The sequence below is a fragment of the uncultured Adlercreutzia sp. genome (assembly GCF_958431955.1).
Lineage (GTDB): Bacteria > Actinomycetota > Coriobacteriia > Coriobacteriales > Eggerthellaceae > Adlercreutzia.
This window is the reverse complement of sequence record NZ_CAUASN010000002.1, coordinates 1-57671: the sequence shown is the minus strand read 5'-3', so window position 1 is coordinate 57671 and position 57671 is coordinate 1. Positions and strand designations below refer to the sequence as shown.

Annotated in this window: 13 protein-coding genes (1 of these 13 running past the window's edge); 8 read left to right on the top strand and 5 right to left on the bottom strand. The window is 67.2% G+C overall.

Annotated features, from left to right (window positions below):
* The 4 genes from Q5064_RS01095 to Q5064_RS01080 form a co-directional block, all read right to left on the bottom strand.
* On the bottom strand, positions 1-2074 hold the 5' portion of the coding sequence (locus Q5064_RS01095) for a glutamine synthetase III (RefSeq protein ID WP_302961549.1). It extends 20 nt beyond the left edge of the window; the window shows 2074 of its 2094 coding nt (coding positions 1-2074); the start codon lies at positions 2072-2074; its stop codon lies off the left edge, out of view.
* Positions 2075-2180: 106 nt separating this feature from the next.
* Complete coding sequence (locus Q5064_RS01090) at positions 2181-2972, bottom strand: glutamate synthase (RefSeq protein WP_302961548.1); 792 nt, start codon at positions 2970-2972, stop codon at positions 2181-2183.
* Between the two features lie 14 nt (positions 2973-2986).
* A complete protein-coding gene (locus Q5064_RS01085) occupies positions 2987-4501 on the bottom strand; it encodes a glutamate synthase-related protein (protein ID WP_302961546.1) in 1515 nt (504 codons plus the stop codon).
* A gap of 5 nt (positions 4502-4506) precedes the next feature.
* A complete protein-coding gene (locus Q5064_RS01080) occupies positions 4507-5706 on the bottom strand; it encodes a glutamine amidotransferase family protein (protein WP_302961544.1) in 1200 nt (399 codons plus the stop codon).
* Positions 5707-5918: 212 nt separating this feature from the next.
* On the opposite strand from Q5064_RS01080, the gene purF reads away from it, so the two are divergent.
* The 7 genes from purF to Q5064_RS01045 all read left to right on the top strand — a co-directional run bounded on the left by purF (position 5919) and on the right by Q5064_RS01045 (position 54699).
* Positions 5919-7322 (top strand): amidophosphoribosyltransferase, encoded by a 1404-nt coding sequence (purF, locus tag Q5064_RS01075; protein WP_302961542.1) that lies wholly within the window; start codon positions 5919-5921, stop codon positions 7320-7322.
* 323 nt (positions 7323-7645) lie between these two features.
* Positions 7646-9031: a peptidylprolyl isomerase gene (locus Q5064_RS01070; RefSeq protein WP_302961540.1), complete on the top strand. Its 1386-nt coding sequence runs from the start codon at positions 7646-7648 to the stop codon at positions 9029-9031.
* A 473-nt stretch (positions 9032-9504) separates the two neighbouring features.
* The gene (locus tag Q5064_RS01065) at positions 9505-47361 is read left to right on the top strand and encodes an SdrD B-like domain-containing protein (RefSeq protein ID WP_302961538.1); all 37857 of its coding nucleotides are present in this window, start codon (positions 9505-9507) and stop codon (positions 47359-47361) included.
* Positions 47362-47518: 157 nt separating this feature from the next.
* The gene (locus Q5064_RS01060) at positions 47519-48454 is read left to right on the top strand and encodes a hypothetical protein (RefSeq protein WP_302961536.1); all 936 of its coding nucleotides are present in this window, start codon (positions 47519-47521) and stop codon (positions 48452-48454) included.
* Positions 48455-48476: 22 nt separating this feature from the next.
* A complete protein-coding gene (locus tag Q5064_RS01055; protein WP_302961535.1) occupies positions 48477-49778 on the top strand; it encodes an amidohydrolase in 1302 nt (433 codons plus the stop codon).
* Positions 49779-50031: 253 nt separating this feature from the next.
* Complete coding sequence (locus Q5064_RS01050; protein ID WP_302961533.1) at positions 50032-52116, top strand: translation factor GTPase family protein; 2085 nt, start codon at positions 50032-50034, stop codon at positions 52114-52116.
* A gap of 291 nt (positions 52117-52407) precedes the next feature.
* Positions 52408-54699, top strand: coding sequence for an FAD-dependent oxidoreductase (locus Q5064_RS01045; RefSeq protein ID WP_302961530.1), 2292 nt, complete (start codon positions 52408-52410; stop codon positions 54697-54699).
* A gap of 128 nt (positions 54700-54827) precedes the next feature.
* On the opposite strand, the gene Q5064_RS01040 is transcribed toward Q5064_RS01045, so the two are convergent.
* Positions 54828-56237 carry a helix-turn-helix transcriptional regulator gene (locus Q5064_RS01040; RefSeq protein ID WP_302961528.1) on the bottom strand — a complete coding sequence of 470 codons (1410 nt, stop codon included), beginning with the start codon at positions 56235-56237 and terminating at the stop codon, positions 54828-54830.
* A 357-nt stretch (positions 56238-56594) separates the two neighbouring features.
* On the opposite strand from Q5064_RS01040, the gene Q5064_RS01035 reads away from it, so the two are divergent.
* Positions 56595-57557 carry a DUF559 domain-containing protein gene (locus Q5064_RS01035; protein ID WP_302961526.1) on the top strand — a complete coding sequence of 321 codons (963 nt, stop codon included), beginning with the start codon at positions 56595-56597 and terminating at the stop codon, positions 57555-57557.
* Positions 57558-57671 lie beyond the last annotated feature (114 nt).

Genomic DNA, 57671 nt, shown 5'->3' with positions numbered 1-57671 from the left:
CATTGTACGACGGCACGGGCCAGTCGGTGTCGGGCACGAGAATCTCCAGGTTGTCCACGGTCTCGCGCAAGCTCTCCATGAGCGGCAGCAGCTCGTGGGCGTTGGCGTTCGCCGCGGCCTGGGCATCGTCGATCTTCACGATCTCCTTGTGCTTGGCGGTCAGGACGTCGAACTTCTCCTGGGCATCGTTCAGGCCGTCCATAATACGCGCGAGCTGGGCTTCCTGGGCAGATGTGTTGGCAGCGGGCATGGCCGTCTTCACCGAGGTGATGTGGTCGGCCACCTTGGCGGCATAGGCGCTGATGGCCGGCAGGTACAGCCGCCGCATCATGCGTCGCATCACGCGGGCCTCGATGTTGATGAGCTTGTTGTACTTCTCCAGCTTCACCTCGTAGCGGCTGCGCACCTCGCTTTCGGAGAGCACGCCGAACTCCTCGAACAGCTCGATGGACTTCGGCGCCACGAAGCAGGGAAGCGCGTCGGCCGTGGTCTTGTGGTTGGCCAGGCCGCGGCGGGCGGCCTCCTCTTCCCATTCGGCGGAGTATCCGTTGCCGTTGAAGATGATGCGCTCGTGGTCGCGCAAGGTCTGCTTCACGTAGTCCCACGCCGCCTGCACGAACTCGTCGCCGGTCTTGCCCTCCAACGCGTCGGCGAAGTCCTTCAGCGATTTCGCCATGGCCGTGTTCAGCACCATGTTCGCATCCGACAGGTTCACCGACGAGCCGGGCATGCGGAACTCGAACTTGTTGCCGGTGAAGGCGAAGGGGCTCGTGCGGTTGCGGTCGGTGTTGTCCTTCTGGAAGTTGGGCAGCACGCTTACGCCGAGGTCCATGGACACGCGGTCGGTCTCGCTGTAGTCGCCGTCGGCGATGAGCGCGTTCACGACCGCTCCCAGCTCGTCGCCGAGGAACATCGAGATGATGGCCGGGGGCGCCTCGTTGGCTCCCAGGCGATGGTCGTTGCCGGCGCTGGCCACGGTCATGCGCAGAAGCTCCTGGTAGTCGTCGACGGCCTGCACCACGCCGGCGAGAAACACCAAAAAGCGCAGGTTGTCCATGGGATGCTCACCCGGATCGAGCAGGTTCTTGCTGCCGGCCGAGATGGACCAGTTGTTGTGCTTGCCCGAACCGTTCACGCCCTCGAAGGGTTTCTCGTGCTGCAGGCACACGAGGCCGTAGCGGCTGGCCAAAAGGCGCATCTTCTCCATGGTGAGCAGGTTCTCGTCGATGCCGCGGTTGGCTTCGGAATAGATGGGCGCCAGCTCGTGCTGGGCCGGGGCCACCTCGTTGTGCTTGGTCTTGGCGGGCACGCCGAGCATCCACAGCTCGTCGTCGAGCTCCTTCATGTAGGCGCTCACCGTGGGGCGGATGGCGCCGAAGTAGTGCTCCTCCAGCTCCTGGCCCTTGCAGGGGGAATAGCCGAACAGCGTGCGCCCGGTGAGCATGAGGTCCATGCGGCGCTCGTAGTCCTTCTCGGAGATGAGGAAGTACTCCTGCTCGGCGCCGACGTTGGTCACCACGCGGCCCGCATCCTCCTCGCCGAAGAGCTCCAGCACGCGGCGGGCCTGGGTCTCGATGGCCTTCATCGAGCGCAGAAGCGGCGTCTTCTTGTCCAGGGCCTCGCCGGTGTAGCTGCAGAAGGCGGTGGGAATGCAGAGCACGTCGTCTTTAATGAAGGCGAACGAGGTGGGGTCCCAGGCGGTGTAGCCGCGGGCCTCGAAGGTGGCGCGCAGGCCGCCGGAGGGGAAGCTGGAGGCGTCGGGCTCGCCCTGGATGAGCTCCTTGCCCGAGAAGGTCATGATGGCGTGGCCGTCGGAGGTGGGGTCCACGAAGGCGTCGTGTTTCTCGGAGGTGATGCCGGAAAGCGGCTGGAACCAGTGGGTGTAGTGGGTGGCGCCCTTCTCGATGGCCCACTCCTTCATGGCGTGGGCCACCACGTTGGCCACCTCGGGCTCGAGCGGCGCGCCCTCCTTGATGGTGCGCATGAGCTGCTTGTAGGTGGTCTTGGGCAGGCGCTCGCGCATGGTGGACTCGTTGAACACGAGGGAGCCGTAGATCTCGGGAACGTTCGTCATGGGAATCTCCTTTTCTGGGGCGGTGCTCAGGGCGAATGCAGTTTGAATACAGGTGCAACGACAGGTAAAGCGACGGGTGGAACGACAGGTGCGGCGGCGGATCGGCCTAGTGGGCGTACAGGCCGCCGTAGGGGCGGGCGCTGGCCGGGCGCAGGCGGTGCCAGCTGCTCAGATCGCCGCCGAGGGGCGGGCTTTCCCCGGCGAAGGCCTCGTCGTAGGCGGCAATCAGCGCCGTCAGGGTGGGAACATCCTCCTCTCCGACAGGTTCCTGGATAAGGCCGTCCATGATGCGGTCGGGGTCAAGGGGACGCCGCAGGTAGATGACGCCGCCGTGCATGCCGGTGCCCAGGTAGTCGCCCGGCGCGCCGGCCAGCACGATGACGCCGCCGGCCATGTACTCGCCGAGGAAGGCGCCGGCATCGCCGCCGATGACGATGGCGGGGCGCTTGGCCTCGTACTCCTTCATGTGGATGCCCGCCCGCCAGCCGCAGTCGTCGCGCACGAGGATGGTGCCCCCGCGCATGGCGTAGCCGGCGGCGTCGCCCACGCGCCCGTGGACGGTGATGGCGCCGTCGTTCATGGTGTTGCCCACCTGGTCCTGGCCGTTGCCGCATACGGTGATGCGGCCGCCGTCCAGGTAACATCCCAGATCGTTGCCGGGCGTGCCGAAGATCTCGAGCGACTTGCCCGCAGGAAGGGCGCAGCCCAGGTAGCGCTGGGCGTTCGCGTCGCGGATGGTGACCACATCGGCGCGGGCGAGGGCGCCGCGCACCTGCTCGTTGGCCTCCTTGAAGTGGGCGAGGCCCAAGGCCACCTCAGCTGCGGGCGCCTTGGCGGCAGTCGCAGATACCTCGGCGGCGGCCTCCTCGGCGCTTACGGTAACGGTCGCATCGGTCATGGCTTCCTCCCGTCCTACTCGCCGGCGTATTTCACGCCGAGGATGTCCAGTTCCTTCTCGTTTAAGCCCACGCCGCGCAGCATGAGGCGGTTGCCCCGCAGGCTGTCCACGGCGTTGATGCCCATGCCGCCCATCATCTCCTGAATCTCGGCGGTCCACGCCCGCACGAGGTTCACCACGCGCTCGGCCGCCGCCTCGGGGCGCAGCCGCTCGGTGAGTGCCGCACGCTGGGTGGCGATGCCCCAGTTGCATCGGCCGCTCGAGCAATCGCGGCACTGGTGGCAGCCCATGGCGATGAGGGCCGCCGACCCGATGGAGCACGCATCGGCTCCCAGCGCGATGGCGCGCACCACGTCGGCGGAGTTGCGGATGGAGCCGCTCGCCACCAGGCTCACCGTGGAGCGGATGCCCTCGTCGCGCAGACGCTGGTCGATGGCGGCTAAGGCCAGCTCAACGGGGATGCCCACCGCGTCGCGGATGCGCTTGGGGGCCGCGCCCGTGCCGCCGCGGAAGCCGTCCACCACGATGATGTCGGCACCGGTGCGGGCCATGCCGCTCGCGATGGCGGCGGCGTTGTGCACGGCGGCGATCTTCACCGCCACGGGCTTGCGGTAGCCGGTGGCCTCCTTGATGGAGAAGATGAGCTGGCGCAAATCCTCGATGGAGTAGATGTCGTGGTGCGGCGCGGGGGAAATGGCGTCGCTGCCCTCGGGAATCATGCGGGTGCGCGACACCTCGTCGCTGATCTTCTCGCCGGGCAGGTGGCCGCCGATGCCGGGCTTGGCGCCCTGGCCGATCTTGATCTCGATGGCCGCCGCCGTGTTCAGGTAGTGCGGGTCCACACCGAAGCGCCCCGACGCCACCTGGGCGAAGGCGTGGTCGGCGAAGGGCTCCAGGTCGCGGTGCATGCCGCCCTCGCCCACGTTGAAGAACGTGCCCAGCTCGGTGGCGGCCAGGGCCAGGGCCTTCTGGGCGTTCAGCGAGATGGAGCCGAAGGACATGGCCGAGAACATGAGCGGCACATCCAGCTTCAGCTGCGGCGGCAGGGGCTCCACCACCTGGCCGGCCCGCTCGTTCACCTTGAGGATCTCAGGCCGGCTGCCCAGAAACACCCGGGTCTCCATGGGCTCGCGCAGAGGATCGATGGAGGGATTGGTCACCTGGCTCGCGTTCAGCAGCAGATGGTCCCAGTAGATGGGGTAGGGCGCCGGCGTGCCCATGGACGACAGCAGCACCCCGCCGGTTTGGGCCTGCTTGGCGATGTCGTCCATGGCCTCGGACGTCCAGGTGGCCGAGCCGGTGCCCACCTGGGGCCACGGCCGGATGGTCAGGGCCAGCTCGGGGCAGAACACCACGCAGCGCTGGCAGTTCACGCAGGCGCGGGAGTTGATGACGATGCGGTCGGGGTCTTTCCGCAGGCGGTGCACGCCGTTGGCGCAGGAGCGAACGCACTGGGCGCAGCCGGTGCAGGCCGCCTCGTCGCGCACCACCTGATAGCGGGGGAGCACGCAGTTAGTCGTAACGTCCATGGTGCTTACGCCTCCCTTCTCTTGCGGGGCAGCACGCCCACCTCGTGTTCCAGCGGCCAGTCGCGCACCGCCCGGTTCTCGGCCGTCTCGCGGGCCTTGGCGGCCGCCACGTCGTCGCGCTGCACCACGAAGGGCACGCCGCCCTCGATGGAGCGCACGTTCTCGGCGTGAGGGCACACCACCTGGATGGCCGCCTGCTCGCTGGCCAGATACACCATCGGCCCCTTCTCGGCCACCATGAGCGCGCGCAGCTTCAGGCGGTCGTTCAGGGCCAAAAGCCCCTCTTCCGATCCCAAGATGATCGAGAAAGGCCCGTTCACGAGCGCGCTGGCGTACACCGTGCGCAGCGCCGTCTCGAAGGCGGCCCGATCGGGCTCCATGGCGTCGATCTCGCGCCAGGAGGGCGCCGCCATGATATGGGCGGCCATCTCCTGGGACAGGCCGTGGCGGCGGGCCAGAAGGTCGAACAGGTAGGTGATCACCTCGGTGTCGGTCTGCAGCTCGCAGTCGTAGCCGAACTGCTCCACGTAGCGGCGGTTGGCGTCGTAGCTCGAAATCTCGCCGTTATGGACGATAGACCAGTTCAGCAGCGTGAAGGGGTGCGCCCCGCCCCACCAGCCGGGGGTGTTGGTGGGAAAGCGCCCGTGGGCCGTCCAGGCCCAGGCGTCGTAGTCGCCGATGCGGTAGAACTCGCCGATGTCCTCGGGGTAGCCCACGCCCTTGAACACGCCCATGTCCTTGCCCGACGACGCCACGAAGGCGCCCTCGATCTTCCCGTTGATATGGAAGACGTGCTGCATGGTGTACTCCGCCTCGTCCAGGCCGCTCGCGGCCAGGCGCATGGGGTGGGGCGCCATGAAGTAGCGCCAGATGTCCGGCGGGTTCTTAATGGCAGGGTGCTCCTCGGTGGGCACGCGCTCCTGCTTCTCGGAGAGGTAGTAGTGCTCCAGGTAGGCCTCGGTGGCCGCCCGCGCCTCGCGGCTCTCATACATAATATGGAAGGCATACAGCTCGGCGTAGTCGGGGTAGATGCCGTAGGCGGCGAACCCTCCGCCCAGCCCGTTGCTCCGGTCGTGCATGAGCGCGATGGAGCGCAAGATGTCGCCGCCGTCGTGGCGCGCGCCGCTGCGATCCATGATGCCCGCGATGGCGCATCCCGAGGGGATGCGGACCTCGCCTTCGCGGGGGATGTTCCTGCATGTCATAGCTGCGACTCCTCGTTCGTGTTTTCCAGCTTCTCCATGCTACGGATGAAACGTTACGCGGAAAGGTCGGGTTTGTTTCCACCTCGTGCAAGTCTCGTTTCCAGCAGATTTCCTCTGCGCCTCGCGCGCCCCTGCGCGCGTACCGGTTGGCTACCATGGGAAACCGCAGAACAGGCTGGCAGCGAGAGGTCGTCGAAGGAGCGATGCGAATCATGGAAACCGTTGTGCGCGAGATGCCCGATGCCCTAGAGGAGGAGTGCGGTGTGTTCGGGGTGTACGCCCCGGGGGAGGATGTGGCCCGTCTGACGGGCTACGGCCTGCAGGCGCTGCAGCACCGCGGCCAGGAAAGCGCCGGCATTGCCGTGGGCGACGGAGCGCATCTGAGCTGCTATAAGAATGTGGGGCTCGTGACCCAGGTGTTCGACGACGCGGTGATGGACGCCCTTATCGGCGAATTGGCCGTGGGACATGTGCGCTACTCCACGAGCGGGGCCGCCGCCTCGCGCGAGGCGGCCCAGCCGCACCTGTCGTCCATTGACGAGGTGGAAATCGCCCTCGTCCACAACGGCACGCTGCTGAACACCGAATTGCTGCGCGCCTCGCTCGAGCGGGAGGGCGCCGCCTTCGCCTCGGGCACCGATACCGAGGTGGCGACGCACATCATCGCCGAGGCTACCCGGCGCACCGGCTCGGTGCGCGAGGGCATCCGCTGCGCCATGGAGGTGCTCGAGGGAGCCTACGCGATGATTCTCGCCACGCCCGAGGCCCTCTACGCCTTCCGCGACCCCCATGGCATCCGCCCCCTGTGCATCGGGCGCCTGCCCCAGGGCGGCTGGGTGGTATCGTCGGAAACCTGCGGACTCGATATCGCCGGAGCCGCCTATGTGCGCGATGTGGAACCGGCCGAGGTGGTGCGTCTCGGGCGCGACGGGCTCGATGCCGAGCGCGGCCCCGCCGCCCCGTGCCGCGCCTCCTGCATTTTCGAGTACGTGTACTTCGCTCGCCCCGACAGCGTCATCGACGGGCAGAGCGTGTACCAGGCCCGCCGCGCCATGGGGGCCATCCTGTCGCAAGAGGCGCCTGTCGAGGCCGATCTGGTGCTCGGCGTACCCGACTCGGGAACGCCGGCCGCGGTGGGCTACGCCGAGGCCAGCGGCATTCCCTACGCCTTCGGCATCGTGAAGAACCACTACGTGGGGCGCACGTTCATCCAGCCCACCCAGGCCATGCGCGAGCGCGGCATCACCTTGAAGCTGAACCCGCTGCCGAGCGTCATTGCGGGCAAGCGCCTCGTGGTCATCGACGACAGCATCGTGCGCGGCACGACGAGCCGTCAGCTGGTGGCCATGCTCTACGCGGCCGGGGCAGCCGAGGTGCACCTGCGCATCGTGAGCCCCGAGGTGCGCTGGCCTTGCTTCTACGGCATCGACACGGCCACGCGCGAGCAACTGCTGGCCGCCGACCGCTCGGTGGAGGAGATGAACCGCTGGATCGGCAGCGACTCGCTGGCGTTCATCTCGCTTGAAGGGTTGCACCGGGCCGTGGCGGGCGCCGACCACCAGGGATGGTGCCAGGCGTGCTTCACGGGAGACTACCCCTTGGGGATGCCCGCCTAACCGCTCTTTCCTGAAAGGAGTTTTCCCAGGTAAAGAATGGCATCGCCCTTCGGTTTTCAGGTAGCTTTCAGGTGTGTGTGCGTTTCGTTCGGGGGGTGTGCGGTCTTCGTGATTCACTTTCTCCCTGTCAATAGGATTGGAATAATAACAGGCTGACCACAGTGGAAAATGCTATCCATCTGCCCTCGCGGGCAGGGCACAGGGCCCGGTTGGGAGGGCCGCGCGCTGTGGAAGCTGAAGGGCCGCGCGCATTCTGCGGGATGCACGGGGCGCAAGATGCGCGGGCATGGGGCCCGGGCAGCGAATGAAAGGTTGAGGGATTCATGAAATTCACCTCGTTTGTGAAGGGCTCTGCCCTGAAGGGCGCCGGGGCCATGGCGCTGACCGTGGCGCTGGGCGCGGGTCTGGTCGGCTGCGGTGGCGGCGGCATCGGCGGTGACGTGGCCGCGACGGTGAACGGCCAGGACATCATGGAGCAGACGGTGACCGACTACGTCGCCGACTTCCGTGCCTCCTCCGGCCTCGACACCGATGAGGCGTGGGGCGAGTGGATGGTGGCCAACGGCTACACCCCTGAGACGGTGCGCGAAGAGGTCATCGACTACTACATCAACCAGGATCTGTACGATCAGGCCGCCGCTGAGTACAACGTGACCGTGGAGCAGGCCGACATCGACGAGGCCCTGAGCCAGACCAAGAGCATGTTCGAGAGCGACGAGGCCTTCCAGGAGGCCCTCGAGGCGAGCCAGATGACCGAGGAAGATTACATCAACGATGTGATCCGCCCGAACCTGCTGCAGACCAAGCTGGCCGAGGCCGTGGCCGCCGCCGAGGACGACGGAAGCGGCGAGGATGCCACGCTGGCCCAGGCCCAGGCCATGGCCGAGCAGCTGAACGGCGCGAAGCGCTCCAGCCACATCCTGCTGACGGCTGAGGGCGACGAGACCGACGAGGAGCTGGCCGCCCGCGCCCAGGAGCTGCTCGACCAGATCAACGCCGGCGAGATCTCCTTCGAGGACGCCGCTACCCAGTACTCCCAGGATTCCGGCAGCGCTGCCTCCGGTGGCGATGTGAACTGGGATAAGCTCGGCACCGGCTTCGTGACCGAGTACCAGGAGGCCCTCGACGGCCTGAACAAGGACGAGATCGTGGCTGCTCCCGTGAAGACCGAGTACGGCTACCACATCATCAAGTGCACCGATGTGTTCGAGCTGCCCGAGGGCGGCATCACCTCCACCGACCAGCTGCCGGCCGAGTTCCTGGAGACGCTGACCTACATGGAGCAGTCCAGCGCCAGCCAGAACTTCGCCACCTGGTTCGAGGAGTACCGCAACAACGCGCAGATCGACATCAAGCCGATGCCCGAGAACCTGCCCTACGCCATCGACCTGACTCCCTACGAGGAGGCCGCGGCCGCCCAGGGCACCACTGACGGCACCGTCGACGAGGCGGCTGGCGATCAGGCTGCCGCTGACGACCAGGCTGCCGCTGATGCCGATGCCGCCGCCGCTGCCGACGAGGGCGCCGATGCCGCCGCCGATGAGGCCGCGGGCGATACGGCCGCTGCCGACGAGGCTGCCGGCGCTGCTGCCGACGACCAGGCTGCCGCCGATGCGGCCGCCGATGACGCGGCTGCTGCCGACGGTGCTGACGCCGCTGGTGCCGACACCGCTGGCGCCGACGGCGCCGACGCCACTCCGGCCGAGTAGCGCCCGGCCATCTGCCATCACTCCAAGGACCTGCTTCGGCGGGTCCTTTTTCATGTCACGCCTCCGGGGCCCGTTTCGACGGGCCCTTCTTGTGCACGCGCATCAGCGAAATGTAAAGTGATTGCATCAACATATAACCAGTTAAACGGGCAAAAGTAACAAATTGGCAACACGCATGTCATCGACCCGTTACCTCTTTGATTTCATTTTGAGAAGAACTACAATCAAACATTGGCATAACTCTGCTCAAATTCTGCCCTCATTGTTTTCGACGAAGGTATGAGCAGGGAAAACGCCGAGAAAACTTAACCGAATAGCTAAGTATTTGAGAGGGGCCTGCTACAGCGGGCGGCACGAGAGCATGACGGAGTTCAGACGGAGCATGGGCATGGGAACGCATACGCAGCATACACACGCAGCAAATCACACCACGATGGGGGGGGGGGTTCTCGGTGCGTCGCATAGATATTCCGATGGGTCACGCCCCGCGGCAGACGCGCATGCCGGCGGCCGCCGCGGAGGGTGCGGCTGCCATGGAGGCTCATCCGCTGACTAACCCGTTCGCCCGGAAGCTGTGGGTGCGCGTGCTCTCCGTGTTCATGGCGTTTCTGCTGGCCTTCACGATGATCGACGTCACGCCGCTGGCCTCCTACGCCGACGAGACTCCCGCCGAGAGCTCCGCGCAGGCCGATGACGCGGCAGCGCCCGCGGCCGACGATGAGGAGGCGGTTGCCGACGAGGACGCCGACGAGGCCGAGGAAGACCCGCTCGCGTGGACGCAGACGGCCCAGGCCCATGCGCTCGATGCCGCCGTGCTCGCGGGCCTTCTGCCCGAAGGGCGCGTGGTGGCGGCCGAGGTGGCGCCCATTGTGACGGCCCGCACCATGGCGGCCGAGGATTCCGAGGCGGTCGTCGATGCCGACATCGCGGCGCGCCTGGTTCCGAACGTGCTCGCGTGGGGCGCCCCCTACCATACCCAGTCGGGCTTCTACGTGAAGGCGAAGCGCGCCCAGGCCGTCTACGATCTGGGCAACCTGTCGGCGCTCTTGGAGGGCGGCTACCTCGGCGGCTCCCGCGAGGGCGACCGCGTGGCGCTGAGCCTGGACGTTCCCTATCTGTACCTGAACGATGCGGGCGAGCTGTCCAACACCTTCTCTGAGGAGGAATGGCGCCTGCGCACCGCCCTGGCGGCCGAGGTGGCCGCTGCCGAGGGCGAGGGCGGCGCGGCAAGCTACGAGGAGGCACTCTCCCGCGCCGCCGAGGCGGCTGCCGACGCGCAGCAGGCCCCGGCGGCCCCGCGCGCGGCCATCTTCGCCGACGCGGTGCCGCAGGGTTGGTCGCTGTGGCAGGATCACGGCGGCGACTACACGCGCATCACCGACGATCAGATGGCCGCCGGCGTCTCGGGGCGGCTACTGTTCGTCTACGAGGGCAACGACGGCAAGCTCGCGGCCGCCGCCGCTCTTCCCGCTTTCGAGCTGGGCTTTGCCGGCGACGTGCCCGAGGGCGCCGTGGCCACCGTGCACTTCGGCTACGAGGCCCACTCCTTCACGGCCCTGCCCGAGGAGGGCGCCGATGCCGTCACGGTGTACGGCGACGCCAAGCGCGCCTCGGTGGCTTCCTACAGCCTCGTGAACAAGGCGGAGCCCCTGGGCGGCTCGCTTACGGCGGAGGTGTACCGCGCCCCCTCCGTGGCAGAGGACGGCTCCGCGCCGGGCTACCTGTCCCTCATGGCCCGCTTCGCCATGGGCTCGGCCGCCGCGCGCGGCTGGGCGCTCGACGTTGCCCTGCGCGCCGACTGGAACGGTGTCGGGGGCCTCACCTTGGAGCAGCTCGCGGCCAACGTGGTGGACGACGAGGGCAATGCCGCGCCGAACCGCGACGACGCGGGCGCGGTGCGGGTGGACGACGACTTCCTGGAGGAGGCCACCTTCGTGGGCGTGCCCGGCCAGGGCGGCCTGATCGCCCTGGATGTGACGGGGCTCACCGATGAGGAGGTCGCCTCCATCGATCCCGCCGATGCGGAAACCATCGAGGCGCTCGGCCTGACGGAGGTGCCCTACACGCTCACCCCCGACGGCACTGTGCGCGTGGCCTCGGAGGGGGCGAGTGGGGCCATCGGGTCGGACGAGGAGCGCCTCGTCATGCTGTGCGTTCCCTACGATGTCTCGTCGATGGCCGAGAGCCCTGAGGGCGGCTACGAGCCGGTGGAGGTGCGCCTCGACATGCAGGCCGCGGTCGTCTCCCATGGCGAGTCCTTCATCCAGGCGCAGCTGACGACGCTGACCTCCGCGGTCGAGCGGGTGGAAGGCGAGGGGCCCTCCGATGAGGGCGAGGGCGACGGCGCCGCTTCCGAGGAGCCGTCCGAGCCGGCCGACGAGGCGCCTGATGCGCCGCCGGCCGACGAGCCCGCCTCCGACGAGGGCGCTGCCGACAACGCGGCCCCCGAGGAGCCGGCCGACGAAGGTGCCGACGAGCCCGCTGCGGATGACGCCTCCTCCGACGACGCCGACCGCAGCCAGGTGTGGGTCGATCGCATGAACGAGACGGGTCTCGGGCCCATCATGTTCGGCAACGCCCTCAGCCGCCCCAACGATCCGCTCTACCGCACCGCCACGACCTTCTCCGCCCGCGCGGCCGGCGGCACCGAGACCATCTTGGTGGGCGGCCTGCCGGGCGGCTATGTGGACCCCAACCTGAAGGTCACCCCCGGCGGCGGCACCGCCATGGGCAACAACACCTATATGATCAAGTCCACCGACAGCCCCTTCTTGGACCTCACGGCCGACATCGGCTACGACGCCGGCTTCATGGGCCTGCCTGCCAGCGGCTACGCCGACGGCGAGCGCGAGGACGCGGCCCCCGTGTTCGAGCTGCAGATTCCCTACTTCGTGCCCTCCGGCTCCGGCGGTCTTACCGAGGAGTACAGCTACACCAACTGGGCCGCTGCCGGCAATGCGATCGGCTCCGACAACTCCACCCGCGGCCCGCGTTTGGCCCTTGTGCTGAACTCCGACTGCTTCAACGGCAAGTGGAAGATCTACGACATGGACCGCTCGGGCTCCACCAAGGGCACCGAGCTGACCGAGGCGCGCTACAAGCAGTGGTACAACTCCGAGGGCATCACGGGCACCTTCCGCCTGAAGTACATGGGCAACGCCTCCAACAAATGGCAGCTCATCAAGGACTTCAGCCGCCTCTCCCTCGGTGTCACCTTCATCGGCACCATCCCCGAGAACACCGGCGGCACCATCCGCTGGGGCGTGACCTACAACTCCTACACCGACGCCAACGGCAACGTGCTGCGCGGCAACATCGATACGGTCATCAGCCCCGGCGCGCAGTCGGACAGCTCCACCCAGCGCAACGCCACCTTCATCAAGACCAACCTCGACTGGCACACCAACGTGGAGGTGCTCAGCAAGCAGCCCGTGCTGTGGGACCGCTACAACTATATGGTGTACCGCATCACCACGCGCAACATTTCGCCCGAGGTTGACTCCCAGGTCGACTACTTGTCCTACTTCTTCAAGTTCCCCTCGGCCGAGCTGACCAACACGGGCATCCGCGACGCCGACCTCGTTACCTGGCAGGTGACCAATCCCCGCACCGAGAACGAGACCATCACGAAGAACCCCGACCCCCGGGCCACGGTCTCGGGCAAGGAGTACGTGGGCGTGCCCGGCCAGGGCGGCGCCCTCATCTACGACATCACCAACAACCCGGGCGTGGCGAACCAGCTCGACCTGCAGTCCTTCGAGAACGCCGAGGAGCTGGGGCTCCACGAGCTGCCCTACACCACGGCGGGCATGAACGGGCAGATCTCCTTCACGGTGCCCGAGGTGCAGAAGAGCGAGATCATCAGCCCGGACGACGGCCCCGACGCCTACAACAAGCTCATGGGCGGCTCGATGTACTACGGCCCCTTGAAGAAGTCGGAGGACCAGAAGACCGACCGCAAGGTGTTCCTGCTGGCGCTGCCCTACACGACCAATATGAGCGCCGACGAGTACGTGACGCTCGACACCGAGTCCACGGTGCACTTCGGCGGCCGCGGCGTGGACGACTACATGTGGACGAAGACCTACACGAACACCTCCCAGTTCACCGCCCCCAGCGCCGGCGCGAAGATCGAGAAGACGGCGCTGAACATCGACACCCGCGCCGAGGGCAAGAACCAGGAGGCCCCCCTGGGCCAGTCGGTCACCTACCGCCTGAAGAACCTGAGCATCACGGGCAACCAGCCGCTGTTCGGCACCTCGCTCTCCGATGACTTCGGCGCCCAGATCGTCGATACGCTGCCGAGCGGCCTGAACCTGCAGCAGGTGAGCATCAAGGTGGACAAGTCGGTGGCCTCCCGCGAAGACAGCGCCAGCACGACCGAGGGCAAGCAGCCCCTCCAGCTGACCGCCGGCGAGTTTTTGAACGGCATCAACATCGTGCCCAGCGCCGACTACGTGGTCGGCGCCACCCGCACGGCGAAAGAGGGCGATGTGCTCGGCGGCGTGACGGTGAGTGCCACCTCCACCCCGGCGGTGGGCGATGCGGTGACCCTCGCGAAGGGCGATGTCATCGACGGCTACGCGGTGGTGGACTCCACCGCCTTCGTGGGGCCGGTCACCGTGGCCAACGCCGCCGACATCTCCGACTGGTTCGCCGCGGAGCGCGGCAACCACGGCACCTCGGGCGTCCTGGAGTTCGAGTACCGCGACCGGCTCGGCAAGCTGCAGTGGAAGACCATCGACAACCTGCCCATCACGCGCAGCTACACCACCTCGGGCACGGGTTCCATCACCTACACCATCGGCAAGGCCTCCGATGCCTCCCAGCACCTCTCCACCATCCTCGAGGCCAACGGCATCGGCGCCATCCCCCGCGCGAGCGGCGGCGTGGCCACGGGAACCAACGGCACGTTCACCGGGCGCGTGCGCTTCCTGCTGAAGGAGCGCGTGCCCCGCTACAACGGCCTGTCGGTCATCCCCGTCACCTTCGAGGTGACCGGTGCCCTCATCAACCCGAGCTCGAACGGCACGGGCGGCCTGTACACCAACAAGGTGGACATCTCCTTCGGCCAGAAGCAGTGGATCACCTCCTCTTCCGAGGGCGGCCAGTACTACACGCTCCTCTCACAGACGAGCAGCCCCGATTCGGCCTCCTTCAAGGCCACGCCCACCAACCCCGTCATCACCGGCGGCGCCTTCTCGGGCAACAACGGCGGCGTGAACAGCCTGGCCGACCTGAAGGAGACGCTCGTGAACGAGCCGAACGCCGGCTGGCGCTTCTTCGTCTCCAACGACTCGGCCGCCCCCATGGAGCCGGCCTACCTGCTCGTCGGCGCCGACCAGACGCCGGCCGGCGCGGTGACCGGCATGACCTACCAGGGCATGTTCTACGAGGGCGTGCGCGGCGTGCGCCGCGGCTTCGAGGCCGAGAAGGTCACGCTCGGCGGCAACCTGTTCGACTACGGCACCATCGAGAGCGTCGAGATCAACTACTACTCCAAGAACGCCAACGACATGCTCATGCGCACCACGACGCTGTCCGCCGCGCAGCTTGAGGCCTACCGCGCCAACGACATGGACGGCGACGGCTTCAACGACGCGGTGCTGCCCTCGTCGCTGTGGGGCGACCAGTACCTCATGAACGTGAAGGTGAACTTCTCCTCCTTCAAGCCGCGCTACCGCTACGCCGGCACTTCCACCTGGGCACGCGGCATGGTGGAGATCATCGGCACGCCCAACCAGGTGCTCACCATGCCCCTGGTGGCGAAGTTCAGCACCGACTACGACGACGCGAGCTACAACAAGTCCGCCTCCAAGACGGCCACGCTGAAGAGCGCCTACGTGCCCATCAAGCCGGCCGTGGGCGTGAGCACGAGCTGGGGCGGCAACGGTCTGGCCACCTCCGCGAACGCCGCCGTGCCCTACCGCTGGGGCGACGGCGAGGGCGAGCAGGCCGCCTTCAACTACTCCTTCACCAACGACTCGTTCTTCGTGGCCCGTCGCCTCGATCTGGACCTGCAGATCAACGACAACGCCGCCAGCTCCATGGTCATCACCACCGACGAGGACGGCAGCCCGCTGCAGCGCGGCTTCGTCGGCGAGGAGCTCGTGCTGCCCGGCTTCCAGTGGAACAGCTACACCACCTCGGTGGAGCGCGAGATGCCGGAGCGGCAGGGCACCACGCCCGACGGCACGAAGGTGACCCTCAACAAGCGGGACGCCGCGGGCAACATCGCCTTCAACATCGACATCGACGGCGACGGCGTGGCCGACTTCCTCATCGACGCCGACAACGACGGCGTGGTGGACGACCCCGACGACGTGTACCAGTACAGCCCCATCTACGACGAGGTAGAGCACACCGGCTGGCTGCCCAAGAACGCGGCCATCTCCTCTATCGACTTCTTCTCCGCCAACATCAACGGCGAGCTGGCGAAGACCAACGCGGCCCAGGCGGCCGCCGAGGAGGCCGCGCGCCAGATGAGCTACGACGCGGTGCAGCTGCAGAACTTCATCTACCTGGACACCCAGGACGGCTCCGGCAAGGGCGACGGCCCCCAGGTTGCCTCCGACCAGGTGACGAGCAGCGTCGCGAAGACCGACACGCTCATCTCCACGTCCGCCTCGGGCGCGAACACCGTGGAAGTGTGGGAGCACGTGACCGAGGAGACCTACACCTACACGGGCGCCGCCCTCTCCCAAGGCGGCTTCGCGCTCAACCCGGGCGATGTCCTCGGCGTGCGCACCACCACGGTGCGGGAGACCAAGACCCTGCGCGCCGACGGCACCACCGACTCCTCCGAGGAGACGAAGGTGGCCTATACCGGCCGCACCGCCACCCTGCGCGTGCCGCTGACCTCCAAGTTCGACTTCTCGGGCGCAACTCCCGCCGAGACCGCCATCGATCCCGACGACACCATCGTGGCGCTGCGCGTCCACTTCGACCGCCTCGACGGCAAGGTCAGCTACGCCGGCGGCACCATCGCGCCGACGTGGCCCACCTTCAGCGTGTACGGCCGCGCCGACACCCTGGCCAACACCACGGCCCGGGCCAACGTGTACGCCACCACCGACGAGTACGGCTCCGACCTGCGCGCCACGGCCAACCGCACCATGAGCGTGTTCACGGCCACCTCGGCCATGAGCGCCAAGTCGTTCAAGCCGGCGAAAGCCCGCAAGGAGACGACGGCCAACAACGGCCCCGATGAGACCCAGTTCGGCAACGGCACCGGTGATGCCGATGCCAACGAGCTGGCGAACTATACCGACGAGGTGGGCTACCGCTTCTGGGTGAACAGCACGAGCTACGCCCGCATGGACAACGCCTCGGTCACCGTCTCGGTGCGCAGCCTGTCCGACAAGCTGCCGACGCCCATCGACGATGTGCAGGGCTTCCTCACCAAGAAGGTGGCGCTCTCCCGCGCGGTGCTGGACATGGGCTCCGACTACCGCAGCGGCAAGAAGGCGCCGGCCAAGGACGAGACGGCCCTGAAGCAGGTCACGTTCTACTTCCGCAACGCCGACGCGCCCAACCTGCCCCTGTACAACGACCAGCTCTCCAACCCCTCCCTCACCGTGGAGCTCAGTGCCGAGGATGTGCTGCAGCGGTTCGCCGACGCCGATGCGGAAGCCGGCGCGCCGGTCGACGAGATCGCGCTCGACTTCGCGAACGACGCGGCCTTTGCGGCGGTTGCGAGCTGCTACCTGGAGAAGATTGTCATCGGCTGTGCCGAGATCGACCCCCAAAACGGCGCCCAGCAGCTCGCCGAGGTGGAGGACAAGCAGCTCTACGTGGAGCTCACGGGTCAAGCGAACTGGTGGTACTCGCGGCTTTCCACCCCGAGCTTCAACCACCTGCCCGCCCAGATGGTCTTCGCCCAGCAGAACCGCACCATCGGCGGCACCCCGCAGCTGTCCGCCGGCAACGGAGCCAACCGCAACCTGTACTCGTACCTCACGGTGAACCCGCCGGCCCTGGCGGTGAACACCTACGGCCAGTACGGCAACTACGCCGACCAGTACATGAACCAGAACTCGCCGGGCGAGAGCGGGGATGTGACCGCGGTGCCCTACGACCGCGACTTCAAGATGTGGGTGAACCTGTACAACGAGCGGGGCATCTCCACCCTGGACGACGTGGACGTGGATGTGAACATTCCCCTGAAGTGGGAAAGCTCCGTGCAGCTGGACGGCAGCACCGAGAGCGGCTGGGTGGGCTTCCACACCACCCAGGTGCGCTTCCGCCACGCCTGGTTCGACACCTTCTACCACGGCGGCACCGTGGGTGCCATCCGCTTCAGCGGCTACGACGAGTCCGGCAGCAAGGACGTGAAGACCTGGACCCTCAAGCCCGACGCCGCCTACCAGGGCGGATCGGAGGAGGCCACGGCGGCCAACCCGCTCACCGCCTTCGTGGACGACTGCGCGGAGGGTGGCGCGGGTACCGACGGTGACGGGGAAGGCGATGCGGAAGGCGACGCAGACGCCAGTGCCGACGCCGGCGCGGACGATGCCGCCTCCGACCGCCTGCACGCGGGCCTTGCCCTCACGGCCGAGGGCGACCTGGTGGTCGGCGAGGAGGTGCTGCGCGCCCACGGCATCGACAACCTCATCAAGGTGGAGCTCATCTCCTGGAAGGACATGCAGGAGGATTCCTCCGGTGCGGGCCGTGCCAACCAGAACATCGAGTTCATCGGCTTCCACGACGTGAACCTGGGCGAGTGGTACCGCCACTTCGGCGCCGAGGCGCGCAACTACCTGCTCGGCATCCGCCCGGCCAACGGCGATGTGCCGGGCACCGTGGACGATGCCACGTGGAAGACCCTCAGCGCGAAGATGTACACGCCGGTCACCCGCAGCGACTCCTCGCAGGTGTACAGCTCGAAGATGTATTTCGACACGGTGAGCCGCGCGGGCCTCTACGACAACACCGCCTCTTACGCCAACATCGCCGATAACCTCATCGCCGACCAGCATTCCGCCAACCCCACCAAGACGCTCATCGCCAACAGCGATGGCAACGCGCTCGGCAACCGCTTCACCAAGTACACCGCCGGCAGTTGGGACGGGCACCACTGGGGCCACTCCAACGGCTCGGGCGGCGAGAGCAACGCCATGCTGGAAGTGGGCTACAAGAGCCAGATCTCGCTGCTGTCCGACTTCCGCCAGGTGAACAGCCAGTACAACGTGCGCTACCCCGAGTACTCCGGCTGCACCTACAACGGCGGCATCTTGAACGAGCAGTCGGCCTACAGCTACGTGGGCCCCGAGACCTACAACACCGGCATGACGGTGCACGTCACCCAGCAGCTGCCCTCCACGGTGTTCGACGCCTACTACGTGAAGATCCGCTCGGTGGCGCTGCCGTACATGCAGGGCATCGACGTGCTGTACCAGGACGGCTCGGTGGTATCGCTGACCGAGGACGATCTGCGGGCCGCCTACGACACCACCGACACGGCAGGCTCGCCGGCCGCCTCCCAGGAGCGCGAGACCTCCACCTACAAGGAGCGCAACAACACCGGCAAGGGCAACGGCTCGCAAAGCGACGCCGCGGCCACCGATGCCAGCCTGGCCCAGAACCGCTACTTCCGCCTGAACCTGCTGAAGACCGATGACGCGGGCAAGCCGGTGGCCTCGCTGGGCTCGGCCGCCAACGACTACAACAGCGCCAACGACACCGGGGTCTCCGAGGCCGACGGCTACAAGGATCCCGTCTCGGGCTACGAGCTGAAGGACGGCACCACGGTGCAGAACCCCGTGGTGTCCATCACCTACCACCTGAAGGTGAACCAGAACCAGTTCCAGGGCGATCAGGAAAACGCCTTCACCGGCCAGAACGCCGGCACCGACGCCGCCTTCGAGGCGAACCCGCTCGCGTCTGACGCCAAGCTGAACACGCCCGACTACGGCACCTGGTACGCCCTTTCCGAGACGAACGCCGGCGAGTGGGTGAAGAAGATGGCCTTCGAGGTGAACGGGCGCGTGTACCGCACGGTGCAGAACATGTCCACCGCCCAGGGCACCGCCCAGCCGCTCGACTTCGTCTCCAATTTGAGCGACAACTTCGCCAACATGCGCTCGGCCGAGATGGACACCATCACCGAGTCGGAGATCGGCGGCGACTACTCCGGCAACGAGCGCCCCGGCCACAAGGCCTTGAAGCGCGCCAACAGCCCCTATATGAAGAACGGCAACACCGACCAGACCGTTTACGGCGTGAACGGCGCCCTTTCCAAGACCTCCGACGGCGACCGCGTGGCCTTCATCGCCCCCGGCGTGCAGAGCCGCCGCAACGCCCCCGCCCGGCGCACCTACTATCCCGCCGGCGCCGGCAGCCTCGCCCAGGGCGACCTGAACGTCGACTTCCGCAGCGGCTGGGCCTTCCAGGACTGGCATTCGGAGCACTGCTGCTACTGGTGCGGCCACAGCCACGGGCGCAACAACATGCGCCACATGGTGTCGCGCGCCTTCTTCACCTCCACCGACGATGGCGTGTACACCCGCAAGGGCGTGGACACGGGGCTCGTGCTGGGCAACGACCACAACGACAACGCCACCTTCGGCGGCACCCACAACTTCAATGTGGCGCTGTACCGCACCAATATCCGCAAGTACTACTACACGAGCGCCGACTACCGCTACGGCGACGACTGGTACGACCGCTACATCTCCCATGCCGACTCGGTGGTGCTCACCGACACGCTGCCCGAGGCCTTTAAGGATGAGCAGCTGAACTACTACGGCTACCTGGCCAAGGGCCTCTCCTTCCAGGTGCCCAACGCCGCCGGCACCGCCTACAGCCTGCCGGTGGGCAACGACAGCCTGTACGCGCACTTGAAGAACTACGACGGCGCCCGCATCACCCTGTACACCCGTAAGACCCCCAAGTCCGTTGGCACCAAGGTGCAATTCCGCAAGATCGTCATCGATCACGAGGCCATTACCGTCTACGAGAAGGACGGCTCGGGGGTGTGGCAGGTGAACGCCGATGCCACCGCCCGCTTCGACGCGCGCACGGCCACCGTGGACGGCGCCACCGTGTCCATTCCGAAGAAGAACCTCACCTACCTGCTCGACGCCTCCCAGGGCAAGGGCGACCTGTGGTTCCGCACCTACGCCTCGAGCGGGGATGCGCTCGCGGCCGCCGTGGCCGTGTCGGCGGGCAACGACGAGCTGGACACTATCGACGCCCGCACCGCGGCGCCCGAGGCCATCGCCAAGCGCTTCGCCGCCGCCTCCGGCGGCATCGAGGCCTCGGTGTATCTGGACTTCGCCGCCAACGAGTACCTGGACTACTACGAGATCGACTGCGGCCCCTACTACGGCAGCGGCGACATCACCTCCGAGTACATCGGCCACTACGCCGAGAAGGACAACACCGTCGACACCAAGGACTTCCAGCTCATCGGCAGTCCCTACGTGTACAAGAAGCAGGTGAACCCGCTGACCGGCAAGGTGACCGACGTGCAGGACGCCACCAACCGCATGGAGGTGTTCTTCAGCCACGACTACGCGCCGCTGGGCACCGCCACGGTGGGCACCGGCACCGATACCGACGCCAACCACGGCACGGGCCGCTTGCGCTCGCCCGGCTGGCGCAGCGGCTGGAACGACACGGGCGACGTGGTGAACAACGGCAGCCACCGCTGGTACGACGAGGCCTACTACCTGGGCTTCCTCATTCCCTACGGCTACAAGTACAGCCTCCAGGCGGTGACCACCGACGCCCGCGGCAACACCGACGCGAAGGACGGCAAGCCCTCCGAGAACTCGTCGGTGCTCTACGACTACTACCTGGACGACGACTCCCTCACCCCCGAGGCCGCCGACGGCATCCTGCCCAACACGGCGAAGTTCTACGCCTACTTCCAGAACATCTCGGACGGCGGCAGCGCGCCCACCCAGGCCTCCCACATCAGCCGCGTGAAACTGGAGAACACGCTCGATCCGGCCTTCCGCCTGCAGACCATCTACGTGCCCCAGCAGTTCGTGGAGGTGGCTACGAACACCAACCGCTACGCCAACTGGTTCCGCGGCGAGGAGTTCACCTTCAAGGTGTTCGACACGGCGGCCAACGCCGAGAAGGCCATCACGCTCACCTGGAACGAGATGCTCGTGCTCGGGCTGCTGAACGCGCCGGCGGCGGGCACCGACGACTACACCATCGACATCGAGAAGTACCTGCGCCTGTGTGTCCGCAAGGACCAGCTCATGGCCCAGGGCCAAAGCGAGCTGCAGGTGGCCCAGACCCTCGGTCTGCCCACCACGATGGAGGAGTACAAGAAGGTCACGGGCCTCACGGGCGCCACGGCCGATGAGAACGCCCAGCTGGCGGCCTTCGATTCCGCCAGGCTTGTGGCCGCCATGCCGCGTCTGCGCACCTACAGCGCCACGGCCAACGGCTCCAACAACACCGACGGCTCCATCGTGCTCACGAACACCATCGACGGCTACGCGGGCGACGCGAACGTGGACCACACCTACGTGGACGCCTACGTGAGCTACTTCTCCTTCGTGTTCAACTCCCCGAACGCCACGCGCACCGAGGCCTACACCATGCTCGACTCGGCCGAGTTCCTGGGCCGCATCGTGGACAACGACCACCTGCTCGCCCTGAACAAGAACGCGAGCAAGTTCAACGTGCCCAACGTGGTGACCATGACCCGCGAGGAAGCGCTCAAGGAGCTCACCCGCGAGCGTCCCGGCACCAACTTCCCCCAGGGCTACTACACCGAGGAGAACATCCGCGTCATCGAGACGGTGATCGAAGACGGCGAGGAGGGCTCGAACATCCCCATCGGCAGCGTGGTGTCCCAAAGCCCCCTGCCGACCGACTCCTCGGGCGAGCCCATCCAGTCGGTGGCGGGTGCCATGATCACCATCACCGTGCGCGTGGAGGCGCCTAAGGCCGAGCGGTTCGACGTGCAGACGCTGCTCGGCAAGCCGCTCGCCCAGGCCACCCAGGAGGCCAACGACGCCGGATTCAGCGTGCAGACCCAGCTCACCAACGACGAGATGCTGGCCGACGGCACCCAGGTGGAAGAGGGCTCGGTGCAGCGGGTGGAGGACATCACCGGCACCCCGGGCACCGAGGGCGACACCGTGCTTCTGTACGTGCACGCCAAGTACGGTACCGTGCCCAACGTGGCGCCCGTCGTGCCCGAGGGCGGCTCGCTCGCCGACGCGACGCGCACCACGCTTGCCGACGCCCTGGCGGCCATGCAGGCCGCGGGCATGAACGCGCACGTGACCTACGTGGTGCCGACGGCGGAGGATTTGGGCGCGACGGCCGACCCGGAGAACCCCGTGGACCTCTCGCCGCTCTACGACACCGTGCGCAGCCAGTCCATCCCCGGCGGCGAGACCCAGCTCAAGGGCACCGAGGTGGAGCTCGTGGTGTTCGCCGAGCCCACCGTCGTCACCGACGTGGTGAACCACACCGAGGCCGACGGAGTGGCCCTGCTCACCCAGCAGGGGCTCTCCGCATCGGTGAACACCGTGCCCATCCCCAAGCCCACCGAGCCCGATGAGAACGGCGAGGGCGCCAGCGACATGACCTCGCTCATCGGCACCATCTTCGCCCAGGAGCCCGCGGCAGGCTCAAGCGTGCTTCCCGGCGCCACCGTCACCATCTCGGTGTACGGCCCGCCCGAGGAGGAGACGCCCGAGCAGCCCACGGGCACGCTGGAGTACGTGCTGTACATGCCCGAGGCCGCCGGCTTCAACGCCGACACCTCCACGCCGCTTTTGGCCAAGGTGACCGGCACCGACTACGAGGGCAACGCCGTCACCAACTTCTACCGGCTTGTGCCCGGCACCCCGCTTCCCGTGGTGCTCAACTACCCGCAGCGCGATACGAGCTACACGGTGGACTACTTCACGCCCATGAACGCCGACGGCAGCACCTACGAGGTGCCCGCCTCCCACGAGCTGGAGCGCAAGGCCGACTTCGACGCGGAATCGTGTGACCGCTCGCTGAAGCCGCTCGCCGCCGACACGCTCACCCGCGCCGAGGTGAACAAGAAGATCCTGCGCCTCGAGCAGATCCGCGACGCCGAGGACCGCCTGCTGGCGGGCGCGCTCTCGGTGGACGTGCTGAACACCGCCATCGCCCAGCTCGACGAGTACTACACCAACTCCCTCGAGCGGAAGGACTACGCCTTCACGGTGCAGTTCCCCGAGATGGACCTGGCCAACACCACGGCCATGGCCGCGCGCATCCAGGGCTCCGACTACCGCGGCAACCCCGTGGACTTCACCGTGGCCTTCAACCTTAAGGCGGGCACGTCGGGCGAGGGGAGCAACGCCCAGCCCGTGTGCACCCAGACGGTGACGCTGAACCTGGTGAAGGGCAACTACGCCGCGAGCTTCCTCATGCCGGTGTCCAAGCCCACCCAGAAGACCCAGGAGATCGTGAACGCCGACGGCAGCGTGACGGTGCAGCCGGTGGTGGACGATAACGGCAATCCGGTCATGAACCTGGCCGGCATGTACGGCCCCGCTTTCGCCGTGCGCACCTACTTCGACGACGCCGGCAACCCGCTCTCCACTCCCGCCGTGCCCGGCACCGACGGCAACGAGGGCACGCCCGAGCTGAATTACGTGGAGGCCGCCGACCAGTCGCAGCTGCCGCTGAAGGAGAAGCGCGCCGACGGCAAGGACGTGAACATGGCGCTCGTGGTGGCCATGGACGAGTCGGGCAAGAGCCAGGAGGTGATCGACGGGTATTTCGACACCCTCACCCAGTGGATCGAGAAGGCCGACACGACCGCGTACACGACGCCCGCCGGCAGCCCGCTCGTGGACTTCGACCGCAGCATCGTGGACCAGTCGAGCCAGTATTTGCCGGACAGCCCGGTGGAGTACTCGCTGTACGTGGACTGCGAGGGCTGGTGGTACCAGCAGAACGACGCCACCAACTCCACCCAGGTCATCGCGCACATCACCGGCAAGGACCTGCGCGGTAACGTGGTGGATCGCTACGTGGCCTTCGAGGCCAACAACCAGGTGTTCCTGGACCTGTACAAGGGCGACTACACCGTAAGCTACATCACCCCGGTGAACTCGGACGGCAGCCTGTACATCATGCCGGCCGACCATAAGCTGCTGCTGTCCTCCGATGCGGCCGCCAAGACGGCCAAGAGCGCCACCATGGTGCTGTTCGAGGATCTGGAGCGCGGCGAGAACGTGGTGCTGCTGCCCAACTTCTACGACGCCATCGATGCCATTCCCGCCGGGGCGCTCACCGACCTGACGGGCCTGGGCCTTAATCCGGCCGACTTCCGCGCCACCGCCCAGAAGCACATGGCGGACGCCCTGAAGCGCCTGAACGACTCGAAGGTGTCCATCGGCAACAGCTCCAACCCCTACGCCTTCGCCTACACCGGCACCTACGTGGACCGCACCCTGGACGACTTCTCTGGCGCGACGGCCACCACCAACGGCACCGACAAGGCGGCGCTCACCGACGACACCGTGGGAGACGCGGTGGACAACGGCAACTGGAACGACGCCTCCACGCCCGCCTTCGACAAGAAGGGCAACGGCTACTACCAGGTGCTGCACAACAACAAGCTGGCCGTGGTTGAGAAGGAGATGGAGACCAAGGACCCCAACCACGACACCCTGCGCTGCAACTACTCGCACCCTGAGGCGGGCTACACCCTGCGCCACCGCCTGGGCATGATGGAGACCTCCTATCTGCGCGGCACCAAGCTGGAGACGCCCTACACCGACGCCGACGGCGCGAGCCACCGCTGGATCTTCGCCTACGACCAGGACGACCGCGGGGCGAACTATCCCGCCAGCTTCCGCCAGAACGGCAACGCCACCGACATTCCCAATGGCCAGCTGTACGCCGGCGACTACGTGGAGTACACGCTGAAGATCAAGGCCGGTGCGCGCGACCAGTACGACGGGCTCGCGCTGCCGCTGCAGGCCATCGACGGCCGCTTCGAGACGGCCACGGGCCAGCGCATCGTGGGCTGGGAAGTGGTGCAGTGGACCGACGGCGCCGGCAAGGCGGTGCCGGGAAGCCAGGCCTCCAACACCGCCAACGGCCTGGCCGTGACGGCTCAGCTGGTGGCCGACGATGGCGCCGGCAACGCCGTGCACGTGCGCGACGCGGCCGCCCGCACCGACCTTTCCAAGTACAGCTACACCGACGCCTCCGGCGCCACCGCTGACGACGACGGCGCCTTCAACCACATGCTGCTGTTCAAGCTGCGGGGCGCCGACGCCCACGAGCTTGAGCAGGGCGAGTCGGTGACCATCCGCGTCATCACCCAGATGACCGAGGAGAAGGAGACCGCCCCGGCGAACCTGGACGACCCCAACGGCGCCTGGCGCGACGACGACCCCTCCTACTCCGAGGGGGCTGCGCGCGACGTGACCGCCCGCTTCTACGCGGTGGCCGCCCCGCGCCACGGCTTCGCCCAGTACAAGGCCGCCTACAACGGTACCGACGTGACGGGCCGCACCTCGGGCAGCTCCATCATGAACGCCAACACCTCGCCGGACAGCCCCAACGTGTTCGGCACGGTGCAGACCTTCACCGAGCGCGCCGACGGAAGCGCCATCGGCTCCATCGGCGCGGCCGAGTGCCCCATCTCCTACAGCTTCTCGAACACCGACGTGACCCTGGCGGGCCTGGACGGTGATGCGGTGAAGAAGCAGCTGGCGGCGCACAACTACGCCAACGTGCGCTTCCACACCCATCCCCAGAACAACATCACGGTGTCCACGGCCTTCATCGACAAGCTGCCCACCAACCCCAGCAAAGTGGCCGAGACCGACGGCAACCGCATGCAGGCCACCGTGGGCGGTATCGCGAACACCACGGCGCATACCGCCGACATGACGGTGACCGTGTCGTTCATGCAGGACGTGGCCGGCGCCACGGGCGCCGTGACGGGCTACAAGAAGATGTTCGAGCTCACCTCGGCGCCGCACGTGGCCGCCACCGACACCCTGCTGGTGGACGGCGGCTACGCGGGCCTGCCGAACTCGAACCTGAAGAACATGTTCCCGGCTGCCGGGGCCGCCGCCGGCGACGACAGCAGCGCCATCGGCGCCGACAAGATGCCCTACGACGCCAGCGGGCGCCCGCGCATCAAGGTGGAGTACTTCGTGCCCCAGACCAAGCTGACGGTGCTCGGCTCCGCCTCCTCCGGCACGGCGGCCGATCCCGCGGCCGGCGCGGCCAACCAGGGCCAGGGCGTGCAGGGCACCATCACCAACGACTACCTCGACTACCGTCCCACCGCGGGCGGCACGGCCACGGGCAGCGCCCCCTCCGGCAGCGCCGATGCCACCACCGACGAGGCCCTGCGCGGCAACTGGTACTCCGAGGAGGAGCTGGAGAAGATCTTCAACGCCGCGAGCCAGGAGGCCACCGACGAGGGCCATACCGCCAACGGCAACAAGTTCCGCGACGTGACCGCGGTGCGCTGGACCTACTACGACGTGCCCGGCTACTCCACCTACAACGGCAGCGGCATCGGCACGGCCGTGGGCTACGCGCTGCCCAACGTGGTGCTCGACGGCGTCGCCCGCTACCAGGACATCCGCCTGGACAACACCGGCGCGGCCATCTCCACCGGCACCGAGCAGGCCAACAAGTGGACGGGCACCCTGAAGACCGATCTGGCCTTCACCCACTTCCACAACGAGAACACCGTGCTCTCCTTCCTCGGCGACGGCGGCACGCGCCCCGATCCGGCGGCCACCACCTACGCGGACGACCCGCTGAACAAGCCGGCCGACCTCGACCACGTGAGCGCGCCTCTGGGCACCTCCGATGCCGCCGTGACCCACGGCACCCTGCTCACCAAGCAGGACGAGAACAAGGACACCACCCGCGTGGTGTACCGCCGCACGCCCATCATGCGCTTCCAGAACCAGGCCTTCCAGACCGAGGCCCAGGTGAACGAGGCCTCCGGCAGCAAGTACCTGCCGTGGAAGACGGTGGGCTCGACGGCCTCCAACTCCACCTACTACCCGGACGCCGAGCAGAAGACCGGTTATGTGCCCGGCGAGACCTTCTGGTACAAGGACACGCTCGTCAACGTGCCCATGGGCACCAACTCCGGCGTGACCGAGCTGGAAGGCGAGTTGTACAACCCGGTCATCTACGAGCGCATCCCGGTGGACTACCTGAAGCAGGCCGCCGTGGAGGCGGGCGTGGCCGGCGACGAGATTGACGCCGACTACCTGGCCGCCCTGCTGGAGAACCGCATCAAGTGGACCAACCGCGACGATGAGGACGTGTACGCCAGCCGCACCCGCGGCATGAAGCTGCAGGTGACCGCCATCGACGAGGGCCAGCAGAAGGACGTGGGCGGCAACATGGTGTACCGCCAGAACGCGAGCGCGCCCTACCGTTACTTCAGCGATATGGATCCGCGCAACTCCAGCTACGACACCCACTTCGTCACCTTCAAGATTCAGTGGGTGGCCGATGGGGACGTGGACGCGGGCACCGGCTCCGAGGTGTCCGATGTGGATCAGGCCTCCCGTCCGGTGGATCAGATCCAGCCCGGCTCCACCCGCATGGAGGTGGGCGATGTCATCGAGCTGTGGTTCCCCGTGCAGGCGGCCGTCGACGGGCTGCCCCAGGTGTACATGGGCCGCGGGCTGACCAATGTGAACGACCTGCTGACCGGCGCGTCCTACACCGGCCTCGAGCCGTCGTACTTCCCGCGCATCGGCGAGTACTATTACTACCCCTACCAGAACAACAACAGCGCTTCCGGGCGCATCAACCCGCTGAACACTGCCAGCAACGGCTCCGACTCCGGCGATGGCTACTTCGGCATCGGCGCCTTCCGCGACTGGTGGGGCGCGGTGCGGGTGGCCAACGAGAACATCGTCATGGACATGAGCTACCTCATGCACGAGGCCGCCTTCAGCGGCGACAAGGCCGAGCAGACCGACCTGTGGGAGATGTTCGACGGCTCGCTCGTGTACATCCCCGGCGTGGAGACCAACTACTACCCGCGCGGCGGCTCCGGCGACTGGAACGTGAACAACTGGGGCGTCAACGGCGGCGGCAACAGCTCCAACGGTGCCGAGGGCGGCGTGTTCTTGGACGAAGACGTGAAGGTGACTCGCAACAAGCAGATCGTGCGCTACAGCCCGGTGGCTCCGGGCGGCACCACGGTGGCCGATGCCACCGGCGTGGCCCCCGGCACCACCACGGTGGCGGGCCCCGGCGTGCTGCCGGGCACGCCCCGCTACGAGAACTGGTATGCCGCCAACAGCAACGGAAACGTCGGCAGCTACGGCAACGGCATCAACTACGGCAACGGCATGTCCGGCACCGGCGGCAGCCTGTTCGGCCTCGTGAGCGACAACGGCAGCTCCTTCACGGTGCGTCGCGTGCGCGACTGGTACCAGTACGTGCTGCGTGACCGCATCGTGGGCGACACCATCGAGACCGCCGATGGCGAGAAGGTGCGCAAGGAGGTGGCCTACGCCGGCGAGGGCAACACCGCCACGCCGCTCGTGTGGAGCCAGACCCGCGTGCATCTGCAGAAGGCGTGGCTCGCCACCTCGTCCCAGATGGTGTCCAACGAGAGCAACTACAAGGCCAAGACCCGTTATACCTCCGGGGAAGACCCGCATATCGGCTGGTACATCAACGACAGCCATTACTCTTGGAATGATGTGGAATCGGATACCCGTGGCATGAACCGCAACCAGGCTGTCACGGCCTTGGAGTACAACCAGGACTTCACGAGCCGCCTGACCGCCTACAACTACGGCGACCGCAACCTGGACGGTGTGGAGTTCACCTACATCATGCCCCGCGGCATCGAGCCGAAGATCGAGGTGGCCGACGACCATGCCGACTTGTCCGATCTGACCGTGGCCACCGAATTGGTGAAGAAGCAGGTGAAAGCCCAGCTGCTCTCCGCCACCACCGGCGTGGGTGGCAGCTGGACCGGCGGCACAGCCGAGCAGAGCGGCATTGTGGCCAGCGGCACCTTCGTGGCGGTGCCGGACGACTTCGTGACGGTGGAGGTGCTGCAGACCCCCTACAGCGCCTACGCCGGCTACGACGCCCCCGCCACCATGCAGGATCCCTATCTGAGCGGCGCTGGCAGCGCGAACACCGGCAACTCCGAGGCGGGCACCTACACCAACGTGGCCGCCGAGACCGGCGACTACGTGACCCGCCAGTACGTGGCCGGCACCGACGAGAACGGCGCCGACCCCCGCGGCTTGTACGAGCTGGTGGAAACCGAGGCGGGCAACACGAGCCACCAGAGCGCGTCGTACCGCGACTCCTCGCAGCCCTGGGTCATCCGCGTGACGGTGAACCAGGCGCTCGGCAAGTGGTTCGGCCGCAGCAACGACGGCACCGCTCGCAACGCCGCCGACCCGGATACCGTGAACGTGAACGGCCTTGGCGACGCCTACGCCACCGGCGGCTACCAGCTGCGGGTGAACATCGGCTCCCACGTGTTCGGCAACAACGAATCCGAGATGTGGTACGACCGCGTGCTCGTGCGCCCCGTGGACACCGCGCCGGTGAGCACCGAGGCCGCCTTGAAGACGGGGGAGGAGCCGAGCAAGTCGTCGGCCTACTACAGCATCTTCGACTACGATCATTTCGAGGGCAAGAACGCCGCGGGCGCCGCCCATATGCAAGATGCCGGCATGGATTGGAAGTTCACCATTACCAACTGGTATCACACCGACGACAACCGCCAGCAGCTGGTGGGCTCTCCCAACATGCCCGCCGTTGATGGCTATACCATCCAGAACAACACGGTGCGCATCACCAACGACGACGGCACCCTGCCGGCCGACGACAGCCGCAACATGGGCATGGTCGCCGGCAACGGCGCAGCCGTGGGCGGCATGTGGAGCTACGCCTACAAGATGCCCGAGGAGGCCTACGGCGCCGCGGGCAACGGCGACAGCCCCGTGCTCTACGCCCAGACCGGCACCCGCGCCCAGCAGCGCAAGCCGGTGGTTCGCGTGTGGAACTCCATCGGCGAGGACGGCGTGGGCGCCGACGTGGACAAGTACTACATGGCCAGCGAGTCCGAGACCCGTCAGCTGAACGTGCACGTGGAGAACCGCCACTGGTGGGATCATGTGGCCGGCCAGGTGACCAACTGGTCGTACTACTGGCACAAGGACTACGCGCGCACCCATAACTACTCCATGGACGGCGGCCAGATGGGCAGCCTCATCCTGCCCACGGTGACCATCGTGCTGCCCGAGGGCATGGTGCCCATGCACCGCAACAAGACCGGCGCCCGCCAGCCCTATGGCCTCTGGCCCGGCGTGGTGCAGGAGTTCAAACTGGACGACTGGGAGGTGGCCAACACCCAGGGCGCCACCGCCCTGAACCAGGGCGACCGCGGCAATGCCAACACGCGCATCGACGACGCGGGCAACGAGGACGAGGACTACAAGAAGAGCAACTTCAACGCCACGGTCACCTACGAGCCGGTGGCCGGCGACGACCTCACCGTGAGCTACCGCTTCGTGGTGCGCTTCGAGTCGAAGGCCGACGACCTGAACTGGACGAGCCAGAACATCGGCGGCACCGACGTGGTGGAGCACCGTCTGAAGGCCTATGAGATGGACACCTTCAAGTTCGACATCGCCACCACCGGCGAGCCGCGCTGGGACGAGCAGCCCAACAACATCGAGATGGGCCGCGCCACCGAATCCATCCGCACCTACGTCACCTCCAAGATGACCGGGTATAAGTTCCTCACCGACGAGACGCTCGGCAGCCCCTTCACCGTGGGCTCGCCGGCCGATTGGCAGGGCTTCACCCATGGCGGCAACGGCACCACCTACCTTTCCGACAACCCCTCGTGGGTGGCCGATGCCCGCTTGGACGGCACCAAGGCCAGCTATCCCACCCACTGGAACGGCAACCGCAACGAGGGCACCAACAACATCGCCGACTTCCGCGGCGCCTCCTGGTATTATTGGAGCTACGCCACCCGCCTTGCCTACGAGTTCGACTACGAGAAGAACCTCGCCTGGGACGGCGACCATCTGCGGGACACCTACGAGAATATGTCCTATGGTTCGTTCGCCAACATGCGCAACTTCCGCAACAGCTCGGGCGGCAACTACAACGACGTGATGAACCTGGGCGCGCTGCCCCAGAACTACTACTTCAGCGGCAGCGCCGCCGCCGGCAGCGAGACCGTGGACGGCGTGATGCGCAACCGCTTCATCGGCTACATGGGCAGCTACACCGAAACCGCCGGCACCTCCGTGAACTACCACGAGCTGTACGGCGAGCAGACGCTGTCCACCAGCAAGACGCCGCTCGTGACCTACGTGGCCGACGCCGACAGCCTCACGCCCACGGCCGCGGGCATCAACGTGTCGGAGTACAAGAACCGCACCCAGTACGCCCTGTCCCAGGCCACCACCCAGGGCCTGAACGGCAACGGCGTCGCCACGGTGACCGAGAAGTTCGCCACCAAGGTTCGCAAGACCGTCGACGGCGTTGCCACGGTGGAGGAGAGCCAGGCCACCCACACCGACGCCGGCGTGTTCGCCGCCATGCGCGTGCGCCTGAAGACCCCCACCCTGAGCAGCGCCTTCGAGGTGGAGACCACGCCCGCCGACATGCCCAGCGACGACGCGTCCGATCCCGACAACACCACGGCCAGCACCACCACCGGCAAGGGCGCCACCGACGGCCAGACCCTGGACAACGCCGGCCGCGTGACCGCCACCGGCAGCGAGAACGCCAACGCGCCCTTCTCCTACGACGACGAGCTGTGGTTCGCCTCCACCTTGAAGGTGGGCCCCGAGACCGTCACCGATGTGGGCGGCACGGGCGACATCAACCATGCCAAGCTGGTGTTCACGGTGAACCTGCCGAGCCAGGTGACCTTCTACGACAAGCAGAAGCTGCTCAACATCCTGGACAGCTACGAGTCGGTGACCGAGCAGGACGACGGCGCCCTGCCGGGCAACACCGTCACCACGGCCCAGGGACCGCTGACACTGCCGAGCCTGGCGAGCGCCCGCTACAAGGCCACCCAGCCGACGGCCGCCCAGCAGGCCGCCGCCTTCGAGCGCCTGCTCACCAGCTACGAGGGCGACAACTATCCCTTCTACGTGGAATACGCCCACGTGAAGTACAACTACGTGGACGAGATTGACGAGGAGGGCAACGCCACCGGCCGCATCCTGCGCGAGCCGGCCGGCACCACCTACGAGAAGCTCACCCCCAAGCAGCTGATCGAGAAGGGCTGGACGGTGAACATCCGCACCCAGCCCGACTACGACGCCAACAACTACTCGGCGAGCGACTACGCCAAGCCCGACGTGGACGATCCCACCGACGTGGTGAAGCCGGCCACCAAGGTGGAGAACGCCGACGGCAGCTGGACCATCACCGATCAGGGCTCCACCTCCAAGCCGCGCTCCCATGCGGGCGAGGTGCTCGTGTTCGAGCTCGCGCCGCCCGATGACGCCCGCGACAGCGAGTTCGCGCGCCACCATTCCCAGATGGAGGCGTACTGGGACGGCGTGAAGGCCGACGGCTGCCTGGCCAACGGCGACTCCATCACCCTGAAGCTGCGCACCCGCATCGACAACCTGGGCAGCGAGGACACGGCCATGGAGGGCCTCGTGACCGACGGCAAGGTGGCCAACTACCACGCCCAGGTGAACGCCATCCGCTCCTGGGTGTCCGACAAGTCCACGGCCTACATCACCACCGAGAACCGGGACCTGAGCTTCCTCGACCGCCTCATGGGCTGGACCCACACCTTCGAGGCCGACACGCCCAACCCGTTCGCGGGCGCGGGCGCCCAGGCGAAGGCCGACCCCATCTACGAGCTGACGAAGACCGGCGACGGCACGTGGCGCTACACCGAGTTCACCGGTGCCACCTTCCAGGCCGGGCACACCTACGCCCGTCCCATCGTGGCCTCCGACAGCGGCTATCGTTACGGCGTGGGCGACTTCAACAACCAGAACCCCTACTTCTACAAGTACGGCCGCAACACGAAGCTCTCCTACGACGCGGCCGCCTACGACGACGCCATGACCGGCGACCACATCGAGATGGTCGATCTGGACCACGATAACTGGTACGAGGACAGCGGCATCATCGAGCGCCACCTCACCAACAGCGCCGGCCTGTTCCGCATCCGCAAGCCCTCCGCGAGCGTGCGTGGGGATACCGCCGTGCTCCGCACCGAGGTGACGAGCTCCGACTTCGCGGGCGTGTCGTTCGCCGACGACGGCCACGACGGCGGCGACAACCAGTTCTACCTCACCCAGGCCATCAACACCGGCGCGCCGGTGAACAGCTTCATCGTGGACTGGCAGGTGCCCTGGTGGTCCACCGGCTCCTCCACCGTCACCGACGCCCCCTTCGGCAACAGCGTGGAGGGCGCCAAGAAGCTCGCCATTGGGCGTTTGACCCCCTCCATCCACAGCGTGCAGTCGGGCGTGTGGGAAGTGCCCGGCGCCAACAAGTACGTGCTCACCGACTCCGACGGCACCGAGCACGAGGTGACCGCCAACTACGTGGAGTACCAGGATCTCACTGGCGCCACGGTGGACGGCAACAACGTGTCGGAGTGCTACTACATCGACATCGCCGCCGCTACGGGCACCGTGCGGGTGTACCTGGGCTTCGATGCCAACGGTACCCCCAACCGCTTCTTCTTCCTGAAGACCCACGCCAATACCGGCGTGATGAGCGAGGTGTCCACCCTGGCCTCCTCGAGCGGCAAGAACATGACCGACGTGTACGGCAAGGATCCGGCTTTCGGGGACTTCTTCTATCCTAGCTCGGCTGGCAGCCTCACCATGCGCGCCCGCACCATCGTCGGCATGACCGAGAACGCCGACGGCACCGCCACCGTTACCCTGGAAGACAACGCCGGCACCAAGAGCACCGTCACGCTGCAGCACGGCTACATCTACGGCGAGGAGATTCCCTTCAATCCCAAGGAGGAGATCTTCTACCTGCGCTATCCCACCAAGGCCGGCGCCACCCGCTCGGCACGCCTGAACCTGTCGGAGGACGAGCAGTACATCTACACCTCCAACGACATGATCCTGGACGACGACAACGGCGCCAACAAGTACCAGGCCCGCGTGCGCATTGTTCCCACCATGCACACGGAAGACGACGGCATGGGCGGCACCGTGGTCACCACGGTGTACACCTATGAGCTGCTCTCGGTGAAGCTGGTGTCCGGCGAGGGCGAGGACGTGAACCTCGACGACTACGACATCGACACCAACCTGACCGACGACGTCACCGGCCTCGACCCAGCGCCGCTGTTCTACATCAACCACACGACCGACTTCGCCAACCCGCCCTCCGACCCGCAGATGACCTACAAGGAGGTCCGCGCCAACGAGAGCCACGAGTACACGCCTGCGCCCGGCAGCGCCGAGGCGGCCGAGATGGCCGAGAAGAAGGCGCTCGAGCAGAAGCTGCGCGTGTTCGTGTACGTGCGCGTGGCGAGCGCCGACATCAGCGAGTTCAAGAACGGCTACGAGGAGCAGAACGGCCCGGACTGCATCGCGCACGAGAACTACGCGCTGCCCGGCACCGACGCCGACCGCGACTACTGGTACGGCGAGGACGAGAAGGTGACCGGCGACCACAACACCGCCGACGAGAACGAGGGTACCTGGGTGCTCGTGGGCAGCAAGACCGGATATTCGGTGGCCGACAAGACCAACCACGTGATCGACTTGTACGAGGAGCCGGCGCTGGCCAAGTACGGCCTCGTGTCGGGCAGCTACGACGTGCGCCAGGTGCGCTGGGTCATCAAGGCAGCCGACGGCAAGACCGTGGGCGCCGGCGACGACCTGCCCGCCTACGAGACGCCGGTGCCCCACGGGTTCCGCCTGGCCGTGGACGCCATGCCCTATGACAACTCGAGCCCGCTGACGAAGGAGGCCACGGCGGGCATCCAGGAGGCCGACGACATCGACCCGAACCGCATGAACACCGGCTGGGAGTGGCGCAAGAACGCCGACGGCACCTACCAGACCCGCGAGGGCATGGCCTGGGTTGAGAAGGCCGACGGCACGTGGTCCTACGAGATGTCGAGCGACATCAAGGTCACCAAGGCCAAGACCTTCCTGCCCGTGTCCATCACCCAGAACGCCGCCGGCGTGTCCGGCAGCGCGTTCGTGGTGGACGACCCCTCCACCGACACCGACCAGGGCACCTACAGCGAGCATGTCGGCAACCCGAACCACGCCCACACGCTGCGCGCGGCCTCCGTCACCGGCGCGAGCGCGCTGGGAGTGGGCGCCTCCCGCATGCAGGTGATGGTGGACGACGACGTGCCGGCCGAGGTGGCCGACCAGATCGCCCAGAGCCTGAGCAGCGCCGGCACCCCGGAGGTGGTCACGGTGGCGGCCGATGCCATCGATCCCGATGACGAGGGCATCTCGCTGCTTGACGAGGGCAGCGGCGGCGCCACCATCCATGAGTGCGAGCACGAGAAGGACGCCAACGGCTACTGCGTGTACCACCACGAGTCCGACGGCGATCCGAACAATCCGGAGAGCTACTGCGCCAAGTACCATAACGTGCATCTGGAAACCTCAACCAACAAGCTCGTGTGCGACGAAGACAAGTGCGATCACGACACCGACCCCGAACGCGACTGCTGCAAGGCGCGCCCCACGGTGAGCGACCCCAACGGCGGCTCGAGCGTGTGGTCCACCGCCGCCCATATCAACCACTTCGTGTCCGCCGTGCCGCGCTACGACGACACCAAGTTCGTGGAGACCGAGCGCGACCGCGTGGGCTTCTACCGCGATCCCGAGTACCCCTACCTGCGCGTGTTCGCCACCCAGGCTTACTACAACGGCACCGGCGAGTCCAGCTACAGCTGGAACTCCGGCAAGCCCGCCATCGAGGTGGACAACTCCCGCATGATGCGCTTCACCATCACGCTGAACAACCTGTCGAAGGCCCAGCTGAAGTACTTGGGCGTGGGCGGCAGCCCCTCGGTGGACTACTGCACCAACCCCCAGATCTCCATGCTGCTGCCCTTCATCGAGGGCTTCGGCGCCGCCGCCGGCATGGATGTGAACAGCTTCCAGTACATTCCCAACTCGGTGGTGGACGCCAAGACCGCCGCCGACGCCCTGAACGGCTCGGGAAGCCTGTCGGCCAACTGGCTCATGGGCACGGGCGTGGCCCCCGACACCGCTAACAAGTACCAGTTCGTGGATGCGGTGGGCACCCCCGGCATGGCCGGCTACGTGCCCGGCGCCATCAAGGCGGTACCCTACAACACCCCCGGCGCCTACGAGAAGTGGGTGTTCGGCAACACCGAGGCCACCCGCACCGAGGTGTATGTCGATCGCGGCACCGACGCGAACGGCAAGCCCTACACCGATCTCATCATGGGCTCCTACATCAACCGCGACGGCAAGCTCATCCGCGGCTCCGTGTCGCGGCTCATGGATCCCAACGCGCTCGAGGACATCAAGGCCAAGGTGGATGCCGGCTACGTGCTGGACAAGGACAACAACCCCACCCAGGCCACCGACGACAACGGCCGCCCGCTGTACTACACCAACTCCGAGGGCGACTACACCGATGAGAACGGCAACCTGCTCGGGCCCGACGACGCGCCGGTGCCCATCCTCGCCACGCGCGTGTACTGCCCGCTGAACGCGAGGTTCAGCTCGGAGTCCATCCGCGTGAACACCTACGAGATGGACGACGAGGGCAACATCGCCTACGACGAGGGCGCCGAGCTCGTGGCCGGCCTCGAGGGCCAGCTCGACATGAACGGCAACCCCATCGACTTCAGCGCCTACGACGTGGACGCCGACGGCTACCTCATCGACAAGGCCACCAAGGAGCGCGTGCTGGGCATGAAGCCCATCACCAAGTCGGTGACGCTGAAGTCGGCCGAGGCCATCAACGACGCGGTGCCCGTGTGGACCTACCGCGTGGCCACTTTCGACGACCAGCTGAACATGAAGAGCACCCTGCCGGTGTCCTCCACCACCCCGCAGCTGAACGACCCGAGCCTCTACCACGCCGTGCGCAACACCGACGGCGGCATGCGCGTCGAGGACAAGATCGGCAACGTGGTGGCCGTGAAGGACGAGGACGGCAACGTCATCAAGGAAGTGAACTACAACCGCAAGTTCATCAACTGGCGCTTCACCGGCGAGACCCGCCAGGGCACCAACGGCTCCTACACGGCCCGCGGCCGTCTGGGCATGGGCCAGGGCATCGTCATCGAGATGCTGATGCCCGTGCGCCCCGACGCCGACGCCTCCATTCCCCAGGAGCTCCTCACCACCACCGGCTTCGGCTACAAGGAAGGCAACTTCAACGGGTACGTTCCCTCCACCCAGGACACCACCGACCGTGTCTCGCTCATCCGCGACGACCGCGACGTGAACCTGGACGGCCAGACCGACCAGAAGCAGATCGCCCACCAGCTGACCGCCGTAGGCTTCAAGAGCAATGAGAACATCGCCCAGAAGCACACCTCGAGCACCATCCTCGACTCGCTCAAGACCAAGGACGGCGACGGCCCGGCCGCGGTTCCCGAGGGCACCGGCTACACCTACACCATGAGCGCGGTGAACACCGGCACGAGCGAGGAGTCGGCCACGGGCAACATCTGGACCACTTTCCTGAACGTGCTGCCCTACGAGAACGACACGCTGAACATCCGCAAGCAGAACCGCAACAGCACCTGGTCGGGTTGGGTGACCAGCCTCGACTCCATCCAGCTGATGCGCTTCGACCCGAAGGACCTCGCCAACCCCGAGGGACGCCTCATCCCCATCGACGACGAGAGCGCGAGCGTGTGGGTGGGCCCCTTCGCCATCAGCCGCGACGGCAGCAGCATCACCCGCCTGTCCCAGGGCGCCCTCACCTACAAGACCGATGAGAACGGCGTCGTGACGCTGAAGACCGGCCTGAACGACGAGGAGCACCCGACTGTCATCGGCATCGCGCACCCGACCTACCCGTTGGGGCAGAACACCGCCAACCAGCTCATCCAGACCTGGATGAACCAGAAGAGCGCCAGCGACGAGGAGATGGAGACCATCGGCATGGTCAACCTCAACGACCTGCGCGCCTACATCGAGAACAACCCCGAGCAGGAGGCCGAGCTTCTGAAGGGCATCCAGTTCATCTGGGCCAAGCTGCTCGACACCAAGCTGTACCTCTCGGCGCTCGGCTGGATCCGCATGACGGTGGACATGCGCGCGCCGCTGAACCTTCCCAAGTACAACGGCGACATCACCGGCAAGCCCGAGTTCGACATGAACCTGGACGAGGACGCCGACAACGCCGACGCGGCGGCGCGCCTGGCCGAGGTCACCCAGTGGAACTCGTTCGCCCAGCGCATCACCCGCGACGGCATCCGCGACACGAACCGCTCGTTCATCGAGACCCACCTGGCGGGCACCTTCATCGACGCGCCCGACAAGAAGGGCTACATCGGCGACTACGTGTGGATCGATCCGGACTGGAACACCGACCAGGACGACACCGAGGGCAAGCTCGTGGGCATCGACGGCTACGGACGCGTGGTGACCCTCGACCGCAAGGGAGAGCCGGTCTACGACTCCGACGTGCAGCTCGACGCCTTCGGCGAGCCGGTGGACCCGCTGGCCCGCGTCCAGCGCCGGACCACCTACCACAAGGCGCCCAACGGCCGCTACCTGCCGGCGACGGAGAAGGGCTTCACCGTGGTCGACCAGGACAGCGAGCCCTCCCGCGACGAGTTCAACTCCATGAAGCTGTACTACAGCTACCGCGACGACGCCAACGCCGCCTGCTCGGTGTCCGACATCTACACCGACGTGGACTTCGATGGCGAGCCGGAGGATCCGGGCGTGAACGGCGTGCTCGTGGAGCTGCTCAACGAGTACGGCAACCCGGTCAACCGCGACGGCGTGGTGTCGGTGCAGGTGTGCGACGACAAGACCAACAACGAGAGCCGCTGGGTGGAGGGCGACCCGGTGACGGGCCTTCCGGTGCTCAACGAGACGGAGAGCTACACGGCGGCCACCTCCGGCGCCCCCTACACCTTCACCACCGAGAGCGACTACTACGACAACGACGGCTACTATATCTTCTCCTGCCTGGAGCCGGGCAAGTACCGCCTGCGCTTCACCTTCCCCGACGCCTACAAGACCTACGCGCTGACCACCAAGCGCATCGGCCCCGATGCCGACGGCGACGGCGAGCCCGACGTGGCGATGACCGTGGACCGCAGCAACGGCAAGCTCGTGGCCACCTCCGACGCCTTCGAGGTGGAGGGCGTGGACTACGACCCCGAGAAGTTCAAGAAGGGCGAATGGGATGCGCTGCACGCCGCCTACGACGCCGCGGCCACGAGCTACGACGTGGGCATCGCGCGCCCGGTCACCTACACCGGCGTGGTGTTCCGCGACGACATGGAGGAGAACCCGGACAACCCCGAGGTTCCCTACGTGGAGGAGGATCCCGCCGACATCAACGGCGTGCTGGACACCTCGGGGGTCGACCTGGATCTGGCCGACCCGGTGGACGCCATGAACTCCGGCAAGCCCAACAAGGAGCTGCGCCTGGCCAACATGAAGGTGACCCTGTTCGAGTACGAGCAGGTGATCAACCCCACCACCGGCAAGGTGGAGGACCGCTACGGCTGGGGCATGGACCCGGAGGACGGCGTGCTGAAGAACGGCGTGGTGCCGGCGACCGACGCCGACGGCAACCCGACCACCACGGTGACCGGCGCCAACGGCTACTTCGAGTGGACGCTCGTGCCCGACAAGCGCTACGTCATCGTGGCGGAGGACACCCGCCAGCGCCTGCTGAAGCCGAGCGTGTACACCTGGGACGACAGCGCGCTCACCTATCCCACGATCACCTGGAACGGCGGCGCGAAGCGCTGGCAGACCGGGGTGTGGGACAACGATTTGCGCCTGGAGAGCGGCATCGCCCGCACCAAGCCCTTCACCTCCAAGGTGCCGGTGGACGATAACGGCGTCATGCTGCTGGAGGTTCCCGGCAACCCAGACGAGGGCTACCAGGTGCAGCACAAGTTCGCCCTCGGCTGGGTGGACGGCACCAAGGGGTACCTGGGCAACTACATCTGGAACGACGCCGACTACGACGGCCTGCAGGGCATGAGCGAAGAGGGCATCGGCGGTATGAAGGTGTGCCTCGAGCAGTACTGGTGGAAGCCGAGCAACTACGACGAGCTGCGCGCCAACCCCGACAAGGAACCGAGCATGCAGGGCACGTGGGTGCAGGTGCCCGCCGCCAAGCAGCCCAAGACCACGGTGGAGACCACCACGCCCTCCGGCCAGTACGTGTTCAAGGGCGTGTCCACCTACGTGGCCGACCCCGAGGACGACACCCCCGGCAAGACCGAGGACGAGAAGCTGAAGTTCCTGGCCGGCTACCGCCTGCGCCTCGACCGCGCCACCCTGGCGAGCCACGGGCGCGACTGGGCCACGACGCTGCACAGCCCGTTCACCTCGTCGCTCACGGGCGCGTCCACCCAGCTCGACGAGGAGCTCGACTCCGATGCGAGCAACGTGGCGACCAACAGCTTCTTCCCCGGCAACTTCGACATGAACAGCGGCAACGAGTACATTCGCTACGACTCCACCAACGCCGTGTGGGCCACCTTCGACCCGGCCAACCTGAAGATCCAGGTGGCGGCCGGCAGGGCGAGCGGCACCGAGGGCGTGGCCTTCGACCGCGCCGGCGGCGCGTGGTGGTTCGTGGACCGCGACGGCAACCGCATCGCGCAGACCACCCGCCTCGGCTCGCTGCTCGATCTGCACCTGTCCTCCGACGGCACCCAGTGGGAATGGGTGGACGAGGACGGCAACGCGCACAGCAAGGCCGCCCACGCGGGCAGCTACTATCTGAACGAGGACGGCCTGACGGTGGACACCGACACGTCGCTGAACTCCATGATCGTGGTGGCCAAGGAGATCGAGGCCTTCGGGGATCTGCCCGAGGGCGTGTCGGCCGAGACGGTGCGCACCGTGGCCGGCCCCACGGCCGACGGCCGCGGCACGGTGATGCGCTATGACCTGGCCGACGCCAACCCCATCGAGCACTGGGATGCGGGCCTGGTGGAGGTGCCGCGCTCCAGCGTGGCCGGCCGCATCTGGAACGACGCGAACTACGACGGCGTGCAGGCGAAGACCGGCGACGGCAGCTACAGCCTGGCCGAGGAGCGGCCGGAGACGGCCGATCCGGAGGACGCGGCCTACGACCCCGACGCCGCCGACAAGCTCGCCGGCGCCGACGGCAGCTACTCGCCCTGCGAGCCGGGGCTGGAGGGCCAGACGGTGCTCTTGAGCCAGTGGTACTGGGTGCCCGGCGCCGACGGCGTTTCGGGCCGCTGGGAGCAGAACACCGCCTTCGGGCAGGATCTGCGCACCGCGGCGGTGCCCGGTGCCTCGTCCGTGGAGGGATCCGACGGTGCGGCCCACGGGGCGACCGTCCTGGGCGGCGGCCTCATCTCCCAGGTGACGGGCACCGACGGCAGCTACCAGTTCAACGAGCTGCCCACGGCCTACACCGCCCCCGACGGCACCCACTACCTGGCCGCCTACCGCGTGGCCCTGAAGGAGACCCTCGTCGACGACAACGGCACGCCCGATGACGCCGCCGACGACATCCACTGGCTGCTGACGCGCTACCATGCCGACGACGACGTGCTCGCCGACGCCGACATCGAGAACGCCGAGGGCAACCGGGAGGCGCGGGGCATCGCCATCCAGGGCCGCGAGCTCTTCCGCGGCTCCGACAACAGCGAGCAGTACCTCGTGCGCGCCAACGAGGGCCAGATCATCCTGGCCGACACCATCGACGAGGCCCACCTGAGCTACAACACCGTGACCAAGCGGGAGCTGAGGAAGGACTCGCAGGTGATCGTGGCCGCCGAGGACGTGGCCTGCGGCCTGTCCGAGGTGTCCGGCTTCGAGAACGGCGTCCAGTACGACTGGCTGCGCGCGCGGCCGGGGAACGTGGGCGAGGTCGACGAGGACGGCAACCGCACCGGGCGCGTCATCGACGGCGGCGACGCCGGCATGCTCGAGCCCCCGGTGCAGTCCATCGTGGGCGTGGTGTGGACCGACACCAACAACGACGGCATCCAGAACGAGGTGCCGGTGCTCGACGAGAACGGCGATGAGGTGCTCGACGCCACGGGCGAGCCGGTCATGGAGATGGAGAAGGGCAAGAACGACATCCGTGTGACGCTCGAGCGCTACATTCCGAATATCACCTACGCCGACGACGGCTCCGGCGAGATCGTGGCCATCGACGGCTGGAAGAAGGATCCGGCCTGGGCCGATGCCGACCACACCTGGGAGGACTACGAGGCCGACAACACCGGCGGCATGTCGCTCATCGAGGGCCGCAGCCAGATGACGGCCAACGGCATCGACTCGGAGGGCGAGCAGACCGACGGCGTCTACCGCTTCGACAACCTGCTCACCCAGACCCGGGACGAGTACGACAACGTCATCGTGTACGCCTACCGCGTGCGCGCCACCGACCCGGCCTTCAAGCGCAACGCCTACATGATCGCCAAGTACCTGCGCGGCGACGACTTCACGCTCGACTCCAACTTCCGGCTGAAGGACGCGCTGCTCATGAAGAACGCCGAGACCAACGAGGAGGGCATCGACGAGTACGACGTGCTGCTGAACACCTACCAGCCCGGCATCTCCAACATGGAGAACGTGGTGACCGCCGCGCCCTCCCACAACGACAACCAGGACATCGGCCTCGGCATGAAGGGCCAGCTGGCCGGCGCCGCCGCAGCCCGGGCCCTCGCCCTCGACACGATGCCTCTGCGCGCGGCGCGCGTGGCGGCCCTGGACGCGGTTGCCACCGAGGACCAGTTCGACCCGGCCGACGGATCGGACCGCGCCTACAACGACGCCGGCGTGCTGGACGTGCCCATGCAGACGATCTCGGGCACGTTGTGGCACGACGCGAACTACAACGGCCTGCTCGATACGGGCGAGGAGCCGCTTTCCGGCATCGAGGTGTACCTGAAGGTGTGGCTGTGGAGCGGCGAGGAGAACCGCTGGGTGCGCTACATTCCCAACGTGGGCCCGGTCGATCCGGACGACATCGTGAACGACAAGCCCGGCAACGAGGTGGCGGTGACCGACGAGAACGGCCGCTACGAGTTCACCAACCTGCCGGTGTCGGCCCCGTTCGACTTGGACAACCCGGAGGATCGCAACCTCTACGGCTACACCGTCGAGGTGAACAACAAGAAGTCCGACGACGGCGACTACAGCACCTCCACCAACAGCCTGCCGGTCACGCGCCTTTTGGTGGATTCCTCCGACGGCCTGGCGCCCAACTCCAAGGGCCGCCGCAGCGCCATGAACGACGAGGGCGCCGCGCTCCAGGAGAAGGACGCGGGCCTGGGCGGCGCGGATGTGCGCGACATCTACGACACGGACACCATCCCGGTGGCCTTCGGCGAGTTCAACCGCATCGAGACCTTCGATGACGTGGAAATGGCCGTCGACACGGTATCGGTGGTGGACGGCCGCATCGTGCTGGCCCGCCCCGCCACCGACGACACCGAGGACGTCTACCGCGAGGGACTTATCACCTCCGAGGGCACAGCGCTCGAGTTCGACCTGTCCGAGGGCCACGACCAGGGCGACATGAACGCCGGCTTCGGGCCCTTCAACACCTCGGTCATCCGCGGCATCGTGTGGAACGACGAGAACTACGACGGCCTGCGCAACATGAGCACGCGCCTGGACGGGGAGGACTACCCGGTTGATCTGACCTCTCTGGAGAAGCCGGTGCCGGGCATCGAGGTGTACCTCACCCAGTACTACCAGGATCCCGAGACGGGCGCGTGGGTGCTCAACCGGGAGTTCGGCAACGCCGAATCCTACCTGGGCAACCTGAAGGCCACCGACGCGACGGTGTCGCTCGTGCAGCCCATGGAGGGCATGGAGTACGCCATCCGCAAGTCCTCCGATGCGGCCGATCCGGACTGGAGCTTCGACAAGCTGCAGTGGTTCGCCCTGGCCGGGGCCGATGACGAGGACGGCGATGCCTCCAACGATCCCGTGCAGTGGGCCGAGGAGGCCGCCGGGACCTTCGCCGTGGCGGCCCGCGCCGACGGCGTGACCGAGCCCATCGAGCCGGCCTGCGAGTACGAGGTCATCGGCCGCCGCGTGGTGGGGCATGACGCCTACTGCGCGGAGACGGTGAAGATCCTCACCCGCGGCGCGGCCGTGAAGGCATGGGCGATCGACTACGAGGACGAGGTGGAAGGCGAGGATCCCGCCGATCCCGACCAGACGATCACCACCACGGTGCCCCGCACGCTTGCCGGAACGATTTCCTACCACGACACCACGGCCGAGGTGTCGGTGAGACCCGAGGACATGCTGCCCGAGTCGGCGCCGCTCGGCTGGGAGCTGGGCCTGGCGCCGAAGGGCGAGGAGCCCGCGACGTGGCAGACGCTCGCGTTGCCCGAGGGCGACGCGCCGGCGGACGCGCTCACGCTGAGCTTCGAGGATTTGGCGCCCATGACTGACTACGAGATCCAGGTGCGCAAGGTGGCCGATCCGAACGCGACGGAGCCCGAGGAGCCGGAGGGGCCGGAGAATCCCGAGAACCCCGAGGGCTCGGAGAACCCCGACGAGGGCGACTCCGAGGGCGGCTCCGAAGGCGAGAACCCCGACGAGGGCGCTGTCGTGGCCGCGGCGGACGGGGAGGCCGGCGAGCCCGGTACGGCCGCCATGCCCGTGGTGGGCGCCATCGCCTTCAGGACCTTGAGCGATGTCATCGGCTCCTCGGTGAACTACCTGCCCGAGGGCGCCACCGAGCGCCAGGTCTCCCGGGTGGCGACGCCGGTGGGCGCCCAGGTGGCCCGTACCGATGCGGAGGGCATCTACTCCTTCGGCGACAACGGGCTGCGGGTGCCGAGCTACCTGCAGCTGGACGAGAACGGCAAGCCGGTGGCCTGGGGCGAGCGCGGCGTGAGCGACGAGGTAGTGCTGGTGAGCTACCGCCTCGTGGTGGGCGAGCTGGGCGCCTTCGCGCCGACGCGCCTGCAGGTGGAGCCCTCCCTCGTGCGCGAGGACTCCGACCTCGAGCGCGACGAGAACGGCGTGCTCAACCTGTGCGAGCAATTCGTCGAGCACAGCGCGGTGCGCCGCGACGGCTACGTGCTGGTCTCGGTGCCGGCGGCGGGCACCGACGGCACCCAGCAGTACAACGACGTCTACAACGCCGTGGACTACGACACGCCCCATGCGCTGAACGCCCAGCGCGGCGGCGACGCGGGCCTGAAGGCCATCACCCGCGCCTCCATCTCCGGTTGCGTGTGGCGCGACGGCAACCATGACGGCATCCGCGCCGAGGGCGAGCCGGGTATCGCCGGCGTGCCCGTGGAGCTGACGCGCTACTGGTACGACGCCGAAGCCGACCGCTGGATCTACGACGCGGCCTTCAACGACGCCGAGGGCGATCTGGCCTACGAGCGTCGCCAGCTCTCCGCCGAGGACGGCTCCTGGAAGTTCGAGGAGCTGGAGGCCACGGGCACTAAGATGCGCGACGAGGAGGAGATCAACGTCGTGTACGGCTACCGGGTGCACGTGCTCTCGGTGCCCGGCGGCTACGGCATCTCCCCGATGAAGCGCGGGGGAGACGCGACGGTCAACTCCGACCTCGACGAGAACACCACCCGCCTCATTCCCGATGAGCCGGTGGACGGCCTGATCGTGCTCTCGATGAACCGCCAGGTCGGCGAGCCTGCCGAGCGCGTCATCGCCGACGGCCCGGACGGGCTGGAGTGGTCCATGGCCGCCGTGCACGACTCCGAGTTCAACGACACTGGCCTCATCCCCCATGCCGGCACCACCATCAGCGGCGTGGTGTTCGACGACGCGGCCGAGGACGGCATCCTGGACGACGATGACGAGCGTCTGGAGGATCGCGAGGTGTGGCTGGAGCGCACCATCGTGAGTGCCGACGACGCCATGGACGCTGGCTGGCTGTCGCGGGTCGGCGACGGTGTGGCCGGTTGCGACCTCAACGCCGCCGGCGAGCCGCTGGAGCTGTCGGAGCGCTACTACGACGCGCTGCCGGCGGGCATCGCCAAGCAGCTCGCGCGCGACCACAACGCCCGCGACTTCGACACGCGCGACAAGAACGACCCGGCTCCCGAGGTTCCCGATACGCCGGCCGATCCCGAGGTTCCCGATACGCCGGCTGACCCCGATGTGCCTGCGGATCCCGAGGAGCCCACAGGACCCGAGAGCCCGACCGATCCCGATGAGTCCGAGGGCACGGAGGAACCGACCGATCCCGAGGGTCCGGAGTCTCCCGAGCCCCCCGAGCCCGAGGGGCCGGAGGCCGGCGACGAGACGCCCGCCTCCCGCATCGCGGCGGCGCTGGCGGTTCTGCTCGAGGTCGCCGACGATGCCGGTACCGATGCCGGCGAGCCTCCCGCGTTCGGCGGGGACGCGGATACCGAGGAGCCTGCGGGCCCCGAGGGCGATGCGGGCGATTCCGAGGGCGACCCGACCGATGACCCGACCGATGACCCGACCGCGCCCGAGGGCGACCCCTCCGTTCCCGACGACGCGGCGTCGTATATGGTGTACGCCGATCCCGATGCGGCCCAGGCGGCCCTGCTGCCGCCGGGCGAGCGGTTGGAGGAGGACGGCATCCTGCACACGGGCGAGTGGGAGCGCGTGGCTGCCACCACGACCGACGAGGAAGGTGCCTACGCCTTCGCCGGCGTGCCCGTGGCCGACCAGTACGGTCGCCCCTACAGCTACCGCGTGCGCATGGTGAAGCCCGATGACGCCCGCTACGTGCCGCTCAACGTCGGCAGCGACCGCAACGTCGACAACGACTACGCGCACCTGAACGTGCTGGGCTCGCTGACCGAGGAGGCCGAGGGCACGACCGGGGTGCTGCCGACGACGACGGTGCGCTCCCAGGGCGTGAACGCCTACGGCCACGCCTACGCGGTGCTTGCCGGCTACAGCTGGACCCGCGATGCGGGCACCTCGGTGGATCTGGGCATCCACGTCCCCATCGAGGAGGAGCCCGACCCGGAGGTTCCCGTCGTCGACGATCCGACCATCGACGATCCGGCGCCTGTGCCTGGCGAGGACGACGACTGGTTGACGAAGATCACGCGACTGGCGCTGCCCCAGACCGGCGACCCGCTGTCGTTCGTGCGGTTCCTGCTGTTGCTCGTGGCCGGGGCGTCCCTCATCGCGCTCCTTGCCGCGCTGGTGCGGCGCCGGCGGGAGGAGCAGGAGGATGATGCCGTCGCTCCCGCCTAACGGGAAGCGCGCGGGAGCGCCCCGGGGCGCCTTCCGCGCCGCGGCGAAAGGGGATTAAGCGAAGAGGGAGCGGGCGTGATGCCCGCTCCCTTGCGTTATGGGGTATCCTTGGCCCTGATAGTTCCCCGTGTTGTTTCGCACCCCAGAAGGAGGCCGCATGACCGAGCAGCTTCTCCCCGATGACCCGCATCGCGCCGAGCAGGAGGTTCCCCCGCGCACCGAGGGCACCCCGGCCGCCCCGGACGGCGGAGCCCCTTCCCCCGCGCCGGAGCCGGCAGAAGAGGGCGCCGCGGGCGAGGACGAGAAGGGCCCGAACCCCGTGGGCCTCGCTGCGGGCGTGGTGGGCCTCGTGGTGGTGATCGCGGCAGTGGTGGCCGTGCCGATGCTCATGGGCCGCTTCTCCTCCGCCCCCGCCGAGGTGCCCGCGGCCGATGCTGCCATCGAGGCGCCCGCGGCTTCTGACGAGCAGGAAGCTCCCGCCGAGGGCGATGGCGCCGAGGCCGCCGCGCCGTCAGATGACGCCGTCGAGACCAACGGCATGCTCGGCCCCGACGGCGCCCCCATGCCCTCCGAGCCCATCATGGCGGAGGGGGCGGGCTACGCCTTCGCCGGTGATGTGCTGGCGGCCATGGTACCCGGCCTGGCCCCGGCCGTCGCCGCACCCGACGACGCGGCCGTCATGGACGCCTGGGCGGCGAGCGCGCTCACGCTCATGCCCGCCGACTACGTGGCCGCCTGGGCCGCCGAGGTGGGCGCCGATTCCGCCGACGCCCTGGCCGCGCGCCTGCACGACGACGAGGTGGGCGCCTTGGCGGCGGCCATCCCCTCGGGGTCTTTCGCCCTCGAGCAGGGCGATGCGCTGAGCGCCGACGAGCGGCACGCCATCGAGGAGCGCTTCGCGGCCCTCGGCCTCGAGCGCTTCCTGCAGGCGGCCTACCATGCGACCGCCGTGCCCGTCGACGCCGCCGCCGATGGTGCGGCCGATGCCGCTGACGATGCGGCCGCCGTCCCGCCCGTGGACACCCCCTACTGCGTCGTGAAGATCAGCGACGCGTGGTATCTGTTCCCCACCACCTTCGCCGTGCAGTCCTAGCCTCCGCGAGAAAGGCCCCGCCATGCTCTTCGCCGATATCGATATCCTAGACGAGAACCTCGCCGTGCGCCCCCACCAGTGGGTGGGCGTGCGCGACGGGCGCATTGCCTATGTGGGCGCCGAGCCGCCCGCACCCGAGGCGGCGGCCTCCTTCGGCGAGGTGTACGACGGTGTGGGCAGGCTGCTCATGCCGGCGCTCTACAACGCTCACGCCCACGCTCCCATGACGCTGCTGCGCGGGTTCGCCGAGAACCTGCCGCTCCAGCGCTGGCTCGAGGAGCGCTGTTTCCCCTTCGAGGCCAAGATGACCGCCGAGGACTGCTACTGGGGTACGGTGCTCGCCTGCGCCGAGATGGCGCGCTTTGGCGTCGTCAGCTTCTCGGACATGTACTACGCCTCCGAGGAGCGTTCGCGCGCGGTGCTCGAGGCGGGCATGAAGGCCAACATGTGCGAGGGCCTGGTGGCCTTCGAGGAGAAGCCCTACGCGGAATACCCCATCTGCGCCCAGATGGAGGCGCTCGTGCGCGACTGGCACGGGGCGGGGGAGGGCCGCATCCGCATCGACTACAACATCCATTCCGAGTACCTGTCCACCGAGACGGTGTGCCGCGACATCCTGGACATCGTGCGCGGAACCGACTTGCGGCTGCACATCCACCTGTCCGAGACCGAGAAGGAGGTGCGCGAGTGCCGCGAGCGCCACGGGGGCCTCTCTCCGGTGGCGTACTTCGACAGCCTCGGCCTGTTCGATGTGCCGGTGACGGCGGCCCATTGCGTGTGGGTCGATGACGCCGATCTGGACATTCTGGCCGCCCGCGGCGTGTTCGTGGCCAACAACCCCGCCTCCAACATGAAGCTCGGCAGCGGGTTCGCCCCCATTCCCGAGATGCTGCGCCGGAATATTCCCGTGTGCCTAGGGTCGGACGGCATGGCGTCGAACAACAACCACAACCTCTTCCACGACATGTACCTGCAGGCGCTCATCTACAAGGGGGCCACCCTGGACCCGACGGCAGTGACGCCCCAGCAGGCCCTGGCGGCGGCCACGCGCGTGGGGGCGCTCTCCCAGGGCCGTGACGACTGCGGGACTATCGCCGAGGGCATGCGCGCCGATCTGTGCGTGCTGGACACGTCGGGCCCCTCGTGGTGCCCGGCGACCGATGTGGTGTACAACATCGTGTACGCCGGCGACGGGGCCGATGTGGTGCTCACGATGTGCGATGGCGAGGTCGTCTACCGCGACGGCGCGTGGCCCACCATCGATGTGGAGCGCGCCAAGGCCGAATGCGCTGCTCGCGCCGCCCGCATCATCGGGGAGTTGTAAGGCCGTCCCTTTTCCCGTTCAAAATAACTGGGCGCTGCACTCTGCGAGGCGGCGCCCTTTTGCTAAGATGAACCCATGACGAAAATGCCGTTCGCCGGCTCAAAGCGACCGCTCGCTGTCACTGCGTCAACAAGCGACCGGACGCCCGGCACGACGGCACCGCTTTGCCGTGCGGCCCGCGCGGGCCGTGCGATCAGGGAAAGCCCGCGCAAGGGGTGCGGGCGCCCTCGACAAGGAAGGCAGGTGGTCGCCCATGGCAGCTCCAGCTCCCGAACACGTCAGAAACATCGTCCTGGTAGGGCAGGACGGCGCGGGCAAAACGTCGCTGGCCGAGGCCATGCTGTACGTTTCCGGCAAGACCCCGCGCATGGGCACGACCCACGACGGCAAGTCGTATCTCGACTACGACCCCGAGGAGATCAAGCGCAAGTTCACCATCTCCACCTCCATCGCGCCCATTCCCTACAAGGACTACAAGATCAACGTGCTCGATACCTCGGGGCATCCCGACTTCATCGGCGACACGTTGGCCACCATGCAGGCCGCGGAGATGGCGCTGTTCGTGGTGGACGCCGCCGACGGCCCGGGCGTGATGACCACGAAGTTGTGGCGCGAGGCCGAGGACATGCGCCTGTCGCGCGCCGTCTACATCAACCACATCGACCGTGAGGGCGCGAACTTCGACGCGGCCATGGCGCTTCTGCACGCGCGCTTCGGCGGCCGTCTGGGCGCGGTGACTATTCCCATCGGTCAGGGCGCCGACTTCGCGGGCGTCATCGACATCATCCGCATGAAGGCCCGCTACTTCGAGCCCGGCGGCACCGCCGAGCGCGTGGAGGACGTGGACACGCTGCCGGAGAAGTACCAGGAGGAGGCCCGCATCGCCCGCGACAAGCTGTGCGATCTGGTGGCCGAGGCCGACGACGAGCTCATGATGAAGTACCTCGACGGCGAAGAGCAGCTCACCCAGGAGGAACTGGAGAGCCTGCTCGACAAAGCCATCGCCCAGGAGCTCGTCATCCCCGTGTTCGTGGGGAGCACCATCATCATGCAGGGCGTGCAGGGGCTCATGGAGGACATCTGCACCTACTTCCCGCACCCGCGCAGCCACGGCCGCTTCCAGATGGCCGACGACGTGACCGTGCGCATCGACGAGACGAAGCCCCCCTGCGCCTTCGCCTTCAAGACCGTCTCCGACCCGTTCGTGGGGCGCCTCACCTTCCTGAAGGTCATCTCCGGCTATCTGGAGCCCGGCCTGGAACTCGTGTGCGGCCGCACGGGCAAGAAGGAGCGCCTCGGCAAGATCCAGGTCATGATGGGCAAAGAGGCCATGGACGTGAAGAGCGCGAAGGCCGGCGACATCGTGGTGGTGCCGAAGCTCTCCGACGTGCGCGCCGGCGACACGCTCTCCTGCGAGGGCACTATCGCCATCGAGCCTTTGCCTCTGCCCGAGCCGCTGTACCCCGTGGCCATCGAGGCCGTGTCGAAGAAGGAAGAGGACAAGCTCGGCACCTTCCTCGCCCGCGCCGCCGAGGCCGACCCCACCATCCGCATCACCCGCGATGAGGACACGCACCAGACCATCATCCATGCCATGGGCGAGGCCCAGGTGGAGATGCTGCTCGCGCGCCTGAAGGAGCAGTCCGGGGTTGAGGCGAAGCTCGTGCCCGTGCGCATTCCCTACCGCGAGACCATCACGAAGACCGCCGAGGCCCAGGGCCGTCACAAGAAGCAGACCGGCGGCGCCGGCCAGTTCGGCGACTGCTGGCTGAGAATCGCCCCCATCCCCGGCGAGGGCTACGAGTTCGTGGACGAGATCAAGGGCGGCGCCATCCCGAACGGCCTCATCCCGGCTGTGGACAAGGGTGTGCGCGAGGCCATGGAAGAGGGCTTTTTGGCCGGGTATCCCATGGTGGATGTCAAGTGCACGGTGTTCGACGGGTCGTACCATTCCGTGGACTCCAACGAGATGGCCTTCAAGACGGCTGCCCGCATCGGCTTCCGCGCCTGCTGCGAGCAGGCCGGTTCCATCATCCTGGAGCCGTGGGCGAGCCTGGAGGTGACGGTGGGTGAGGAGTACGCCGGCACTATCATGGGCGACATCTCCACCCGTCGCGGCCGCATCGTGGGCACCGACGCCGGTTTTGCTGCCGGCGAGACAGTCATCAAGATGCGCGCGCCCTACGCCGAGGTGATCAACTACACGAAGGACCTGCGGTCCATGACGCGCGGCAGCGGTTCCTACACCCTGGTGCTGGAAGGCTACGAGGCCGCCCCGGCCGACGTGACGAAGAAGCTCGTCGCCGAATACGAAGCCGCCCGCGCCGCCGGCAACTAAGCGCCACCGCACAAACTCGCAGCAAGGCTCAAAGCCGGGAAGGAAACCCTTCCCGGCTTTTTCTTTTGCCATTATAGTGATCTACCAGGTCTTTCTCTGTCTCATGTTCTGGACATGATATGTCCTGCGGGCCTCAATTTGCAGTTCTCGGCGGGATGCGCGGCCCTGCGGCACGACCCACAATGGCGCTGCACCCATCGGCGTCTGCGCGACGCAGATGGGCAACCGTAGAGAAGGGGCGCATCGCCGGGAGGTGGCGCTGCGCCGCCGCAAGAGGGAGAAAGGGATCTTATGACCACCACACGTTCATCGGGAATTTCACGTCGAAACTTCCTTCTCGGCAGCGGTCTGGCCGCAGCGGCCGCCGCCGGGGCCGGCCTCGTCGGCTGCGCGCCCACGCCGCAGGCCTCGGTTCCCGCCGACGACCTGGCTACTACGGGCGCAGGCACGTCCGCCGAGGGGAATGTCTACGTTTCCATCGCCGAGCAGTTGAACCCGCAGGACTACGACTACCGTCAGAACTCGGGGGATCTCTCCCACGTGCTCTCTCCGTGGAGGCTTGGCGATATGGAGTTCTCCAACCGCATCGTGAAGTCCGCCGCCGGATCGAACTACGAAAACGGCGGCTGGGACGCCTTCGTGGAGTACTATCGCCGCTTGGCGGCCGGCGGCACCGAGATGATTTGGGTGGAGAACTTCGCCCACATCTTCCTGCCCTATAAGAATATCATCAACGCCAACATCGACGAGTTCACCGACGAGCAGGTCCGCCAGCTCACCGACGCCATCCATGCGGAGGGCGCGAAGTGCGGCACGCAGACCGACATCATGGGCTCGGCCTTCTACAGCGAGGTCTCGGCGCGGGGCGGCCATGATGCCCAGTACTTCACGCTGGAGGAGATCGACTACATGGTGGACTCCTATGTGGCTGCCGCCAAGAAGTTCAAGGCCTGGGGCTTCGATGCCTGGGAGCTGAACTGCGCCGGCAACAACCAGACCCAGTGGTTCTTCTCGAAGTCGCGCAACCATCGCGACGACGAGTACGGCGCCCAGAGCTTCGAGAACCGTGTGCGGTTCATCAGCCGCGTCATCGATGCGGTTCATGCCGAGGTGGGGGAGGACTTCCCGATTCAAGTGCTCATGGACGCCATTAACGAGTCCGACCAGCTCATTGGCGAGAACGCTGAGTTCAACACGGTGGAGGACAATATCGAAATCGCGAAGCTTCTGGAAAAGGCCGGCGTGGCGAGCCTGCATATGCGCCTCGGGCCCCAGGAGCAGCACGCCACCCAGTTCCTCGGCGATCTCTATTTCGATACGCGGGGCGGCATCGGCTCGACGAGCTTCGGCGGCCAGTTCGACTTCTCCCGCCACTTCCAGGGCAAGCTCGTGGCAAACCACGACGGCTGCGGCCTCATGCTGAACCTCTCGAAGATGTTCAAGGATGCCGTGTCCATTCCCGTGGGAACGGTGACCTACCTCGACCCCGCCCACGCCCCCGACTTCTTCGATGCCGCCATCGCCGATGGCATGTGCGACTTCATGATGATGAACCGTCCGCTGACCGTCGATCCCCAGTACGTGAATAAGTTGAAGGAGGGCAAGATCGACGAGATCCGCCCCTGCACGCGTTGCTGCCACTGCTGGAACGATACCGTGAAGGGCGACCCCTACTCCACCGAGGGCTTTGGCGGCTCGTGCTACTGCTGTCGCCTGGACCCCATTCGCGACAACGTGGGCCAGGAGGAAAAGGGCATGCCGGGTTGGTTCGATCCGCCGGCGGGCGAAGGCGAGAAGAACGTCATGGTCGTCGGCGCCGGCCCGGCGGGCATGGAGGCCGCCCGCATCGCTGCCGAACGCGGCTACACCGTGACCCTGTACGACAAGAAGAGCTCCACGGGCGGCATGCTCGGATTCGCGGCGGCCATCAAGGGCCCGCATCAGAACCTGGAGGACTACAGCACTTGGAGCCGCGCTGATCTGGAGCGCAAGGGCGTTTCCATCGTCACCGATACCGAAGTGGACGCGACCTTCATCAAGGAGCAGGCGCCCGATGTGGCCATTCTCGCCCTCGGCGGCGCGCGCGAGAGCCTGGGCATCGAGGGCGATGAGGCGACCCGCGTCATCTCCATCGACGATATCGTGAATGCCGCCGACCAGATCGGCCAGAACGTCACCATCGTGGGCGGAAACCTGCAGGCCACTGATGTGGCGGCCTACCTCATGGAGCAGGGCAAAAACGTCACCATCGTCACGCCCGAGAACGCCAACATGCTGGCAAAGGGCCAGTCCATCTGGTGCAAGCGCTTCGCCCTGCCCATCCTGTACGCCCACGGCATGAAGGTGTGGCAGGAAGCCGAGCTGGTGAGCGCCGCCGGCGGCGTTGCCACGGTGAAGACGGCGACGGGCACCGAGACGCCCTATGCGTGCGACACGGTGATCGAGGCCATGGACATGGTGCCGAACAAGGCCATGCTCGACGAGCTGGAGGGCATCGAGGCGTACGCGGTGGGCGACTGCGACGATCCCTACAACATCGAGTACGCCATCCGCGCCGGCAACTTCTGCGCCCGCGCCATCTAGCCGGACGCCGACGTCGGAGCTGAAGCGAGTTTACTGCAGCCGATCTGCGGCGCGACTCCCCTCCCTGCGCCGCTTCGGATAGAGGACGGCCCCCGAGCATCCCCGGGGGCCGTCCTCGTTTTCGGCTCTCAGGGTCGCCCCTGGCTGCTGAATTCCTCGAACTGGTCGATGAGGTCTTGCTGGGCGTGCACATCGCACTTGCGGTAGATGTTGGCGATGTGGGTGCCCGCCGTGCCCTTCGAGATGGTGAGCCGCTCGGCGACAACCTTCAGCGTGCGTCCGCGAACCAGCAGATCGAGCACTTCGGTCTCGCGTTCCGTCAGGCCGTGGGCGTTGGCGAAGACGAGACAGCGCGCCCAGCGGGCATCTCCTGCCGCCTTCTCCTCTTCGGAGAGCCGCAGCGATTCCTCGAACAGGATGACTTGGTCCTCGGGGAGAATCACTAGGGCCACAACGACAAGGGCCACGATGCAGATGAGGCCGAGAAAGGCAGTGTGAGCGGCGGCATAGGGCAGGATCGCCAGGTTCACGAGGCGGCCGGCCAGCATGGCGAGATAGGTGATGAGCGCATACAGGCCGAAATAGCGGCTCGGCCTCGCCGATATCTGGGCGGCAAACGAGGTGAGCACCCACGCAACCAGGTTGATGACCTCGAAGCCCGCGCCGATGAGGAACACGGCTCCGAGCGAGGTGGCGAGCACGGCGGTTCCTGGGAATGCCAGGATAATGAAGCCCGCTCCCGCGCAGGGGAGGGCGAAACGGTAGAGAAGCGCTAGGCCGTCTCTCCTGCGCATGAGGTGCGGGAGCACGATGAGGAGGCCGGCGGCAACGATATGACCTGCGAACATGGCGATGCTTGATGCGGCAAGGCCGGTGAAGCGCGCTGTGGAGAACACGTCGCAGGTTCGGCAGACGATGCCGAAGAGCAGTACGGCCAGCAGCAGCCGTGCAAAGCGCGTCTCCAGGCGCTCGGGCCTCTCGTTCAGCTGGCGCTGCGGGACGTTTTCGCGAGAAGCGGGGGCAGAGGGGGTGCTCTTGAGGATAAACGCGGCCGAGAGCGGTAGGGCGGCGAGGGCCACGGCTTGCCCGATGGTTGACTCGCTCTTCGCGATGACCGAGGCTCCGATGGCAATGAGAGATGCGACGACAGTGGCCAGAGCGATGATACGCGCGAATTCCCGTTTGGGGAACGCGAGGGATGCGAGGCCGTACAAGCAGTGGAGCATTCCGCACAGCAGACCGCACGTCAGGCAACAGGCAAGCGCGATGGTCGGCGAGGGCGCGAGGTGGACGGTGAACACGAGGCAGACGGCTAGCACGAGGAGCCAGTCCCCGGCATGGCGAAGGAGCGCAAGCCTCGGCGGGGTTGCGACGATAAAGGCGAGCGCGCTGGCCATGCCGCCGCCAAGCACGAAGAGCGTGGAGGGGAGGGGTCCGCCCCCGCCCAGGGGCGGCGCGGCCGTATAGGTGATGAGCGTGATGAGCCAGCCGTGAAACAGGCCGAAGCCAAGGACGAAGCGAGCCTCTTGCCAAGACATAGGATGCCCTCCCTGCGATTCCAACATTGCCAAGCATCCCCGAGGCGGTATGTTGGCGCCCGCGCGCCTTTGCCGCCCGTCCTGCAGTCCGGGCTCCCCTTCCCGGCTAACAGGATTCCATTATACCCCGACAGGTTGCTCGTCGCGCAAGATGACCGCCGATGCGCGCCGGGCTGCGTTGCGGCGAAGGGCGGGTGTCTCGGGACTCTGGCAGGATGCCGGCGAGATAGCAGCGAGGCTCTGGCGGGACGCGGGGCGGGCGGCCGGCGAGAGCAAGATGCGACTCTCGAGCGACATAGATGCGGTTTGCGCTGGGTATCATAGGCCTTTCGGTGTGAGGCTTGAGAGGGGAGGGGCATGGCGAGAATCGTGCTATGGGGTGATACGGCGGTGCAGTGGTACGCCCATGCAGCCCGGCTTCCTCGGGCCGAGGCCCAGCCTGACGATGCGCCGTCCTCCGCGTTGCGTCCGACGGCCCGAACGACGGACTATCTCGCCCAATGCCTTCCCTTTCTCGCGCGACCCTATCATGTTGCGGTGGGCCGGCTGGAGGATCGGCGTGCGCTGCGCGACGCCCGCTGCCATATTGCGCCGCCTTCGGCCCTCGCGGCGCCGCACTTCCTCATCGCGTCGGGAGTGCTCGTGCCCTCGCCCGAACTGGCGCTTCTCGAGCAGTGCCGAGGACGCACGGTGCCGCAGGCTGCCGCAGCCGCCTCGGCGCTCTGCTCAAGCTATGCCCTTCACGTCGATGGGCCGGGAATATGCGAACGGCCTTCTCTGGCATCGCCGGCGAGCATCCGGGCGGCTTGCAGCGCCCATGGCGATCTGCCGGGTTGCGGCACCGTGCGGCGCGCTCTCCCTTGGATTGCGGCCGCGGCGGCCTCGCCCCGCGAGTCGGCGCTGGCCCTCGTGCTCTCGCTGCCGGGGCGCTACGGCGGCTATGGTTTGCCCCTGCCGTGGCTCAACGTCCCGATCAAGATGGCGAGTCGTGCGCGCGGCGTTGCTGATTTTGCCCGGTACGTCGCTGACCTGCATTGGCCCTCGACGCGCCTGATAGTTGAGTACGACAGTGACGAGCACCACCTCACGTCGGGGCAGCAGCACCATGATGCGGTTCGGCGTATGGCCCTCGAGGAGATGGGCTACCGCGTCCTCTCGGTGACGAGGCTCCAGCTCAACGAGCCGCGCGAGATGGACAAGGTCGCGAAGGTCATCGCCCTGGCCCTGGGGCGCCAGCTCAGGATCCGCGGCAAGAACTTCCGCCGCAGGCAATACGAGCTATGGGTAGCCGCGGGGCTCTCCCGCCCGTCACGCCCCTAACCCCGCCCTCTGTCGGCGAGCACCGCCTCGGTCGGGAAGCGGAGCTCTCACGCGCCGCGCGCCGAGCCGCGCCCCTTCAGCTGCGCCTCCCGCCCGCTCCGGCCGTGTACCCCC

Coding starts and splice junctions, on each gene's coding strand:
- Q5064_RS01090 (WP_302961548.1), bottom strand. CDS start 2,972: ATGACCGATGCGACCGTTACCGTAAGCGCCGAGGAGGCCGCCGCCGAG.
- Q5064_RS01085 (WP_302961546.1), bottom strand. CDS start 4,501: ATGGACGTTACGACTAACTGCGTGCTCCCCCGCTATCAGGTGGTGCGC.
- Q5064_RS01080 (WP_302961544.1), bottom strand. CDS start 5,706: ATGACATGCAGGAACATCCCCCGCGAAGGCGAGGTCCGCATCCCCTCG.
- purF (WP_302961542.1), top strand. CDS start 5,919: ATGGAAACCGTTGTGCGCGAGATGCCCGATGCCCTAGAGGAGGAGTGC.
- Q5064_RS01070 (WP_302961540.1), top strand. CDS start 7,646: ATGAAATTCACCTCGTTTGTGAAGGGCTCTGCCCTGAAGGGCGCCGGG.
- Q5064_RS01065 (WP_302961538.1), top strand. CDS start 9,505: ATGGGTCACGCCCCGCGGCAGACGCGCATGCCGGCGGCCGCCGCGGAG.
- Q5064_RS01060 (WP_302961536.1), top strand. CDS start 47,519: ATGACCGAGCAGCTTCTCCCCGATGACCCGCATCGCGCCGAGCAGGAG.
- Q5064_RS01055 (WP_302961535.1), top strand. CDS start 48,477: ATGCTCTTCGCCGATATCGATATCCTAGACGAGAACCTCGCCGTGCGC.
- Q5064_RS01050 (WP_302961533.1), top strand. CDS start 50,032: ATGGCAGCTCCAGCTCCCGAACACGTCAGAAACATCGTCCTGGTAGGG.
- Q5064_RS01045 (WP_302961530.1), top strand. CDS start 52,408: ATGACCACCACACGTTCATCGGGAATTTCACGTCGAAACTTCCTTCTC.
- Q5064_RS01040 (WP_302961528.1), bottom strand. CDS start 56,237: ATGTCTTGGCAAGAGGCTCGCTTCGTCCTTGGCTTCGGCCTGTTTCAC.
- Q5064_RS01035 (WP_302961526.1), top strand. CDS start 56,595: ATGGCGAGAATCGTGCTATGGGGTGATACGGCGGTGCAGTGGTACGCC.